Below are 43,821 nucleotides of genomic sequence, written 5' to 3'. Positions count from 1 at the left end.
CAGCCGAGCCAACCCCATGTAGATGACGCCCAAGCCCAGCGCGCTGAAGGCGGCGGCGAATTCCACGCGCTGCACCAGCGCGAACTGCAAGCCAAAACCTACCAGCGGCGGACCGAACAACATGCTGCCGTCGACATAATCACCCTTGGCCGCCGACCAGCGCAGCAGCGCGCCACGGCTGTCATCCTCGGGCGCGTCGCTCATCTCCAGCAATTTGCGCCGGGCGAACAATAGGCCGATGGTCAGGTACATCAGGAAAAACAGAATCAGGAACGGTTCGGTGCTCCACAGCAATTTCGGCGTGTAGGAGCGCAGACCCCAGGCGAAGCCGATACCAAAGGTGCCGACAAAGCCGATCAGGTTGAGCAAACGCCAGGCCTTGAACCAGGCGATGGCGAGGATGCCGGCATTCAGCAGGGCGAAGTAACTGAATAGCGCGACATGGTTACCGGCACCGGTAGACGTAAGGATGGGCGCCGCAAAGCCGCCGAGCGCCGCCGCAGAGGCCAGCCCCAAGGCATCCTGGGTGATTGCCAGGATCGCCGAAAACACCGTGACGGCCACCAGCAAACCCAGCGCCGCACTCGGGTCTATCAACGGATGCAAACGCATCGCAGCAAACACCGTCAGATACAACACTGCGATCCCGGTGCCTTGCAACATCAAGCCGTAGCTGCTGTTACGCCGCCGCAGCCACCAACCCAGGCCGAGTAGGCCTAACGCCGCAGCGGCAACCCCGGCGTAACGCACCTCGATCGGCACCACCATGCCTTCGGTGGCGTAACGCAGCAGGAAGGCCAGGCCGAGAAACAGCAGCACCACGCCAACCCGCAGCACGGTATTGCCGCCAAACAGCCAATTGCGTGCGCCACTGATGGCGCGTTCGATCAAGTTGGGGCCACGAGGAATGGCAGGTGCTTGAGGGCGCGGAGTTGGGGCAGGCGTCCAGACGTCGGCCGGCAGCGGCTGGCTCGGATTGGCGACCGTGGCGACAGGTGTGATGTCGGCAGGCAGCTCCCAAACAAGCTCTGGGGCTTGGGTAATAGGTGTCGGCTCGGGGATGGGTGTTTCGGCGATGACACTGCTCGTCGGCGCGGGCACTTCCAGTTGCCGCAAGCGTTCGCCCAGCGCTATCAGCGACTTTTGCGTGGTTTCCAACTGACGCGCCTGCTGGTCCGCTTGGGCCGACAGCTTAGCCAGGCGAATTGCCTGGCCAATGCCGAGCCCCAACAGCGCACCGATGCCCGCGTCACTGAACGACTCATCGAGCGTCCAGCCGAGCGCAAGGCCAATCAGCATGAAAATCCATTGCATGGTCGATATCCCTAAGCAAACCGTGGCCTAGTATATCGACGCGGACTCAATGTGGGAGCGGCGGTGCGAAGATTCGACTTGCTCGCGAAAGCGGTGTATCAGCCGACATACTCGTTAACTGATACAGCGTATTCGCGAGCAAGCCCGCACACATTTTGTATTGCAGCGTTTAGTCGAGCGCTTTCCAGATCTCTGTGGCGTACTCGCGGATCGTCCGGTCCGAAGAGAACCACCCCATCCGCGCGGTATTGAGCACCGCCGAACGCCACCACGCCTTGGAATCATGCCAATGCGCTTCGACCCGCGCCTGTGCGTCCCAGTACGAGTCGAAGTCGGCACACACCAGGAAGCGGTCGTAGTCGATCAACCCGTCGATCAGCCCGACATACCGGCCCGGATCATCCGGCGAGAACACCCCGCCGCGAATCGCTTGCAGCACATCGCTGAGGCGATTGGACGCTGCAATGTCCTGCCCGGCGTTGAATTCACCGGCGTGTTTACGCGCTTCCACCTCCTGCGCGCTGAGGCCGAAGATAAACATATGCTCGGCGCCCACGCGCTCGTGCATTTCCACGTTCGCGCCGTCCATGGTGCCGATGGTCAACGCACCGTTGAGACCGAACTTCATGTTGCTGGTGCCCGAGGCTTCAAAGCCGGCGGTGGAAATCTGCTCCGACAAATCCGCTGCCGGGATGATGCTTTCCGCCAGGCTGACGTTGTAGTTGGGCAGGAACACCACCTTGAGCAAACCGCGCACGGTCGGGTCGTTGTTAACGGTTCGCGCGATGTCGTTGGTCAACTTGATGATCAACTTGGCCTGGTGATAACTCGCCGCCGCTTTACCCGCGAAGATCTTCACACGCGGCACCCAGTCGGTGCCCGGTTCGGCACGGATAGCCTGGTAGAGCGCCACCGTGTGCAGCAGGTTCAGCAGTTGGCGCTTGTATTCGTGAATCCGCTTGACCTGCACGTCGAACATCGCCGCCGGGTTGATCGCGATCCCCAGCCGTTCGTGAATGAGGTCCGCCAGTGCGCGCTTACTGTGTAGGCGCTGATCGGCGAAGGCTTTGCGGAAGGTCTGCTTCTCGGCGAAGGTTTCCAGCTCGCCCAGGCGCGTTTCCATGTTGTCGAGAATGTCCGGGCCCAATGCGCCCACGAGCATCGACGTGAGTTTCGGGTTGGCCTGGTACAGCCAGCGGCGGAAGGTGATGCCGTTGGTTTTGTTGTTGATGCGCTCCGGGTACAGCTTGTGCAGCTCGGAGAACACCGTGTTGCGCATCAACTGGGTGTGCAAACCCGACACACCGTTGACGCTGTGGGAGCCGAGGAATGCCAAGTTGCCCATGCGCACGCGGCGGCCGTTGTCTTCTTCAATCAGCGATACGGCGCGCAATACGTCGAAATCGTGGACGCCCTTGGCGCGCAGCGAGTCGATGTGCTGGGCGTTGATCAGGTAGATGATCTGCATGTGCCGGGGCAGCATGCGTTCCATCAAGCCGACAGGCCAGGTTTCCAATGCCTCGGGCAACAGGGTGTGGTTGGTGTAGGAAAGGGTTTCGACGGTGACGTCCCACGCCGCTTCCCACGGAATGTCGTGCAAGTCGACCAATTGGCGCATCAACTCGGCCACGGCGATGGACGGGTGGGTATCGTTGAGCTGGATCGCGGCGTGTTCGCCCAGGCTCAGCACCGAGCCGTGCATGTTCTTGTGACGACGCAGCAGATCCTGCAGCGAGGCCGAGACGAAGAAGTATTCCTGGCGCAGGCGCAGTTCCTGCCCCGCTTCGGTGCTGTCCGCAGGGTAAAGCACCCGGGAGATGCTTTCAGCGCGGGCCACTTCGGCGACGGCGCCCAAGTGGTCACCGGCGTTGAAACGCTCCAGGTGCAGGTCTTCCACTGCGCGAGCACGCCACAGGCGCAAGGTATTGACACTCGCGCCGCGCCAGCCGACCACCGGGGTGTCGTAGGCAACCGCGCGTACGGTTTCGCTCGGCGTCCACACTTGGATCAGCTTGCCGGAAGCATCCGGCAGGGTTTCGACGCTGCCGCCAAAACCGATCGGGTAAATCACTTCGGCCCGTTCGAATTCCCATGGGTTGCCGAAATCCAGCCAGCGTTCGGTTTGCTCCTGTTGCCAGCCATCGACAATCGCCTGGCGGAACAGGCCGTGCTCATAACGAATGCCATAACCGTGACCCGCAATGCCCAACGTCGACATGCTTTCCATAAAGCACGCGGCCAGGCGGCCTAGACCACCGTTGCCAAGCGCCGCATCGGGCTCCAGCAGGCGGATGCGCTCAAGATCGACGCCCAGCTCCGAGAGTGCATCGCGCGCGATCTCCAGCACGCCAAGGTTGCTCAGGCTGTCGTAGAGCAAGCGACCGATGAGAAATTCCAGGGAAAGGTAATAAACGCGCTTTTGACCTTTGCGGTAAATGCGCCGCGTATGGTCCATCCAGTGGTCGACCATCTGGTCGCGTGCGGCCAGGGCAATGGCTTCGAACCAGTCGTGGTCGAAGGCGTGATCCGGGTCCTTGCCCACCGCGTAAGTGAGTTTGGTCAAGACGGCATCGCGAAATGCGGCTACCTCTGCTTCTCGTGCAAGTGGTTCCTGAGACATCAATTGCGACCTCGGGCGAGATAGAAGGAGTTGCTAGAGCCTAGACGGTCTGACAGAAGGTAGACGCTCTGGTTCGTCAGTTTTTTAACGCATTCATCTATACAGGATTTTAATGCAGGGGCCGTGCCTGCTTTTACCCCTACCCACCTTCGAGCAGAAACCCGGAAAATATTGTTCAAAAAATCACCAATCCCGGTATCATCGCGCGCCCGGACACAGCCCCACCTTTTTGGAACCCTGATGAAGCCTCAACTGATCGCCGCCGCGGAACTCGACCGCCTTGAAACGTGGCAGAAATATTCCGCGCACATGTGCGGTGGTTGCGTGTCCAGCTGCTGCACGCTGCCGGTCGAAGTGAAGATCAAAGACCTGATCCGCATCGGCATCGTCGATGAGTTCGAACTGGGCGACCCGGCGAAGAACATCGCCAAGCGCTTGCAGAAGGAAGGCATCGTCGAGCGTTTCAATTCCAAGTCAGAAATTTTTACCCTGCAGCGCATGAGCAACAACGATTGCCTGTACCTGGATCGTAAGACGCGCTTCTGCACTATTTATGACAAACGCCCGGATACTTGCCGCAATCACCCGAAGATCGGGCCGCGGCCTGGGTATTGCGCGTATAAGCCGAAGGAAGTGGTGCGCGAGACTAAGTTCAAGACCCTCGACAAATTCTGATCTGGATTTTGTGGTGTTCTGACGGGCCTCTTCGCGAGCAAGCCCGCACACACTTGACCGCGCTCATCCTGAAACAACGCGGTCGAATGTGTGGGGGCTTGCTCGCGAAAGGGTCGGCACAAACACCACACAAACTGCAGACATAAAAAAACGCCCCCGGCCTTTCGACCGGGGGCGTTTTTCATTCAGCCTGAGTTAACTCAGTTCTTGGCTTTCTTGGCAGCGCGGGTACGCTCGCCTTCGTCCAGGATCTTCTTACGCAGGCGGATCGACTTAGGCGTAACTTCGCACAGCTCGTCGTCCTGGATGAATTCCAGGGCCTGTTCCAGGGTGAAGCGAACAGGTGGAACCAGAGCGATGGTTTCGTCTTTACCCGAAGCACGCATGTTGTCGAGCTTCTTGCCTTTGGTTGGGTTGACGCCCATGTCGTTGTCACGGCTGTTCAGACCAACGATCTGGCCGTTGTAGATCTCTTGACCGTGTTCAACGAACAGCTTGCCACGCGCCTGGAGGGTTTCCAGGGAGTAGGTCAGTGCCTTACCTGTTTCAACCGAGACCAGAACACCGTTCTGACGGCCAGACATATCGCCGGACTTCATGGTGTCGTAGCGATCGAAGATCGAGGTCAGGATGCCAGCACCGTTGGTCAGGGTCAGGAACTGGTTACGGAAACCGATCAGACCACGCGCAGGGATGTTGTATTCCAGACGTACACGGCCTTTGCCATCCGGCACCATGTTGGTCAGGTCGCCCTTACGCAGACCCATCTCTTCCATCACCTTGCCCTGGGATTCTTCCGGGGTGTCGATGGTGACGTTTTCGAACGGTTCCTGCTTCACGCCGTCAACCTGACGGATGATCACTTCTGGACGACCAACGCCCATTTCGAAGCCTTCGCGACGCATGGTTTCGATCAGTACCGAGAGGTGCAGCTCACCACGGCCGGAAACCTTGAACTTGTCAGCCGAGTCGCCTTCTTCAACGCGCAAAGCAACGTTGTACAGCAGCTCTTTGTCCAGACGTTCCTTGATGTTACGGGAAGTCACGAACTTGCCTTCTTTACCGCAGAAAGGCGAGTCGTTTACCTGGAAGGTCATGGAAACGGTTGGCTCGTCAACGGTCAGAGGCTTCATCGCCTCGACGTTGTCCGGCTGGCACAGGGTGTCGGAGATGAACAGCGAGTCCATACCGCTCACGCAAACGATGTCGCCGGCGAAAGCTTCTTCAACGTCGATACGGTGAAGACCGTGGTGACCCATCAGCTTCAGGATGCGGCCGTTACGCTTCTTGCCGTCGGCGCCGATAGCGACAACCGGGGTGTTCGGCTTGACGCTACCACGAGCGATACGGCCAACGCCGATAACACCCAGGAAGCTGTTGTAGTCCAGTGCCGAGATTTGCATCTGGAACGGACCGTCACGGTCAACCTTCGGTGGTGGAACGTGGTCAACAATCGCCTGGTACAGCGGGGTCATGTCTTCCGCCATGGCGGTGTGTTCCAGACCGGCAATACCGTTCAGGGCCGAGGCGTAGATAACCTGGAAGTCCAGCTGCTCTTCGGTAGCACCCAGGTTGTCGAACAGGTCGAAAATCTGGTCCAGAACCCAGTCCGGACGTGCGCCTGGACGGTCAACCTTGTTGATGCACACGATCGGACGCAGGCCGGCTTCGAAAGCCTTCTTGGTCACGAAACGGGTTTGCGGCATAGGGCCGTCTTGAGCATCAACCAGCAGCAGAACGGAGTCAACCATCGACATTACGCGTTCTACTTCGCCGCCGAAGTCGGCGTGGCCCGGGGTATCCACGATGTTGATGTGGTAGCCGTTCCAGTTGATAGCGGTGTTTTTAGCCAGGATGGTAATACCGCGCTCTTTTTCCTGGTCGTTGGAGTCCATCACGCGCTCGTCGTTGAGCTCGTTGCGCTCCAGGGTGCCGGATTGACGCAAGAGTTTGTCTACCAGGGTGGTTTTACCATGGTCAACGTGAGCAATGATGGCGATGTTACGTAGATTTTCGATCACTTGTGTATCTCGATCAGAGGATTCGGTGTGCTGACAGGTCGTGGCAGCGATTTACAGTAGAGTCAGGCCTTGCCGTTACAGCTTGACGGCAGAGTCGGGGGGCCGGTGACGCAGGCCACAGGCAAACAGCCCCGGGCTCTTAGCTCGGTCGATAAACGCGCACATTGGCATACCCCTCACTGAGCAAATGGTGGGCATGCAGGCGACTCATCACGCCTTTGTCGCAATACAACAGGTACTGACGGCTGTTATCCAGTTCCTTGAAACGCGCGTTCAATGCATAAAACGGCAGCGTTTGTACGTCGATGCCGGCGATTTCCAGCGGCTCATCTTCGGCGGCATCCGGGTGACGGATGTCGACGACGATCTGGCCAGCCAGGGCTTCGCTGACTTCTTCGATCTTCACGTCCTGGCCCAGTTCGTCGATTACGCGATCGATCGGGACCATTTTGGCGTTCTCAAGCGCACGCTCAAGAATCGCCATGTCGAACTGTTGTTCTTCGTACTCCACGCGGTTGCGCTTGGCGTGGGTCTTGGGGTTCACCGAGATGACCCCGCAATATTCCGGCATATGCTTGGCGAAATCAGCGGTACCGATTTCTTCGGCCAGGTCGATGATGTCCTGCTTGTGACTGGCGATCAGCGGGCGTAGCACCAACTTTTCGGTCACGCAGTCGATCAGCGACAGATTCGGCAGCGTCTGGCTGGACACCTGGGAGATCGCCTCACCGGTCACCAGCGCGTCGATCTGCAACTGATCGGCGATCCGTGACGCAGCGCGCAACATCATACGCTTCAAAACTACGCCCATATGACTGTTATCGACTTTACCGAGAATTTCGCCCAACACTTCCTCAAACGGCACGCTTACAAATAGCACGCGTTGGGAGCTGCCGTATTTCTTCCAGATAAAGTGCGCAACTTCCATCACGCCCAATTCGTGTGCACGCCCGCCCAGGTTAAAGAAGCAGAAGTGGCTCATAAGGCCGCGGCGCATGATCTGGTAAGCCGCCACCGTGGAATCGAAACCGCCGGACATCAATACCAGGGTCTGTTCCAGGGCGCCCAGCGGGTAGCCACCGATGCTGTTGTGCTGGCTGTGGATCACAAACAACCGTTGGTCGCGAATTTCCATGCGCACTTCAATTTGCGGCGCTTTGAGGGAAATTCCAGCGGCGCCGCACTCGCGACGCAGCTTGCTGCCAACGTATTTTTCGACGTCCATGGAGCTGAAGGTGTGCTTGCCGGCACGCTTGCAACGCACCGAAAAAATCTTGCCTTCAAGCTCGCTGCCGAAGTGCTGTTTGCACTTTTCGGTGATGTCGTCGAAGTCGCCCAGCGGGTACTCATCCACCTGCAGGAAATGCGCGATGCCCGGCATGCAGCTCAGGCGCTCGGTCATGTCTTTCAAGGCTTTGGGCTCGGTAATACGAGTTTCCAGCTCGAGGTTGTCCCACACACCATTCACCACCACAGCCGGGTCCAGATCGCGGAGCACGGCACGGATGTTCTTGGCCAATTGACGGATGAAACGCATCCGTACCGGTCGGCTTTTGATGGTGATTTCGGGGAAGACTTTAACGATTAATTTCATGGAAACAGCGCGCGCCGGGCCTGCTGAAAAAGGGGGGCGCGGATTATAGCGGAAATCGCTCACGGTTTAACCAGTTAATATACAAAGCACAGGCAGCGCACTAAATAGGTGCGCCAACCTTCCGTTGCGCCACATTGCGGTGCGCAAATTTTACGCTTTTGTCGCAATGCACTTTTATAGGGGCGTTTTTAGATCAAAAAACCCATGTTGGCGCACTGGCATGCAATTTGCTCTCTTGTGAGGCAGGTTGCCATGGCGGAGTATCCGCGCCGGCATCACCCAAATTCTAAGGGCTACTCCACTACCCAGCCCGAAGCCACCCGGAGGACACTATGTCGAAGTCGGTTCAACTCATCAAAGATCATGACGTTAAATGGATTGATCTGCGCTTCACGGACACCAAAGGCACTCAGCACCACGTGACCATGCCGGCTCGCGACGCGCTGGATGATGCTTTCTTTGAAGAAGGCAAAATGTTCGACGGTTCCTCCATCGCTGGCTGGAAAGGCATCGAAGCCTCCGACATGATCCTGATGCCGGACGACAGCACTGCCGTGCTGGACCCGTTCACCGAAGAGCCAACCCTGATCCTGGTTTGCGACGTGATCGAGCCTTCGACCATGCAAGGCTACGACCGCGACCCACGTGCGATCGCCAAGCGTGCCGAGGAATACCTGAAGTCCACCGGTATCGGCGACACCGTATTCGTAGGCCCGGAGCCAGAATTCTTCATCTTCGACCAGGTCAAGTTCAAGTCCGACATCTCCGGTTCGATGTTCAAGATCTACTCCGAACAAGGTTCGTGGATGTCCGACCAGGACGTCGAAGGCGGCAACCATGGCCACCGTCCAGGTATCAAAGGTGGCTACTTCCCGGTTCCGCCATTCGACCATGACCACGAAATCCGTACCTCCATGTGCAACGCCATGGAAGACATGGGCCTGGTCATCGAAGTGCACCACCACGAAGTGGCCACTGCCGGTCAGAACGAAATCGGTGTGAAGTTCAACACCCTGGTGGCCAAGGCTGACGAAGTTCAAACCCTGAAGTACTGCGTACACAACACTGCCGTGGCTTACGGCCGTACCGCGACCTTCATGCCTAAGCCTCTGTACGGCGATAACGGTTCGGGCATGCACGTTCACCTGTCCATCGCCAAAGAGGGCAAGAACACTTTCGCTGGCGAAGGTTATGCCGGCCTGTCTGACACCGCCCTGTACTTCATCGGCGGCATCATCAAACACGGTAAGGCCCTGAATGGCTTCACCAACCCGTCGACCAACTCCTACAAGCGTCTGGTCCCAGGTTTCGAAGCCCCGGTAATGCTGGCCTACTCGGCACGTAACCGTTCCGCCTCGATCCGTATTCCTTACGTCTCCAGCCCTCGCGCCCGCCGTATCGAAGCACGCTTCCCGGATCCAGCAGCCAACCCATACCTGGCGTTCGCCGCCCTGGTCATGGCCGGCCTGGACGGTATCCAGAACAAGATCCACCCAGGCGACGCCGCCGACAAAAACTTGTACGACCTGCCGCCTGAAGAGGCCAAAGAGATCCCACAAGTGTGTGGCAGCCTGAAAGAAGCCCTGGAAGAGCTGGACAAGGGCCGCGCGTTCCTGACCAAAGGCGGCGTGTTCAGCGACGACTTCATCGACGCTTACATCGGCCTGAAAAGCGAAGAAGAAATCAAGGTTCGCACCTTCGTACACCCACTGGAATACGAGCTGTACTACAGCTGCTGATCCGGTAGCGCTGCTTAAGGTGGCGTGATGAAAAAGACCTCCTTCGCGGAGGTCTTTTTTTGCCCGCAATAGGTGAAAAATGTGGAAGCGGGCTTGCCCGCGATAGCGTACCGCCCGCCACCTGATGTATGACTGACCCATCGCCATCGCGGGCACGCCCGCTCCCGCAGGAGATCACCTTTGAAATACCGACTTTTGTTCGCTCTGCTATTCGTCAGTGCCGGTGCGAGCGCCGCGCCGCCTACCCTTGATCCGCTGCTCAACAGCATCGCCGAGCGACTGGAGATTGCCGACCAAGTGGCGTTAAGCAAATGGGACAGCAAAAAGCCCGTAGAAGACAAAAAGCGCGAGCAAGAGGTAATCGCCAGCGTGGTCGCCCAGGCACCGAGCTACAAGCTGGACCCTGGCGCCGCCGAGCAGTTTTTCTCGGCGCAGATCGAAGCGAACAAACTGGTGCAGTACACCCACCTGTCCGATTGGCAGTTCCAGGGCAAGGCGCCTGACGATCCGCGCCCGGATTTGGTCAAGCAGATTCGCCCACAGCTGGATGAACTGCAAAAACACCTGCTGCAGCAACTAGCCGATTTCACTCCCCAGCGCACTGACCCGCAGTGCCCGCAATGGCTGGCCCAGGCGGTACATGAGCCGCTGAACGACCCTCTGCGCCAACTGGCAATGATCCGTGCCACCGCCGAGCTGTGCATCTTCAAAGGCTAAAGCCTGCAAACCCAATCAAAAATGTGGGGCGGGCTTGCTCGCTCCCACATTTTTGATTGGGTGCATTCAAGAACTATATCGGGCGCCTCCTGAACAACCTTCACAAGTCCGCACTATATTGGTGCGATACGCTGCACCCTTCCCACCTGTTCAGCCCATTTTGGTTCGAAACTACCCGAGCAAGCTGGCAGAACGCCACAGTTTCGCGCCTTAACCCGCCATTTCAGGGCTTGCACGCTTCTTTTCGGAGCCTTGGTTTGGTTTTTGCATTTTCCTTGTATCAGCGTGTGCCTCAAGCCCGCGCCTTGCTCCAAAAGAGGTCCTGATGACCATCAGTGATGCACTGCACCGTTTGTTACTCGACAACCTGACCACCGCGACCATCCTGCTCAATGGCGACTTGCGTCTTGAGTACATGAACCCGGCGGCGGAAATGCTCCTGGCCATCAGCGGCCAGCGCAGCCATGGGCAGTTCATCAGCGAGCTGTTCACCGAGTCGGCCGAAGCCTTGAGCTCGCTGCGCCAGGCGGTGGAGCAGGCACATCCATTCACCAAGCGTGAAGCGATGCTCACCGCCCTCACCGGCCAGACGCTGACTGTCGACTACGCGGTGACCCCGATCCTGAGCAACGGCGCCACCCTGCTGTTGCTTGAAGTGCATCCTCGCGATCGCCTGCTGCGCATTACCAAGGAAGAAGCGCAGCTGTCCAAACAGGAAACCAGCAAGATGCTGGTGCGCGGCCTGGCCCATGAGATCAAGAACCCCCTCGGCGGCATTCGCGGTGCAGCGCAACTGCTGGCCCGCGAGCTGCCGGAGGAACACCTCAAGGACTACACCAACGTCATCATCGAAGAAGCCGACCGCCTGCGTAACCTGGTGGACCGCATGCTGGGCTCCAACAAGCTGCCGTCCCTTGCGATGACCAACGTGCACGAAGTACTTGAGCGCGTCTGTCATCTGGTCGAGGCCGAAAGCCAGGGCTGCATCACCTTGGTGCGCGATTACGACCCGAGCATTCCCGACGTATTGATCGACCGCGAGCAGATGATCCAGGCGGTGCTCAATATCGTGCGCAACGCCATGCAGGCCATCAGCAGCCATAACGAGCTGCGCCTGGGCCGCATCAGCCTGCGCACCCGCGCCCTGCGCCAGTTCACCATCGGCCATGTGCGCCATCGCCTGGTGACCAAGGTCGAGATCATGGACAACGGGCCGGGCATTCCTGCGGAACTGCAGGAAACCATTTTCTTCCCCATGGTCAGCGGCCGCCCGGACGGTACCGGGTTGGGCCTGGCCATTACCCAGAACATCATCAGCCAGCACCAGGGTCTGATCGAATGTGAGAGCCATCCTGGCCACACCACGTTCTCGATCTTTCTGCCTCTGGAACAAGGAGCCCCATCGACATGAGCCGTAGTGAAACTGTCTGGATCGTCGATGACGACCGTTCTATCCGCTGGGTCCTCGAGAAAGCCTTGCAACAGGAAGGCATGACCACCCAGAGCTTCGACAGCGCCGACGGAGTGATGAGCCGCCTGGCTCGCCAGCAGCCCGACGTGATCATTTCTGACATCCGCATGCCCGGCGCCAGTGGCCTGGACCTGTTGGCGCGGATTCGCGAGCAGCACCCGCGTTTGCCGGTGATCATCATGACCGCGCACTCGGATCTGGACAGCGCTGTGGCGTCCTATCAAGGCGGTGCCTTTGAATACCTGCCCAAGCCGTTCGACGTGGACGAGGCAGTGGCGCTGGTCAAACGCGCCAACCAGCACGCCCAGGAACAGCAGAACCAGGAAGCCCCACCGGCCTTGACCCGCACCCCAGAAATCATCGGCGAAGCGCCGGCGATGCAGGAAGTGTTTCGCGCCATCGGGCGTTTGAGCCATTCCAACATCACCGTGCTGATCAATGGCGAATCGGGGACCGGTAAAGAGCTGGTGGCCCACGCCCTGCACCGTCACAGCCCACGAGCGGCTTCGCCATTTATTGCGTTGAACATGGCGGCTATCCCGAAGGACTTGATGGAGTCCGAGTTGTTCGGCCATGAAAAAGGCGCGTTTACCGGCGCCGCCAACCTGCGTCGCGGACGTTTTGAACAGGCGGACGGCGGCACGCTGTTCCTCGATGAAATCGGTGATATGCCGGCCGACACCCAGACCCGCCTGCTGCGCGTGCTGGCGGACGGCGAGTTCTACCGGGTTGGCGGGCACACGCCGGTCAAGGTCGACGTGCGTATCATCGCGGCGACCCACCAGAACCTGGAAACCCTGGTGCATGCGGGCAAATTCCGTGAGGACTTGTTCCACCGCCTCAATGTGATCCGCATCCACATTCCGCGGATGTCGGACCGTCGCGAAGACATCCCGACGCTCGCCCGCCACTTCCTTGCCCGCGCCGCGCAAGAGCTGGCGGTTGAGCCGAAGCTGCTCAAAAGCGAGACCGAGGAATACCTGAAGAACCTGCCGTGGCCGGGCAACGTGCGCCAGTTGGAGAACACTTGCCGCTGGATCACAGTGATGGCGTCCGGGCGCGAAGTGCATGTCAGCGACCTGCCACCGGAGCTGCTCAGCCTGCCGCAGGACTCTGCGCCGGTGACCAACTGGGAACAGGCGCTGCGCCAATGGGCGGATCAGGCTCTGGCTCGCGGCCAGTCCAGCCTGCTGGACAGCGCCGTACCGGCGTTTGAGCGGATCATGATCGAGACGGCCCTCAAGCACACCGCCGGCCGCCGGCGTGATGCCGCCGTTTTGCTGGGCTGGGGCCGTAATACGCTGACTCGCAAGATCAAGGAGTTGGGGATGAAGGTGGATGGTGGGGATGACGATGAGGGTGATGAGGGCTGACACCCTCTAAAATCCACTGAAGATCCAGTGTGGGAGCAAGCCCGCTCCCATATTTGGATCTGCGCAGGGTGTCGGGAACGTGCACCGCTTCAATGCACCCTGAACCGGCATCGGGCACGAATCCAAAACCTGAACCTGCGGCCTCGCTGAGAAAAATCTGAAAACCAAAAAGCGCAAAGCCCCGTATCCCGGGGCTTTGCGCTTTCTGAAGATTTTTTTTGGCACACCTTGGCCACTCTGGCACGCGCCCTGCAATAACCCTTGTACTACCCAGTTTCGGGGACCTTGGTACAGGCAGGCCGAGAATCCCCTCTTTAACACCGAAGTCCTCAAGGCTTCACCCCGTTTTGGGAGCCCTGGTACAGGCAGGCCGGGAACTCCCTTCTTTACACCCGGGGCTTATGTGGCGCAGCGCCCATAGCTCCAGCCCGTTTTGGGGACCTTGGTACAGGCAGGCCGGGGATTCCCTCTTTTATTGCTCTTGGAGATGGATCTCCAGCCGCCAGCGGCCATCGGCCTTCTCCCCTTTCCACTCCCCACGCAAAGGCCGAGCCGCCACCAGGTTCAGCAGCAGGCCGCCGTCGGTCTTGCGCACGCGCCAATTCACGCCCTTTTCATTGATCTTGAGCTGCCCACTGGCAGCCTTGCCTTGCGCGTCGAACAGCAGCGCCACCGTACCGTCGATATGCTCGCCGTGCAGCTTGGGTTCGCGGTTGAACCACACCACCACGCCGTCTTTTGCGGCCTCAACCTGTTGCAGTTCGACCGGGTCTGGGGTGGTCAGTCGGCCAATCATCAAGCCGGTCATCAAGCCGACAATCGCCAAAGAGCCCATGACCCGCGGCATAAGCTTCGGCCTTGGGTCCTCTTCGGGGGTAGAATGCAGCGCATCTTTGCCTTCGGAGCCGTGCATGTTTCACGTCATCCTTTTTCAACCAGAAATTCCGCCGAATACCGGCAACGTTATCAGGCTGTGCGCCAACAGTGGCTGCCACCTGCATTTGATCGAGCCCCTGGGCTTCGACATGGACGACAAGCGCCTGCGCCGCGCCGGGCTGGACTATCACGAGTACGCCACCCTCAAGCGCCATGCCGACCTGGCGAGTTGCCTGGAAAGCCTGGGGCACCCGCGGCTGTTCGCGTTCACCACCAAGGGTTCGCGACCGTTCCACGATGCCAGCTTTGCCGAAGGCGACGCGTTCCTGTTCGGCCCGGAAAGCCGGGGTCTGCCACCGGAGGTGCTGGACGCACTGCCGGACGGCCATCGCCTGCGTTTGCCGATGCGCGAGGGGTGCCGCAGTTTGAATTTATCAAACACCGTAGCCGTTGCCGTCTACGAAGGCTGGCGCCAGCTGGGCTTCAAGTAGCACACATAACAAATGTGGGAGCGGGCTTGCCCGCGATGCAGGCACCTCGGTGTGTCAGTCACACCGCGGTGATGCTATCGCAGGCAAGCCCGCTCCCACATTTAGTTCTGTGTCGGGTTCGAAATTACTGAACCGTCGACGCACCTTCCTGTTGCATGCGCTGCAGCTCTTGCGCGTACAGGGCATCGAAGTTCACCGGTGCCAGCATCAGCGCCGGGAACGAGCCCCGGGTGACCAGGCTGTCCAGGGTCTCACGGGCATACGGGAACAGGATGTTAGGGCAGAACGCACCCAGGGTGTGGCTCATGGACGCTTCGTCCAGGCCCTGGATCAGGAAGATACCGGCCTGTTGCACTTCAGCGATGAAGGCTACTTCTTCGCCGTTCTTGACGGTAACCGACAGAGTCAGCACGACTTCATGGAAGTCGCCTTCCAGTGCTTTTTGACGGGTGTTCAGGTCCAGCGCAACGCTTGGGGTCCATTCCTGGCGGAAGATCGCAGGGCTTTTCGGCGCTTCGAACGACAGGTCACGCACGTAGATCCGCTGCAGCGAGAACTGTGGGCCTTGGGCTTCTGCTGCTTCGGTGTTCTGTTGATCAGTCATCGCAGATCCTTCTCTATCTTGGGGTCTTTAAGGGTTTAGAAGTCAGACGAGCAGCAGCGCATCGAGTTTACCGGCGCGCTCCAGGGCGAACAGGTCATCGCAGCCACCGATGTGCTTGGCGCCGATCCAGATCTGCGGCACGGACGTGCGCCCCGCCTTCTGGGCCATTTCGGCACGCACCTGGGGTTTGCCGTCGACCTTGATCTCTTCGAAGGCAACGCCCTTTTTCTCCAGCAAGGCCTTGGCCCTCATGCAGTAAGGGCACCAATCGCTGGAATACACGACAACCTGGCTCATATCACTTCACCAGCGGCAGGTTATCGGCCTTCCAGCTGCCAATACCACCGGACAGTTTGGCGGCGGTGAAACCGGACTTGAGCATCTCGCGGGCGTGGGTACCGGAGTGCTGGCCTTGGGCGTCGACCAGGATGATGGTCTTGGCCTTGTGTTTTTCCAGCTCGGCCAGGCGCGCGATCAGCTTGTCCTGAGGAATGTTCAGGGCGCCGACGATATGGCCGGCGGCGAAATCCTTGGCCGGGCGGATATCCACGACAACGGCCTCATCCTTGTTGACCAGCGCGGTCAGCTCCGCCGTGCTCAGGCTGCGGCCACCGCGGCTCAATTCGTGAGCGATCAGCAGCGCCAGCAGGATGACGAAGGCACCCACAAGCAGGTAATGGGCAGTGGCAAATGCAATCAGGTGATCAACCATCAAGGAGGTTCCAGAGCGTTAAAATGGCGGTAAGTATACACAGCCGTCAGGGGGGGCCAACCCCCGTAAAGCGGTGACGTGTTCGGAACTTCGCTTTAAACTGCCACTCCCTTTTCAATTGTCTTCCTTTATTAACGCCGCGAGAGGATCTATGACTACTACGCCCAAACCTTTGGTCCTGATAATTCTCGATGGCTTCGGACACAGTGAAAGCCACCACGACAACGCGGTGTACGCGGCCAAGAAGCCGGTACTCGATCGTTTGACCGCCACCGTGCCGAACGGCCTGATCTCCGGCTCGGGCATGGACGTGGGCCTGCCGGACGGCCAGATGGGCAACTCGGAAGTCGGCCATATGAATCTCGGCGCCGGACGAGTGGTCTATCAAGACTTCACACGTGTGACCAAAGCGATCCGCGATGGCGAGTTCTTCGAGAACCCGACCATCTGCGCGGCGGTCGATAAAGCAGTGGCTGCCGGTAAAGCCGTGCACTTCATGGGCTTGTTGTCGGAGGGTGGCGTCCACAGCCACCAGGACCACTTGGTCGCCATGGCCGAACTGGCGTTCAAACGCGGCGCCGACAAGATTTACCTGCACGCCTTCCTCGACGGCCGTGATACCCCGCCGAAAAGCGCGCAATCGTCCATCGAACTGCTCGACACCACTTTCGCGGCCCTGGGCAAAGGCCGTATCGCCAGCCTGGTCGGCCGTTACTTCGCCATGGACCGCGACAACCGCTGGGACCGCGTAGCCCAGGCCTACAACCTGATCGTCGACGGCCAGGCCGAATTCCACGCCGCCACCGCACAGGAAGGCCTCGAAGCCGCCTACGCCCGTGGCGAGAGCGATGAATTCGTCAAAGCCACCACCATCGGTGAGCCGGTGACAGTCGTAGACGGCGACGCCGTGGTGTTCATGAACTTCCGCGCCGACCGCGCCCGCGAACTGAGCCGCGTGTTTGTCGAAGACGGTTTCAAGGAGTTCGAGCGCGCGCGTCAGCCAAACGTGCAGTACGTGGGCCTGACCCAATACGCCGCCAGCATCCCGGCTCCCGCCGCTTTTGCAGCAGGCACGTTGGATAACGTGCTGGGCGACTACCTGGCAAAAAACGGCAAGACCCAACTGCGCATCGCCGAAACCGAAAAATACGCCCACGTGACCTTTTTCTTCTCCGGTGGCCGTGAAGAGCCGTTCCCGGGCGAAGAGCGCATCCTGATCCCGTCGCCAAAAGTCGCCACTTACGACCTGCAGCCGGAAATGAGCGCGCCGCAAGTCACCGACAAGATCGTCGACGCCATCGAACACCAGCGTTACGACGTGATCGTGGTCAACTACGCCAACGGCGACATGGTCGGCCACAGCGGCAACCTGGAAGCCGCCACCAAAGCCGTGGAATGCCTGGACCTGTGCGTCGGCCGCATCGTCGATGCCCTGGAAAAAGTCGGCGGCGAAGCGCTGATCACTGCCGACCACGGCAACTGCGAGCAAATGTCCGACGAATCCACCGGCCAGGCCCACACCGCCCACACGACTGAACCGGTACCGTTCATCTATGTCGGCAAGCGCGATTTTAAAGTGCGTGTAGGCGGCGTACTGGCGGATGTAGCACCGACTATGTTGATGTTGATGGGGCTGGAGAAACCGGTGGAGATGACGGGGACTTCGATTCTGGTTTAATTCCAGCCTCACCACAAAACCAGTGTGGGAGCGGGCTTGCCCGCTCCCACACTGGTTTTGCGCTGTTTGGAAGATATCTTTTCGCCATACCAGTGCCACTCGGCACCTATCTTGCCTTCCAGCCCGAATTGGGCGTTTTTTTTGCCGCGCTTGGCGGGCATACTAGGCCGTCCATTTCCCTGGTGTCGCCCGCCTCTATGCTTCGCGCCTTGATTACCCTTGCTCTTATCTGCCTGCTCCAACCGGCGTTTGCCGATGAGCGCGCACAAACCCAACAACAGTTGGACGCTACGCGTCAGGACATTACCGAGCTGAAGAAACTGCTCGGCAAGCTCCAGGAAGAAAAATCCGGGGTGCAGAAAGACCTGCGCGGCACGGAAACCGAGATGGGCAAGCTGGAGAAGCAGGTCCAGGAGCTACAAAAAGAATTAAAGAAGAGCGAGTCGGAACTGGAGCGACTCGACGCTGAGAAAAAAAAACTCCAGAGCGCACGCGTTGAACAGCAACGCCTGATCGCGATCCAGGCCCGCGCCGCCTACCAGAACGGCCGCCAGGAATACCTCAAGCTGCTGCTCAACCAGCAAAACCCGGAGAAGTTCGCGCGCACCCTCACCTACTACGATTACCTGAGCAACGCCCGCATGGAGCAATTGAAAAGCTTCAACGAGACCCTGCGTCAGTTGGTCAATGTCGAACAGGAAATCGCCAACCAGCAATCGCAGCTGCAGGACCAGAAAAGCGCGCTCGACACCCAGCGCAACGAGCTGGACAAGGTCCGCAAGGAGCGCCAGCTGGCCCTGGCCAAGCTCAATGACGACGTAAAGGCCCGCGACGCCAAGCTGCAGGCCCGCGAGCAGGACCAGGCCGACTTGGCCAAGGTCCTCAAGACTATCGAGGAAACCCTGGCTCGCCAGGCACGTGAGGCCGAAGAAGCGCGGCAGAAAGCGCTGATCGCCCAGCAGGAAGCCGAAAAAAAGCGCCAGCGTGAGGCCGAACTGGCTGCCACCTCGGACGCCCCGGCGCCCCGTAAACCGGCGCATGCAGCCTCTGGCCCGCTGGTTTCCAGCGCCGGCGAGTCGTTCGGCGGCCCTTTTGCTTCAGCTCGCGGCAAACTTCCATGGCCGGTTGATGGTCGATTACTGGCACGCTTCGGTGAAACCCGTGGCGATGACACCCGCGCCAAGTGGGACGGAGTGATGATCAGCGCCTCTGCCGGCAGCCAGGTCCACGCTGTTCACGGTGGGCGCGTGGTATTTGCCGATTGGCTGCGCGGCGCCGGTTTATTGGTGATTCTCGACCACGGTAATGGCTATTTGAGCCTTTACGGCCACAATCAGACTTTACTCAAGTCGGCAGGTGATGTTGTAAAAGCCGGTGAATCCATCTCCACTGTGGGTAACAGTGGCGGCCAGGAAACCCCGGCGCTGTACTTCGCTATTCGTCAGCAGGGTCGCCCGAGCGATCCTGCACAATGGTGCAGAACCCAAGGATAAGGGTCGCATCTACATTAGGAGTTCGTTCGACATGCTGCATTTGTCCCGCCTCACTTCGCTGGCCCTGACGATCGTCCTAGTGATCGGCGCGCCCCTGGCTTTCGCCGACCAGGCCGCCCCGGCTGCGCCTGCCGCCACGGCCGCCACCACCAAGGCGCCGTTGCCGCTGGACGAACTGCGCACCTTTGCCGAGGTCATGGACCGGATCAAGGCAGCCTATGTCGAACCCGTAGACGACAAGACCCTGCTGGAGAATGCCATCAAGGGCATGCTCAGCAACCTCGACCCGCACTCCGCCTACCTGGGCCCGGAAGATTTCGCTGAGCTGCAGGAAAGCACCAGCGGCGAATTCGGCGGCCTGGGCATTGAAGTCGGCGCCGAAGACGGCAACATCAAGGTGGTCTCGCCGATCGATGACACGCCGGCATCCAAGGCGGGTATCCAGGCCGGCGACTTTATCGTCAAGATCAACGGCCAGCCGACCCGTGGCCAGACCATGACCGAAGCCGTCGACAAGATGCGCGGCAAGATCGGCCAGAAAATCACCCTGACCCTGGTGCGCGACGGCGGCAACCCGTTCGATGTAACGCTGACCCGCGCGACCATTGTGGTCAAGAGCGTGAAGAGCCAGCTGCTGGAGTCGGGCTACGGCTACATCCGTATCACCCAGTTCCAGGTCAAGACCGGTGACGAAGTGGCCAAGGCCCTGGCCAAGCTGCGCAAGGACAACGGCAAGAAACTCAGCGGCATCGTGCTCGACCTGCGCAACAACCCAGGCGGCGTGCTGCAATCGGCGGTGGAAGTGGTTGATCACTTCATCACCAAGGGCCTGATCGTCTACACCAAGGGCCGTATTGCCAACTCCGAACTGCGCTTCTCGGCCACCGGCAACGACCTCAGCGAAAACGTGCCACTGGCCGTGCTGATCAACGGCGGCAGCGCCTCGGCGTCGGAAATCGTCGCCGGCGCCCTGCAAGACCATAAACGCGGCGTACTGATGGGCACCACCAGCTTCGGCAAAGGCTCGGTACAAACCGTGCTGCCGCTGAACAACGAGCGTGCGCTGAAGATCACCACAGCGCTGTACTACACGCCGAACGGTCGCTCGATCCAGGCTCAGGGCATCGTGCCGGACATTGAGGTGCGCAAGGCCAAGATCACCAACGAGATCGACAGCGAGTACTACAAAGAAGCGGACCTGCAAGGTCACTTGGGCAATGGCAACGGCGGCGCTGACCAACCCACCGGCAGCCGCGCCAAAGCCAAGCCGATGCCACAGGACGAAGACTACCAGTTGGCCCAGGCGCTGAGCCTGCTCAAAGGCCTGAGCATCACGCGCAGCCGTTGATATGCGTTTTGCCCTGATCATCGCTGTGCTGTGCAGCCTGGCAGGCGTCGCCCATGCGACGCCTACCGGCGAGCCGCACAAAGCCTACCTGACCCTCATCATCGACGACCTCGGGCAGAACCTGCCCCGGGATCGTCGCGTGCTGGCCCTGCCTGGGCCGGTCACCACGGCGATCATGCCCGACACACCCCACGCCGCCGAATTTGCCCGCGAAGCCCACAAAGCCGGCAAGATCGTGATCCTGCATATGCCCATGGACCCGGCGACCGGCCCCTTCGCCTGGCACCCAGAGCTGCCCATCGAAGAACTCGCCAAGCGCCTGGATGCTGCGTTCAAGGCGGTGCCCTACACCGCAGGTATCAACAACCACATGGGCAGCCGCATGACCGCGCAACCGCTCGCCATGACCTGGTTGATGGCCGAGCTGCAACGGCGCAACAAGTTCTTCGTCGACAGCCGCACCAGCGCGCAGACCGTCGCAGCAGCCGAGGCGCAGAAGATTGGATTGGCCCATGTCTCGCGGGATGTATTCCTCGATGACGAGCGCACTGAAGCGGCGATCACCACACAATTGCAGACCGCAATCAAGCTGGCCCACAAGCAGGGTTCGGCCGTGATGATCGGTCACCCTTACCCGCAAACCCTGGCCGTACTGGAGCGCGAGCTGCCCAGACTCAAGGCCCAGGGCGTCGATTGGATCGACATCAAGTTGATGATCAGCGTGCGCAGTAACCGGGCGATGGCCGGACACGGGAAGGACGGGGTTTATCGCTAGGGAAGACAGCGACGATCCACTGTTGGAGCTGACTTGCCAGCGATAGCTGGTGCATCAGCAACCTGACGCGTGACTGAAAGACCGCTATTGCTGCACAGGTATCTACACATCTCGAGCGAGCCACGATTACATTTGATGGTGTATCGCTGGCAAGTCAGCTCCAGGCTTCCTATAAATTACAGATACTTAGACATGATCTCGTCGACGGCGCCGTCTTTACGCAACTGATCCAGTGCGGCCTGAAGCCTGGTCACCAGTTCGTCCGGCACGTCCTTGTTCAAAGCAAGATAGAGCTGCGCACTGTTGAACCGCAGCACGGTCTTGAGCCCGCTCACGCCCACCTGGCGCGCCAGGTAGCGGCCCGCGGGATCGCCAGTGGCCCACAGGTCGATCTGGCCATCCAGCAGCTTTTGCGCGTTGTCTTGATCGCGAAGCACCACAATCGGGTTGAGACCCTGCTTTTCCAGGGTCTCGGCGATGGCGTCGCCCTTGTAGGCGCCGATCTTATAGCGGTGCGCCTGCTTGAGGTCGTTGAGCTGGATCTTGCTGTCGGCCTTGGCCAGCAGCACCCAATCATCCGGACCGATAGGGCCGACCCATTTGAACAGTGCCTCTCGATCCGGCAAACGGGCCATCACGAATACGCCATAGCCAGGTTTTTCCAAGGCGAGCTTGTAGATGCGCTCCCAAGGAAAACGCAGGGTGAGGTTGTAGGAAATGCCGGCACGCTTGAAGGTTTCCCGCACGATGTCCACGGCGATGCCTTCGATGTTCTCGTCCTTGGCGAAGTTCTTGCCGTTTTTCGCCATGTTGTAGGGCGGGAAATTTTCCGTCAGCAACACCAGGGAGGCGTCAGACGGTTCTTCGGCGTTGGCCGAACCTGCCAACAGGAGGGAAGTACTGGCGAGGGCGAGCAGCAGGGTCTTGAACATGAAGGCTACCGGAGTCCATGGCAAGCGCAGAGAGTGCCGCGCACTTGCCATGGTGTCCAGCAGCGTTTAGCGAACGACGATACCACGCGCCGCCATGTAGGCCTTGGCCTCGGGAACGGTGTATTCGCCAAAGTGGAAAATACTCGCCGCCAGCACTGCGCTGGCGTGGCCTTCGATCACACCATCGGCTAAATGCTGCAGGTTGCCGACGCCGCCGGAAGCAATCACTGGAATGCCCAGCGCATCACTGATGGCGCGGGTCACGCCCAGGTCGAAGCCGTTTTTCATGCCGTCCTGGTCCATGCTGGTCAGCAGGATTTCACCGGCGCCGAGGGCTTCCATCTTCATTGCCCACTCCACCGCGTCCAGGCCGGTCGGCTTGCGACCGCCGTGGGTGAAGATCTCCCATCGCGGGGTTTCGCCCGGGCCGGAGACTTTTTTGGCGTCGATGGCAACGACGATGCATTGCGAGCCGAAGTGCTGCGCCGCTTCACCGACGAACTCCGGGTTGAACACTGCTGCCGTGTTGATCGAAACCTTGTCCGCACCGGCATTGAGCAAATTACGGATGTCTTGCACGGTGCGCACACCACCGCCCACGGTCAGCGGGATGAATACCTGGCTGGCCATGCGTTCGACGGTATGCAACGTGGTGTCGCGGCCGTCGACGCTGGCGGTGATGTCGAGAAAGGTAATCTCGTCGGCACCTTGCTCATCGTAGCGACGCGCGATTTCAACCGGGTCGCCGGCGTCACGGATGTTCTCGAACTTGACGCCCTTGACCACGCGACCGTTGTCGACGTCCAGGCAAGGGATGATGCGTCTGGCTAAAGCCATAGACTTAATCTCCGATTAAGAAGCTTCAAGCTACTAGCTGCAAGTAGAAGCGGATCTGCTTTTACTTGCATCTAGTAGCTTATGGCTTGGAGCTGGCCGCGTAGCCATCACAAAAGGCTTGTGCTTCGGCCACATCCAGCGTGCCCTCATAAATCGCGCGGCCGGTGATGGCGCCGATGATGCCGGGGGCCTTGGCGTCCAGCAGCGACTTGATGTCGCCCAGATTGTGGATGCCGCCGGAAGCGATCACCGGAATCTTGGTGGCCGCCGCCAGCGCTGCGGTGAACGGTACGTTGCAGCCCTGCATCATGCCGTCTTTGGCGATGTCGGTATAAACGATGGCGCAGACGCCGTCGGCTTCGAACTGCTTGGCCAGGTCGATCACTTGGATGGTGCTGATTTCAGCCCAGCCGTCGGTGGCGACGAAACCATCCTTGGCATCCAGGCCCACGATCACTTTGCCTGGGAACGCACGGCAGGCTTCGGCAACGAAGGCTGGGTCTTTCACGGCCTTGGTGCCAATGATCACGTAGCTCACGCCAGCCTTGACGTAGTGCTCGATGGTTTCCAAAGAGCGGATACCGCCGCCGATCTGAATCGGCAGGTTCGGGTAGCGCTTGGCGATGGCGGTAACCACTTCGCCATTGACCGGTTGACCTTCGAAGGCGCCGTTCAGGTCCACCAGATGCAGACGACGGCAGCCCCCTTCCACCCATTTGGCAGCCATGCTCACCGGGTCATCGGAGAACACGGTGGAGTCTTCCATGCGGCCTTGGCGCAGACGGACGCAGGCGCCGTCCTTGAGATCGATAGCGGGGATAATTAGCATGCTTTTCCTTCGTCAAAGAGCTGCAAGCTGCAAGCTATTAGCTGCAAGCAAGCACGCGTATCAATTCTTGCAGCTTATGGCTTGAAGCTTTCAGCTGCTCTTTTCAAGCGACCACAGGTCGCTTTCGATGCTTTCGAACCTTTCTTTAAGGAGCGTCTGCGTATCGAAAATCGCCCTGTTGTAATAGTGCGGAGCCACTTCGGTGGTGAACAGCTCAAGAATCTCGGCGACCTCGAACGAGCCCAGCTTGAGCTCGAAGCGGTCTTCCATGAAGCGCTTGATCTTGAGGGTAGCCTCACTCTCCTGCTCGGGGGTGAGGTTCAAGATCGGCTGCTTCGGCTTCCTGGCCATTACCAGCGACCATCCCAGGCGGCGAAGTTCTGCAGCAATTGCAGGCCGTGGGTATGGCTCTTCTCCGGATGGAACTGCACGGCAAAGCGCGAACCTTCGGCCAGCGCTGCGGCGAAGTCGACGCCGTAGTGTCCGCCACCCACCACCTGGCCCGGTTGACCGGCGGCGATGTAGTAGCTGTGCACGAAGTAGAAGCGCGCCATGTCCGGCACTTCGTGCCACAGCGGGTGATCAACGGCCTGGCGGACCTCGTTCCAGCCCATGTGCGGGACTTTCAGGTGTTCGCCGTCTTCATGCAGGCCTTTGCCGAAGAACTTCACCTGGCCTGGGAACAAACCGATGCAGTCGACGCCGTCGTTCTCTTCACTGCTGTCGAGCAAGGCTTGCATGCCCACGCAGATGCCGAGGAACGGACGGTCCTGGCTGACTTCGCGCACCAGGCTGTCAAAGCCCAGGCGGCGGATCTCGGCCATGCAATCGCGAATCGCGCCAACACCTGGGAACACCACGCGATCGGCTTCGCGAATCACGTTGGCATCGCTGGTGATCAGCACCTTGCCGGCACCGACGTGCTCGAGGGCCTTGGCCACCGAGTGCAGGTTACCCATGCCGTAATCGATAACCGCGACCGTCTGCATTACAAGACGCCCTTGGTCGAAGGCATTTGCCCGGCCATGCGGTCATCCAGCTCGACGGCCATGCGCAGCGCGCGGCCGAAAGCCTTGAACACGGTTTCGATCTGGTGGTGGGTGTTGGTGCCGCGCAGGTTGTCGATGTGCAGGCTGACAAGTGCGTGGTTGACGAAACCCTGGAAAAATTCCTGGAACAGGTCGACGTCGAAGCCGCCCACGGTGGCGCGGGTGTAGGGCACGTGCATCTGCAGGCCTGGGCGGCCGGAGAAGTCGATGACTACGCGCGACAGCGCTTCGTCCAGCGGGACATAGGCGTGGCCGTAGCGACGGATGCCTTTTTTGTCGCCGATGGCTTTGGCAAACGCCTGGCCAAGGGTGATGCCAACGTCTTCCACCGTGTGGTGGTCGTCGATATGCAGGTCGCCCTTGCTGACGATATCCAGGTCGATCAGCCCGTGACGGGCGATCTGGTCCAGCATGTGCTCAAGAAAAGGGACACCGATATCAAATCGGGCCTTTCCGGTGCCATCCAGGTTGATCGAGGCTTTGATCTGGGTTTCCAGAGTGTCGCGCTCGACAGACGCCTTACGTTCGGCCATCACCAGCTCCGCAAAATCATTGGGCGAAAAAGGCAGCCATTATAGGGGCGCGGGCGCTAAACAGAAACATCGGAGGGGATAAGACTGACGAGTTGAAGCGAGAGATGTCGGGGATAGACATGTGCATACATGTGAGCGCCAGTCGTGCAGTGAGCGGGCTGCCCCGCTCACTGCACGCTTGGTGTTAGCGGAACAGTACCGCCGTCTTCTGCAGGGTCACCCACACACCCCACGCCAACGGAATACCCACCACCAGCCAGGCAGCAATGGCCAAAGGCACAGTGCCGGACGCCGCTTTCCACTCCAGGGAAGTGGTCGCATCCGCGCCTTTGTCATGGCCCAGCGCCTGTTCGGCGGCCAATTCGGCATCGGTCATGAAATACTTGTCGGCCACCGGACGAACCAGCAGGTTGCAGATGAAACCCAGCACCAGCAGGCCGGCCAGGATGTACAAGGTGATGTCGTAGGCCGCAGCGCGTTCAACGCCAATGCTCAGCTGATACTCACGCAGGTAGTTCACCAACACCGGGCCCAATACGCCCGCAGCGGCCCAGGCGGTCAGCAGGCGACCGTGGATCGCGCCGACCATTTGCGTACCGAACAGGTCAGCCAGGTAGGCCGGAACGGTCGCAAAACCACCGCCGTACATCGACAGGATGATGCAGAACGCCGCCACAAACAGCGCCACGTTACCCAAATGCCCCAGGTTCGGGATCAACGCGTACAGGGCAAAGCCCAGGGCGAAGAACACGAAGTAGGTGTTTTTACGCCCCAGGTAGTCGGAGAACGACGCCCAGAAGAATCGGCCACCGATGTTGAACAGGCTCAACAGCCCCGTGAAACCTGCTGCGATGGCGGCAATGGACGCCAGTTGACCGGCATCCAGCTGACCAAACGGTACATCCACACCCAGCAGCTTGCCGCCGAACACTTCCTGCAGCAGTGGCGAAGCCATGCCGAGGATGCCGATACCGGCGGATACGTTCAGGCACAGCACCAGCCAAACCAGGCGGAATTGCGGGGTTTTCCACGCCACGTTCACGTGCACGTGGCGGTGGGTGATCATCGCGTTGCTGGCTTTTTTCGCCGGTGCGGTCCAGCCCTCAGGTTTCCAGCCGGTGGGTGGAACGCGGTAGGACAAGGCGCCGCCGATCATGAACACGAAATAGATCGCAGCCATCACCAGGAAGCACTGCCATACACCCACGCTGTCTGGCGTTGCGAAGTGACCCATCAATGCGGCTGCCAACGGGGCGCCAACCATCGCACCACCGCCGAAGCCCATGATCGCCATACCGGTGGCCATGCCACGCTTGTCCGGGAACCACTTGATCAGGGTCGATACCGGCGAGATATAGCCCAGGCCCAGGCCGATACCGCCGATGACCCCGGAGCCGATCCACATCAGCCAGATCTGGTGGGTATAGATACCCAACGCCGAGATCAGCAGGCCGCCACACCAGCACAACGCCGACACAACACCGGCCTTACGTGGCCCGGCATGTTCCAGCCAGCCGCCCCAGATGGCTGCCGAGCAGCCCAGGAAGATGAAGAACAAGGTGTAGATCCAGCCCAGCATGGAGATGGGCCAGTCGCATTGGGACGAGAAGACTTGGGCGATGAAGCTCATGTCCGGCGCACAAGCAACCGGCTTGGTGATACCCAGCGCCTTGGACAATGGCAACCAGAACACCGAGAAGCCGTAGGCCATGCCGATGCAAAGGTGGATAGCCAGGGCGGCCGGCGGAACCAGCCAGCGGTTGAAGCCGGGCTTGGCGATAATGCGTTCCTTGGACAGGAACGCAGGCTTTGCGGCAGTTGAAGCGGCCGCAGTGCTAATGCTCATTGGTGTTTCCCCCAGTTGTTAGTATGTGTCCGTCAGGCGCTCTCTCCCTCGGCCTTGCACGCAAAGCGTGGCCGTTTTGTTGAGTGAAGCTCCATTTTAGGCGCGACCTTAAGTCGCAGAAGGCGGACGAACGTGCAGAGATTAGCACCTGTCGATGACAGAAAAACCAAACTGATATCACCTTTTTCAAGAAATCTGTTTGTTTGACGCCAAAAACCCGTTCCCTCGCCCCTGGATACAATGTAACGATCGGAGCACTGCCGCAGGCCGTCGGGCGTTATACTCTGCGGCTAAATTTTGAAATCGACATACAAGGACTCGCCCATGAAAGCGTTCGGCAAAATCCTGGGTCTGGTACTTCTCGGGCTGTTGCTGATCATTGTGGCTCTAGGCTTTGCCCTGACCCATCTCTTCGATCCCAACGACTATAAAGACGAGATTCGCCAGATTGCCCGCGACAAGGCCCACATCGAGCTGACGCTCAATGGCGACATCGGCTGGAGCCTGTTCCCCTGGCTTGGCCTGGAACTGCACGAAGCCAGCGTGGCAACCCTGACCGCACCGACCCAGCCCTTCGCCGACCTGCAGATGCTCGGCCTGTCGGTACGCGTGCTGCCGCTGCTGCGCCGCGAAGTGCAGATGAGTGACGTGCGTGTCGAAGGCCTGAACCTGCGCCTCAACCGCAACAAGGAAGGGCACGGCAACTGGGAAGACATCGGCAAGAACGTGACAGAGGCGAGCGTCGGCAGCCCTGGCTCGGTTGAACAACCGGCCGAACCCGAATCGGACAAGCCGGCAAAACCCATCCGCCTGGACATCGACAGCCTGACGGTCAACAACGCCCGCATCGAATATAACGATGAGCAGACCGGCAAGCAGTTCAGCGCCGAAAGCATCCAATTGAGCGCTGGCGCCGTGCATGAAGGCGCCAGCATCCCGGTGAAACTCACCGCCTTCTTCGGCAGCAATCAGCCGGTGATGCGCGTCAAGACCGAACTCAACGGCAACCTGCGCATCCAGCGTGCGCTCAAGCGCTACCAGCTTGAAGACATGAAGATCACCGGCGAAGCCACGGGCGAGCCACTGCAAGGCAAGACCGTGACCTTCTCGACCCAGGGCCAACTGTTGGTGGACCAGGCGGCGAATATCGCCGAATGGACCAACATTAAGCTCTCGGCCAACCAATTGCGCGCCTTGGGCGAGCTGAAGGTCAACGACCTGGACAAGACCCCGCAGCTCAGCGGCGCCCTGTCCATCGCCCAATTCGACTTGGCCAAGTTCCTCGACAGCGTCGGCCACCCGCTGCCGCCAATGGCCGAGGGCAGCCTGAGCAAAGTCGAACTGGTCAGCCGCCTCAAGGGCACGCCAAGCAGCATCGCCCTGGAAGACCTCAACCTGAAACTCGACGGCAGCACCTTCACCGGTCGCGTGGCCGTGGACGATTTTGCCAAGCAGTCCCTGCGCGTGCAGCTCAAGGGCGACACGTTCAATGCCGACAACTATCTGCCGGCCAAGTCCGAATCCGCCAAGGGCGCAGCCGCTGCCCGCCAGGCCGAAGTGCAGAACAGCGAAGCCGGTGCCATGGCTGCCGGCGGCACCACACCGCTGCCCGACGCGCCGACCAAAGGCGCCTGGAGCACCGACAAACTGTTGCCATTGACCCGCCTGCGCACGCTGGATGTGGACGCCGACCTGGCGTTTGGCCAACTGACCCTGAGCAAGTTGCCGATCCAGAATGCCGTGCTAAAAGCGTCCGGCATCAATGGCCAACTCAAGCTCGACACCCTGAGCGGCGGCCTCTACAACGGCACCTTCCAGGCCAACGGCAACCTCGATGTGCGCCAGGATATCCCGGTGCTCGCGCTGCAAAGCCGGATCAAGCAGGTACCGGTCGAACGCATCCTGCAAGCCCAGGGGCAAACTCCGCCGGTGAAGGGCCAGATCACCCTCGACAGCAACCTCACTGGCCGTGGCAATAGCCAGAAAGCGCTGATCGACAGCCTCAACGGCACCGCCAGTTTCGTGATCAACAACGGCGTGCTGCTCAACGCCAACCTTGAACAGCAACTGTGCACCGGCATCGCCTTGCTCAACCGCAAAACCTTGAGCAGCACACCGCAAGGCAAAGACACGCCGTTCCAGGAACTGAAGGGTAACCTGACCTTCCGTAACGGTGTCGCCAGCAACCCGGACCTGAAAGTGCGCATACCGGGCCTGACGGTCAACGGTAATGGCGATGTCGACCTGCGCGTCCTGGGCATGGACTACCGCATCGGCATCATTGTCGAAGGTGACCAGCGTGAAACGCCGGACCCAGCCTGCCAGGTGGGCTCCAACTTCCAGGGCATCGAAGTGCCGCTGCGCTGCCGTGGCCCGCTGGAACTGGGCGCCAAGGCGTGCCGCCTGGATAAGGATGGCCTTGGCCAAGTCGCGATCAAGGCGGCGGGCAACCGCCTCAACGAAAAGCTTGAAGAGAAGCTCGACAAGGTCAACCCGAAGCTCAAAGACGCACTGAAAGGCCTGTTCAATCGATGAGAAACGAGCAATTTTCAGAGGCGGTGCTCAACTGGTACGACCGTCACGGTCGCCACGACCTGCCCTGGCAACAGGGCATCACGCCTTATCGGGTGTGGGTCTCGGAGATCATGCTGCAGCAGACCCAGGTGAGCACCGTGCTCAATTACTTCGATCGCTTCATGGCGTCGCTGCCAACGGTCGAGGCCCTGGCGGCAGCCCCGGAAGATGAAGTGCTGCACTTGTGGACCGGGCTGGGGTACTACACGCGGGCCCGCAACCTGCAAAAGACGGCGAAGATTGTCGTGGCCGAATACGGCGGCGAGTTTCCCAAGGATGTCGAGAAGCTCACCGAGTTGCCCGGCATAGGCGTGTCCACCGCCGGTGCGATCGCCAGCCTGAGCATGGGCCTGCGTGCGCCGATCCTCGACGGCAACGTCAAGCGCGTACTGGCACGCTTCACGGCGCAGGAGGGCTATCCCGGCGAACCCAAGGTGGCAAAGCAGCTGTGGGCCACCGCAGAACGCTTCACGCCGCATGATCGCGTCAACGCCTACACCCAGGCGATGATGGACATGGGCGCCACCCTCTGCACCCGCAGCAAACCCAGCTGCCTATTGTGCCCACTGGAAAAAGCCTGCGAAGCCCACATGCTCGGCCTGGAGACGCGCTACCCGATCCCCAAGCCGCGCAAGACCATCCCGCAAAAACGCACGCTGATGCCACTGCTGGCGAATGCCGAGGGCGCGATCCTGCTTTACCGTCGCCCCTCGACGGGCCTGTGGGGCGGCCTGTGGAGCTTGCCGGAGCTGGATGACCTGCAAGACCTGGAACACTTGGCCAACCAGCACGCGCTGGCACTGGGCAAGCAACAGGAACTGCCGAGCCTGATTCACACCTTCAGCCACTTTCAGTTGGCTATCGAACCCTGGCTGGTCCAGGTCGAGGAATCCGCCAACCACGTGGCCGAGGCCGACTGGCTCTGGTATAACCTCGCCACCCCGCCGCGCCTGGGCCTTGCCGCCCCGGTGAAAAAACTGCTGAAGCGCGCGGCCGACGTATTGAATGCAGGAGTTTCGTCATGACCCGCACCATCATGTGCCGCAAGTACAAAGAAGAATTGCCAGGCCTCGAACGCCCTCCGTACCCAGGTGCCAAGGGCCAGGACATTTTCGAGCACGTCTGCGCCAAAGCCTGGGGCGACTGGCTGAAACACCAGACTCTGCTGATCAACGAAAAACGCCTGAACATGATGAACGCCGAAGACCGTAAATACCTGGCAGGCGAGATGGACAAGTTCTTTTCCGGCGAGGATTACGCCAAGGCCGACGGCTACGTGCCACCTGCTCAATAATTGATCAAAAACCGGGGTCGGCACGTAAGCGACGGTAATAATTAAATATTTTTTGAAAACTTGCTTGACGACCCCCTGAAAAACCCGTTTAATGCGCCCCGTTGCCCAGATAGCTCAGTCGGTAGAGCAGGGGATTGAAAATCCCCGTGTCGGCGGTTCGATTCCGTCTCTGGGCACCACCTTTCGTTTTCAGGTGATGCCAAGCACACCTGAAAGCACACAAGAAACCCGCCTAGTGCGGGTTTTTTGTTGCCTGGGATTTGACTTAACCCAGTGGCGATTTTGATCTCGCGCTTCGCTCACTTCAGCAAAAACACCATCAGCGGATTATCGTTCAACCGCCCTTCAAAGCTTGGAGCGACGTCCGCCAGGGATGTCCCTTTCAGCAACGCCACTTCCTTGCGCGCCACAATCACCCACGCCGGCCGTGGCAACGCACCTAATCGGTCAAGCTCAAGAGCCCCCACAAACACCGGCCGCTCATCGTGATCCAGGTTCATCATGTAGCGCACTGCCCAGGTATCCCGGCCGAGGTTGATAAACACCAACGGCCCCGGCTGCGTGACGCGCAGCGCTTCCACCTGGCCGACAAACTGCCGGGTGTCAAACTGCAGGTCCTTGGCCGGCTCTACCACCATCACCAACAACAACCATTGCGCCGACAATGCAATCAGGCTGAGCCAAACCAACCGCCCCACCCGCCGCCAGGCAATCAACGCCGCCACTTGGAACACCATCAGCACACCGATCAGCAGCGGCAACGAAACATCTGGCCAGTAACCATGCTTCTGCCACCCATGCCGACAGACAAACACTGCAACGACGCACAACGCCGGTAGCGCCACGACAAGCCCTTCGTAGCAGCGGCGCACGCCAGCGAGCCAACCTTGCGCATGGAGCAGCCCATAGGCCGCGACAGCCGCAAACATCGGCACCATGGGCAGGATGTAGTAAGCGCGCTTGAAGTGCGGCACCGACAGCCCGAGCAAGATCATCAAGCCGCAGGCACCGAGCCGCACCACCAATTGCATATCGCCCTCAAACCGCTCGGCCCAGCGATGACGCAGCGCAATCATGGTGGCCAGCGCCAACGGCACCACCGGGAAGTAGCGATACAAGCTCAGTTGGAAGTAAAAATAGAACGGCTCACCGGCTTCATCGAGGCGTCCGCCCACCTGCATCTTGAACACTTCATCGGCAAATGCGTCACCACCGCTGAGGCGCGCCAGTTTCACCAGCAGCCACCAACAGGCTGCCAACAACACCAGGCCGACGAGGCCATGAATGAGCACCTGCTTCACGCGCTCGCCAGGCTTGCCCAGCGCCCAATACACGCACACCACACCACAGACTTCGATCAACCCCAGCGGCCCGCGTATGGCAAACCCCAGGATGAACAACGCAAACACCGCCAGCCGCCTCCAGCGCCCACCACTGTGCAGCAGGTAAAAACTGCCTATACAGAGCAACGCTACCATCTGGTCCAGGCAGACTGAGCGGGATTTTTCGAGCAGTTGGGTGGTGAGCAACGTCAGCAGCACGGCGAGCAGCGCCCACTGGCGATTCGCCGGGACGAGCAAGCGATAGATCAAGGCAACCACCCCAGCGGACGCCAAGGCGGTGGGCAGCACATTCGCCAGATGGTTGGGCGCACCAAACAGTCGCGCGAACACAACGCTGAAAAAGGTCGCGGTGCCGGGGTAATCCGCGTAGGGCTGGCCATAGGTAGTCGGGAAAAGGCTCGCGCCATGGCGAAACATTTCTTGTAGGAACAGCGCCCAGCGCCCGTCAAACCCTTGGGGTTGCTGATCCCAGATACCCAGGGTGAACAGCAACAGGGCAAACAGGAAAATGCCCAGGGATTCCAGGCGAAAACGGTTGCGGTGATCCATCGGTTGACCTGTCAGGTAAGGGGCGCCGACGTATGGTGCCGACTGCCCTGCTGAATAACGCCTGAACAGACCTGAACATTCCCGCGATTACCGACCTGCGGGCCACACCCACTTAGGGATCAACCGAACGTAAATCAACTCGCCCACCAGTTCGATCAGGGTTTGCAGGATCACCACCGTCGCCGCCACCCCACGCACATCCTCGGGCAAGGCCAGCGCCAGAGGCAATACCACCAGCGAGTTGCGCGTCGACGCGCTGAATGTCACCGCCCTGGCCGCCGTCGCCGGGAGTGCAAACAACCGAGAGGCCAACACGCCCATCAGCGGCGCCAGCACCAGAAAACCGACATACACCGGGATCACCGGCAGCAACAGGTTGATATCCCGTACCACCGATGTGATTTGCGAGCCGATCACCACAAACAACACCACCGCCATCGCCGGCACCGGCAACCACGCCCAGCCACTGTTCCAAACACTGACGACCGACGATCGCCGTGCCAGGGAAGTCGTCACCACCGCCAGAATCATCGGCACCACGATCAACAAGAGGAACGCCTCGATAAACGGCCCTGCCTCCACCGCTACCTCGGATTGGGCGCCGAGCATCACACTCAGATAGATCGGTAAAAGCGCCAATTGCAGCAGCAACAGCACCGGTGTAGCCGCCAGCATCAACCGCGAATCGCCCTTGCCGATATGGGTAAACACCACCACGTAGTCGATGCACGGGGTCAGCAACACCAGCAACGCCCCGACCAGCAATGCCGGACGCCCAACCAGGCTCTGGGTCAATGCCCACACCAGCAGGGGCACCAGGATGAAGTTGGCGAGCAGTAGTGCCGACAGGAAACGCTTGTTACTCAAGCTCTGGCGCAGATCAAAAAAAGGAATTTGGAGGAACATTGCGTACATCAGCACCGCAATGGTGGGCGTGACCAGCGCGCCGAGGCCGTGGGCAAATGAGGGTACGAACAGGCCACAAGCGGCCGCCAGAAGAACGGCTACGAAGTAAACCGGGATCTGGTTGTGTTCGAGGGTGTCGCGGGTCATGAGGCGGCTCTATCGGATCGCAAGAGCGCAAGGTTATGCATCTACCGACTTAAGGTCGAGCGATACAACCAGTTTGGTTATCAGGGGTACTCCTGACGTGCATGTAGCACTGTCAGTATCTCGATCCAATCCTCTATTCGATACACCACCAGATAGTTCGGGTGCACGACAACTTATCGAGTACCAGGGATTCGACCCATGCGCTAGAGATACGGATGATCTGGAAGAGCCGTTGTCGCTAGCTCGATGGACTCGTTCAAATCACTGGCTGCCGCAGCATTGCGCTCAAGAATGTATTCTAAAATTGCTCTCAGCTCGGCGCGTGCTTCCGGCCGCCACTCAACCCTCATCTTGCGCTTTTCGCTTCGATTCAATCAGAGCGCGCATCTCTGCCATAACCTGATCATGCGGAATGTTTGGACGGGGATCATCAATTGAAGCCTGCACCTTGGCACGAAACCAACGGTCATAGCTGGCGGCCTGCTCTTCAGTTTCAAACGCTGAAACGATGGGAGAAAGTGGAATGCTCATAGAGACCTCCTTAAAGGATGCCTGCCAGTCTAATCGGTCCATGATGTGCTGTCGTTCCTCTCGGATGTATGGCTTTATCAAGGGATGTCGGAGCTTAGTGAGCCTGCCATAGGGAACACAAGTAATGGCAAACTGAACAACTGTTACTAAAAAAATAAGAAACTGACAGAGGCCGTGAAACGATGAATTTGACCGACGTCTGCTCGAAATACCTGCGGCCTCACGTATGCACGATCACCGTATTCCTTTCAAGGAGCCTGCCATCGACGGCTACGTCTAGGGCGGCTTCACCTGGCGCCACCTGCGCACCGACCTCGAACGCCCCCTCGTCATCACCTACCGCTACCGTGGCATCGGCGACTCCCGCAGCGGCTCATTGCGTGGCTTCAAAGCCTCGTGGTCGGGGTTGGGGCGTGCTGGATTTCGAGGCGATGCTGCAGCGAGCGACTACTGGGTTACTTCGACGGCAGTGAACGCACTCATCTGCGGATCGCGCCTGCTGATATTAGCGAAAAAGCAGTCGGACATTTCGCATTTTTTCGCAGCGAGCATCAGCAGAGGCTGTGGCCGATTGCATTGGTATGGCTGCAAAACGGCCAATTAGCTGCGGATACCCTTGGGATTTCCCCCAACCTGCGCTTCAATACTCCCCCCAGATCCAGACCCCTAGGACGCTAAGCCCATGGCCTCGCCAGACAAGCAGCAAAAACGTGCCCAACGGGCAAAGGCCAAGGCCAAGCAAAACCGTACCCAGCGCGCCGTCGCGGCCAAGCCGGATGCGTTCGCCGGTGATGACAGCCGCATTGACCTTGAGTCAGTGGATTTGACCGAGCTGTTCGTAGAAATGCGCACGGCAGGCGAAACCAGCCAGCAAGCCCTCTGCGCCGTGTTCCTGGCCCACCCGTTGCTGGCGCTGGTGCTTGAGCAGGAAGGCGAAGAAGAAGCCACCGACTTTATCCTGGCGGCGCTGATCGAGTATCGGCAGTGGACCACGGACACTGATGATGAGGCAGCGGCACTGGCGTGGATCGAGTCGCCGGAGTTCCAGGCGGATTACGTGGCGGCGTCCCAGGCGCTGGTCAGCTCGCAAGAATGACGCACAACTAAATGTGGGAGCGGCGGTGCGACGATTCGCACCGCCGCTCCCACATTATTTACCGCATTCCGTCAGTTCAGTACGGCAGCACCCGCGCTCTGCGCCTTGCGCCGGCTGGATACAAACAGCCCTGCCGCCACGACCAGCAAGCTCAGCACCCCAGTCGCGATAATCTCGACCCGATGCGCTTCCTGGAACAGCATGATGGTCAGCGTGCCCACGATGAACACCATCACCGCGTAGGTCAGGCCCGGGAACAGCCACATCTTGAAGACGATCTTCTCGCCCGCCGCCGCGCGTTTCTGGCGCATGCGCAGTTGCGACACCGCGATCACCAGATAGACCAGCAATGCAATAGCGCCCGAGCTGGCGAGCAGGAATTCGAACACTGCCGCCGGGGCCACGTAGTTGGCGAACACTGCCAGGAACGCTGCGCCAGTAGACAGCAGCACAGCCCAGTAAGGCGTGCCACTCTTGTTAGTGCGCTTGGCCACGGCCGGTGCATCACCCCGACGGCCCAGGGAGAACAGCATGCGTGAGGCGGTGTAAAGCGCCGAGTTCAGGCAGCTGGTCACAGCTACCAGTACCACCAGGTCGACAATCAGCTTGGCATTCGGGATGCCCATACGCTCCAGTACGGTCTGATACGAACCCACCGCTGCCAGGGTCGGATCGTTCCAAGGCACCAGGGACACCACGATGAAGATCGACAGCAGGTAGAACAAACCAATCCGCCAGATCACCGAGTTGGTGGCCTTGGTGATTTGCTGGCCTGGGTTCTTCGATTCAGCCGCCGCGATGGTGACGATCTCGGTGCCCATGAAGGAGAACATGGTGGTCAGGATCGCCGCCATTACCGCGCCCATGCCGTTCGGCATGAAGCCTTGGGTGTCGAACAAGTGCGAAACGCCGCTGACCTGGCTGGTCGGCAGGAAGCCGAAAATCGCCGCCAGGCCGAGGATCACGAAGCCCACAATCGCCACGACCTTGATCAGCGCAAACCAGAACTCGAACTCGCCGTAGTTCTTCACGCTGAACAGGTTGGTCACGGTCAGCAGCAAGGTGATGATCAGCGTAAAGGCCCAGATGGCCACATCCGGGAACCAGGCATGCAGGATGGTCGCGGCGGCGTTGGCCTCCAGCGGAATCACCAGCACCCAGAACCACCAGTAGAGCCAGCCGATGGTAAAACCGGCCCAGTGGCCGATCGCCCGGTCGGCATAGGTGGAGAACGAACCCGTGTCTGGCGAGGCGACGGCCATTTCGGCCAGCATGCGCATCACCAACACCACCAGCGTACCCGCAGCGGCGTAAGCCAACAGTACGGCCGGGCCGGCGGCAGCAATCGCGTGGCCGGAGCCAACAAACAAACCGGCACCGATAACGCCGGCAATCGACAGCATGGTGACGTGACGCGGTTTGAGCCCCTGTTCGAGGTCATTGGAGCTTTGCGTACTACTCATTGACACACCTTTACGAGGAATTGCGAAAACGGTCCGCCCGGCCTGTGATCTTTATCGTGAAAAGAAACCAACAGGGCGTTCTTTATTTTTTACGCAAGATTTGCGCCAAAATGTTACAGCGTCGCGATTGACGCGGGTTGTAGGAGGCTTGAGCAGTCCTCGCAAGTCATTGAGAACAATGGCATTCCGCTATAGCGTTACCGTGCGACTCACTTTCAATACGAATAAACGCACCATAAACACACACAAAAAGTACGTGACGCCCCACAAAAGGGCTGATACGCACCGTTTGCCCGGTTAACCCTTCCAACCCCCGGCCAAAGCTGGCACCATCGCGCCCTTTTTTACGCGAAGCCTGCGGCTTTTCGGGTTCAAACGGTTGTTCGGTTGTTGATGGCGCGACACGCTGCTGTGCCGATGCGACACCCTGCCGCACACCACCTGTTTACCGCCGGCGGCGCTGTTGGCTGCCATCAAGACGCTATGCTAGCTTGGCGCCTCGCCAGGAAGGCGGACCAACAGCGAAGATCGCAACGAACACAACGAGGACCGCACATGGCCGAGGCCACGCCCGCGCTTGAAATCCGCAACTTGCATAAACGCTATGGTGAGCTGGAGGTACTTAAAGGTATTTCGCTGACCGCTCGCGACGGCGATGTGATCTCGATCCTGGGTTCCTCCGGTTCCGGCAAGTCCACCTTCCTGCGCTGCATCAACCTGCTGGAAAACCCGAACCAGGGCCAGATCCTGGTGGCCGGCGAAGAGCTCAAGCTCAAGGCCGCGAAAAACGGCGAGCTGATGGCCGCCGACGGCAAGCAGATCAACCGCCTGCGCAGCGAAATCGGTTTTGTGTTTCAAAACTTTAACCTGTGGCCGCACATGAGCATCCTCGACAACATCATCGAGGCCCCTCGCCGTGTGCTCGGCCAAAGTAAAGCCGAAGCCATTGAAGTGGCTGAAGCCCTGCTGGCAAAGGTCGGGATTGCCGACAAGCGCCACGCCTACCCCGCGCAATTGTCCGGCGGCCAGCAACAGCGAGCGGCCATCGCGCGCACCCTGGCGATGCAGCCCAAGGTCATCCTGTTCGACGAGCCCACTTCGGCGCTTGACCCGGAAATGGTTCAAGAAGTACTTAATGTGATCCGCGCGCTGGCCGAAGAAGGTCGCACCATGCTGCTGGTCACTCATGAAATGGGCTTCGCCCGCCAAGTGTCCAGTGAAGTGGTGTTCCTCCACCAGGGCCTGGTCGAAGAGCAAGGATCGCCACAGCAGGTGTTTGAAAACCCGCTTTCGGCGCGCTGCAAACAATTCATGTCCAGCAACCGCTAACGGAGCAACATGCATGCAGAACTATAAAAAATTCCTCCTGGCCGCGGCCGTCTCGATGGCGTTCAGCGCCACGGCCATGGCAGAAACCTTGAAAATGGGGATCGAAGCGGCCTATCCGCCGTTCAACAACAAAGACGCCAGCGGCAACGTCGTCGGCTTCGACAAAGACATCGGTGACGCCCTGTGCGCCAAGATGAAAGTCGAGAAGTGCGAAGTGTATGTGTCCGACTGGGACGGCATCATCCCGGCCCTGAACGCCAAGAAGTTCGACTTCCTGGTCTCCTCGCTGTCCATCACCGATGAACGCAAGCAGGCCGTCGACTTCACCGACCCGTACTACTCCAACAAACTGCAGTTCATCGCCCCTAAAGCCACCGCCGACTTCAAGACCGACGCCGCTTACCTGAAAGGAAAAGTCATCGGTGCACAACGCGCGACGTTGGCCGGTATGTACCTGGAAGACAAGCTGCCTGATACCGAAACCAAGCTCTACGACACCCAGGAAAACGCCTACCTCGACCTGACGTCCGGCCGCCTGGACGGCATCCTGGCCGACAAGTACGTGCAATACGAATGGCTCAAGAGCAAAGACGGTTCCGCCTACGAGTTCAAAGGCGACCCAGTGGTAGAAAGCGACAAGATCGGTATCGCCGTACGTAAAGGCGACCCACTGCGCGAGCGCCTGAACAAAGCCCTGGCGGAGATCAAGGCAGACGGCACCTACAAGAAGATCAACGACAAGTACTTCCCTTTCAGCATCGAATGATCTGAACGGTATGCCCGACGCGCTCACGTGAGCGCGTCGGCTTTTTGCAATGCCTGCCGCGATATGAAAACACCATGAATTTCGATCTCTACGGATTCGGCCCGGCGCTTGCCGCTGGCGCGCTGATGACCGTCAAACTCGCGCTCACGGCCCTGTGCCTGGGGCTGGTGCTCGGCCTTGCCGGCGCCTTGGCCAAGACTTCGCCGTACAAGCCGTTGCAATGGCTTGGCGGTGCTTACTCGACAATCGTTCGCGGTGTGCCGGAACTGCTGTGGGTGCTGCTGATTTACTTCGGCACGATCAACGCCATGCGCTCACTGGGTGAGTTGCTCGACATTCCCGACCTGTCCCTCAGCGCCTTTGCCGCTGGCGTGATCGCGCTGGGCATGTGTTTCGGCGCCTACGCCACGGAAGTGCTGCGTGGGGCGATCATCTCCATTCCCAAAGGCCACCGCGAAGCGGGTGTGGCGCTGGGCCTGTCGAAGTTTCGTGTCTTTACCCGGTTGATCATGCCGCAGATGTGGCGCATCGCCCTGCCGGGGCTGGGCAATCTGTTCCTGATCCTGATGAAAGATACCGCGCTGGTTACGGTCATCGGCCTCGAAGAAATCATGCGCCATGCGCAAATCGCCGTAACCGTCACTAAACAGCCTTTCACCTTCTATATGGTCGCCGCTTTCATCTATCTGGCCCTGACGTCTCTGTCGATGGTGGCTATGCACTTCCTGGAAAAACGCGCCGCCCGCGGCTTCGTGAGGACGACGTAATGGAATGGGAAGTCATCATCAAGTGGCTGCCGAAGTTTATCCAGGGCGCCATCCTGACCCTGGAACTGGTGAGCATCGCTGTGATCCTCGGCCTGATCCTGGCCATCCCGCTGGGTATCGCGCGCTCGTCCAGGCACCTGTCTGTGCGTGCCCTGCCCTATGCCTACATCTTTTTCTTTCGCGGCACGCCGCTGCTGGTGCAGTTGTTCCTGGTCTACTACGGTCTGGCCCAATTCGACGCCATCCGTTCAAGCTTTATGTGGACGTACCTGCGCGACCCGTTCTGGTGTGCCACCGCCACCATGACGCTGCACACCGCAGCGTATATCGCCGAGATTCTGCGGGGCGCCATCCAGGCCATTCCGCCTGGGGAAATCGAAGCAGCCCGTGCGTTGGGCATGTCCAAGCCCAAGACGCTGTTCTACATCATCCTGCCCCGGGCCGCGCGCATCGGGCTGCCGGCCTACAGCAACGAAGTCATCCTGATGCTCAAGGCCAGCTCGCTGGCGAGCACCGTGACCCTGCTGGAGCTGACCGGCATGGCGAGGACGATCATCGCGCGCAACTACCTCACCGTGGAGATGTTCTTCACCGCCGGTGTGTTCTACCTGCTGATCTCCTTCCTGCTGGTGCGCGGCTTCAAACTGCTGGAACGCTGGCTGCGCGTCGATGAATGCCAGGGACGTTGAAGCACGCTTTGAGGCGCTGGATGCGTTTCTGATCAAGCACCAAGGGCTGTGGCGACCACGGCCCTTTATTCATCGGCAATTGCCTTGGGAAACCGAGCATCCGGAACTGGCCCGGTGGCTGCGTCAACGCTCGTTGTCCGACGCAGAAACCAGCCATAACCACCCCCACACACTGCCGGCGCCCGCACCGTTTCCCACGCTGGCCTGCGAAGCCTTGCGTCTCAGTGCTGTGGATAAGTTACCGACGCGGCTCCTGCAACCCGCTGCGCAGCGCCTGAATGTCGACGTACCCGGGCGCAAATGGCAGCAAATCGAAGCGTTCGGCGCCGCGCTGCAATTTGCGCAAACACCCCGGCATTGGCTGGATTGGTGCGCCGGCAAGGGCCACCTCGGCCGCCGCCTGCTGCACACAGGCCAACAGCTGACGTGCCTGGAGTACGACCCGGCGCTGATCGCGGCAGGCCAGGCGTTGAGCGATCACCATGGCCTGCCCGCTATCCATCGCCTGCAAGACGTGATGGCCGATGTGGCGCTCAGCCGTGAACACACGCCCGTCGCCCTGCACGCCTGTGGCGACCTGCACGTGCGCCTGCTAAAACTGGCCAGCGCGGTCGGTTGCCAACAGCTCGCGCTGGCGCCCTGCTGCTATAACCGCATCACCGCCGACACCTACCAGGCACTGTCCACCGCAGGCCGCGCCTCAACCTTGCACCTGTCGATCGATGACCTTGGCCTGCCCCTGAGCGAAACCGTTACCGCCGGCAAGCGGGTGCGCTTGCAGCGCGACACGTCCATGGCGCGGCGCCTGGGTTTCGATCAACTGCAACGCGAGCTGCGTGGCTGCGACGAATACCTGCCCGCGCCTTCGCTGCCCACGCGCTGGCTGGACAAGCCTTTCGCCGACTACTGCCGGGAACTGGCACGTCTTAAGGGGTTATCCACAGGTGAACAGCAGTGGGCGGCATTAGAGGCGTACGGCTGGAGCCGCTTGGCCGAGGTCAGAAACCTGGAATTGGTGCGTGGCCTATTTCGGCGCCCGCTGGAGTTATGGCTGGTACTGGATCGGGCATTGTTTCTAAGCGAAGCCGGCTACAAGATCGAAGTAGGCAGCTTCTGCGAAACCGCATTGACGCCGCGCAACTTGATGGTGCTTGCCGAGCGCGATTAAGGGGCAGAATTGTCGCACCACAGCCTGTGGATAACTCTGTTGATAGATTCTTTACAGAGCCTGTAGCCCTCTGCGCTACAGGTCGAAAAACAAGCTGATCATTTTTTGTTCACCCAATAAAACATCCGCAAAACAGGCAGTTGCGGCGGGATGAGAACCGCTCCAAAAAATGGCTGTTACGTGACATCCTCAACCAACCGATTGTGCATAAGCATCTGGCGTTAAGCGCATAAACCGCGACTTATAGCGATTTTTTGCGCGCAATCAATAACCGGCAAAGCGCGTCGATATCGTCTCCGGCCAAGGTCAATGCCTGGCTGTCCAAGGGGTCGACGCCAAACGCCAGCGCTTCACTGATTGCCCTGTCGCGGTGCACCTCCAGCGGCGGCTTTGCACCCAGGCGCTGCTTGAACGCCTCAAGCATGTCCAGGGTGAAGGCATCGTCCTCATCCAGTTGGTTAAGCACATAGCGAACCTGCGGTGGGCCCTCGCGCGCAAGATGCGGGGCCAGCAGCCTATCGAGTTGGTCCAGGGTGGCCAAGGACGCGGCGTCAGCTTTGGCAATCACCAACACCACATCGGCCACGCTCAAGGCTTGATCAAAGTAGACATTATTACCGGCGGGGGTATCGATGATCACCGTTTGCCGCTCGCTCAGGCGCAACCCCGACAACTGCTGCGCCAGCCAACCCGGTTCGCGCTTGAGCCAACCCTGAAGGTTTTCCTGCTGCTGGGTATCGATATCGCCAAAGGGGATGACCCGGCACCCGGCGAAGCCCGGTTGCAGGATCTGAACCCAGGGCGTATTCAACAAGCTGGCGCGACCGATGCCAGGCAAGCTCGCGCTGACGCCGAAGTGATGACGCAACGCGTTCTGCGGGTCCAGATCCAAAGCCACCACCGACTCACCCAACCGCTGCATGCCGCTGCTCAAGGCCGTGACCAGCGTGCTGCGGCCCACGCCTCCATTGGCCGATACCAACGCGACGACAGTGGGCCGTGCCACGGCAACCTCTTCCTGTTGAAGTGGTTCATTGGCCCTCGGGCCTGAAGAAGGAAAGGGGGCGCCATCGTCGACCGGAACACTGCCGAAGAAATGCAACCGCGCGTTCAGCCCGCGCACATCTCGCGTGACATGTTTGCCGAGCAACACAAAAATCTTGTCAGTAAGGCTCACGACCAAACTCCCACACGACGCAGCCTAAAGACGTGAAGGGCCGGCAAGAAGAAGGCTTACCGCAGGTCTTTTTATATAGGGCGCGCTCTGTTGCCGCATTCTCTGACAGCGAAAACAAAGTGTCATTATTTTGATGAAGTTAACGCTAAATTTTTAGACCGACGGCAAGTAGTCAAATTAATGACCCCGCCAGCATCCGATCCAACGTCTCTGAACCTATGAGCGAACCGGGCACCCGAGTCCCCGGTTCTGGCCCACCAATCGACTTAACGGCGAATGCGGTACTCGGTGAACGCGTAATCACCCTGGCAATCACTGGAAGGATCCGCCGCCACACTGACGTAATGCACGGTATCCGGGTCGACCAGTTTATACGTGTAGATATCCGGCGAAGGCACACCATCCGTGCGCAATTCATTCTTGCCGTTGGCCGCGGCCCACGTGCCCTGCTCGGTCTGAATCACCTGAGTCTGCTGCGCATCACGGAAGAAGGTA

General features: G+C 59.7%; 41 protein-coding genes, 1 tRNA gene and 2 pseudogenes (1 of these 44 cut by a window edge). 21 read left to right on the top strand and 23 right to left on the bottom strand.

Features of this window, described 5'->3' with window-relative positions; genetic code table 11:
* Positions 1–1,314 (bottom strand): DUF2339 domain-containing protein (locus AACY30_RS24825; protein WP_339541267.1); only part of this gene is annotated, 1,314 nt, incomplete at its 3' end.
* A 169-nt stretch (positions 1,315–1,483) separates the two neighbouring features.
* The gene (locus AACY30_RS24820) at positions 1,484–3,934 is read right to left on the bottom strand and encodes a glycogen/starch/alpha-glucan phosphorylase (protein WP_339457309.1); all 2,451 of its coding nucleotides are present in this window, start codon (positions 3,932–3,934) and stop codon (positions 1,484–1,486) included.
* Positions 3,935–4,174: 240 nt separating this feature from the next.
* Between AACY30_RS24820 and AACY30_RS24815 the strand changes: the two genes are divergently transcribed.
* On the top strand, positions 4,175–4,609 hold the full coding sequence (locus tag AACY30_RS24815; RefSeq protein ID WP_049710458.1) for a YkgJ family cysteine cluster protein: 435 nt from the start codon (positions 4,175–4,177) through the stop codon (positions 4,607–4,609).
* A gap of 200 nt (positions 4,610–4,809) precedes the next feature.
* Here AACY30_RS24815 and typA read toward each other — a convergent pair whose 3' ends face one another.
* Together typA and thiI are read right to left on the bottom strand one after the other, a co-directional pair.
* Entirely contained in the window at positions 4,810–6,630 is a 1,821-nt protein-coding gene (gene typA, locus AACY30_RS24810) for a translational GTPase TypA (RefSeq protein WP_339469174.1), read from the bottom strand.
* Between the two features lie 139 nt (positions 6,631–6,769).
* A complete protein-coding gene (gene thiI, locus AACY30_RS24805) occupies positions 6,770–8,224 on the bottom strand; it encodes a tRNA uracil 4-sulfurtransferase ThiI (protein WP_339415503.1) in 1,455 nt (484 codons plus the stop codon).
* A gap of 332 nt (positions 8,225–8,556) precedes the next feature.
* On the opposite strand from thiI, the gene glnA reads away from it, so the two are divergent.
* The 4 genes from glnA (at position 8,557) to ntrC (ending at position 13,524) form a co-directional block, all read left to right on the top strand.
* The gene (gene glnA, locus AACY30_RS24800; RefSeq protein WP_339415502.1) at positions 8,557–9,963 is read left to right on the top strand and encodes a type I glutamate--ammonia ligase; all 1,407 of its coding nucleotides are present in this window, start codon (positions 8,557–8,559) and stop codon (positions 9,961–9,963) included.
* A gap of 180 nt (positions 9,964–10,143) precedes the next feature.
* The gene (locus tag AACY30_RS24795) at positions 10,144–10,680 is read left to right on the top strand and encodes a chorismate mutase (protein ID WP_339415501.1); all 537 of its coding nucleotides are present in this window, start codon (positions 10,144–10,146) and stop codon (positions 10,678–10,680) included.
* A gap of 325 nt (positions 10,681–11,005) precedes the next feature.
* Positions 11,006–12,091 (top strand): nitrogen regulation protein NR(II), encoded by a 1,086-nt coding sequence (gene glnL / locus AACY30_RS24790; protein ID WP_339469173.1) that lies wholly within the window; start codon positions 11,006–11,008, stop codon positions 12,089–12,091.
* On the top strand, positions 12,088–13,524 hold the full coding sequence (gene ntrC / locus AACY30_RS24785) for a nitrogen regulation protein NR(I) (protein WP_339415499.1): 1,437 nt from the start codon (positions 12,088–12,090) through the stop codon (positions 13,522–13,524). Before glnL ends, ntrC begins: the two co-directional genes overlap by 4 nt.
* Positions 13,525–13,996: 472 nt before the next feature.
* Here the strand turns inward: ntrC and AACY30_RS24780 are convergent, their stop codons facing one another.
* Positions 13,997–14,437 carry a hypothetical protein gene (locus AACY30_RS24780; RefSeq protein ID WP_339469172.1) on the bottom strand — a complete coding sequence of 147 codons (441 nt, stop codon included), beginning with the start codon at positions 14,435–14,437 and terminating at the stop codon, positions 13,997–13,999.
* Between AACY30_RS24780 and AACY30_RS24775 the strand changes: the two genes are divergently transcribed.
* Positions 14,436–14,891, top strand: coding sequence for a tRNA (cytidine(34)-2'-O)-methyltransferase (locus AACY30_RS24775; RefSeq protein ID WP_065875774.1), 456 nt, complete (start codon positions 14,436–14,438; stop codon positions 14,889–14,891). The genes AACY30_RS24780 and AACY30_RS24775 overlap by 2 nt on opposite strands.
* Before the next feature lie 124 nt (positions 14,892–15,015).
* Here the strand turns inward: AACY30_RS24775 and secB are convergent, their stop codons facing one another.
* The 3 genes from secB to AACY30_RS24760 are packed head-to-tail and all read right to left on the bottom strand — an operon-like array spanning position 15,016 to position 16,207.
* Complete coding sequence (gene secB, locus AACY30_RS24770) at positions 15,016–15,495, bottom strand: protein-export chaperone SecB (RefSeq protein ID WP_024072893.1); 480 nt, start codon at positions 15,493–15,495, stop codon at positions 15,016–15,018.
* Positions 15,496–15,537: 42 nt separating this feature from the next.
* Positions 15,538–15,792, bottom strand: a complete 255-nt coding sequence (grxC, locus tag AACY30_RS24765) for a glutaredoxin 3 (protein WP_010213876.1) — start codon at positions 15,790–15,792, stop codon at positions 15,538–15,540.
* A gap of 1 nt (position 15,793) precedes the next feature.
* Positions 15,794–16,207: a rhodanese-like domain-containing protein gene (locus tag AACY30_RS24760; protein ID WP_049710466.1), complete on the bottom strand. Its 414-nt coding sequence runs from the start codon at positions 16,205–16,207 to the stop codon at positions 15,794–15,796.
* 151 nt (positions 16,208–16,358) lie between these two features.
* On the opposite strand from AACY30_RS24760, the gene gpmI reads away from it, so the two are divergent.
* Positions 16,359–17,885 (top strand): 2,3-bisphosphoglycerate-independent phosphoglycerate mutase, encoded by a 1,527-nt coding sequence (gene gpmI / locus AACY30_RS24755; RefSeq protein WP_339541266.1) that lies wholly within the window; start codon positions 16,359–16,361, stop codon positions 17,883–17,885.
* 8 nt (positions 17,886–17,893) lie between these two features.
* On the opposite strand, the gene AACY30_RS24750 is transcribed toward gpmI, so the two are convergent.
* Positions 17,894–18,046, bottom strand: a complete 153-nt coding sequence (locus tag AACY30_RS24750) for a hypothetical protein (RefSeq protein ID WP_339427303.1) — start codon at positions 18,044–18,046, stop codon at positions 17,894–17,896.
* A 36-nt stretch (positions 18,047–18,082) separates the two neighbouring features.
* Between AACY30_RS24750 and AACY30_RS24745 the strand changes: the two genes are divergently transcribed.
* Genes AACY30_RS24745 through AACY30_RS24735 form a run of 3 tightly spaced genes read left to right on the top strand, consistent with a single transcriptional unit; the run spans position 18,083 to position 21,501 of the window.
* Positions 18,083–19,378, top strand: a complete 1,296-nt coding sequence (locus AACY30_RS24745; RefSeq protein ID WP_339541265.1) for a murein hydrolase activator EnvC family protein — start codon at positions 18,083–18,085, stop codon at positions 19,376–19,378.
* Between the two features lie 31 nt (positions 19,379–19,409).
* Complete coding sequence (locus tag AACY30_RS24740) at positions 19,410–20,726, top strand: S41 family peptidase (protein WP_339469168.1); 1,317 nt, start codon at positions 19,410–19,412, stop codon at positions 20,724–20,726.
* Between the two features lies 1 nt (position 20,727).
* Positions 20,728–21,501: a divergent polysaccharide deacetylase family protein gene (locus AACY30_RS24735; protein ID WP_339541264.1), complete on the top strand. Its 774-nt coding sequence runs from the start codon at positions 20,728–20,730 to the stop codon at positions 21,499–21,501.
* Positions 21,502–21,677: 176 nt separating this feature from the next.
* Here the strand turns inward: AACY30_RS24735 and AACY30_RS24730 are convergent, their stop codons facing one another.
* The 7 genes from AACY30_RS24730 to AACY30_RS24700 form a co-directional block, all read right to left on the bottom strand.
* Positions 21,678–22,433 (bottom strand): substrate-binding periplasmic protein, encoded by a 756-nt coding sequence (locus AACY30_RS24730; RefSeq protein WP_339469166.1) that lies wholly within the window; start codon positions 22,431–22,433, stop codon positions 21,678–21,680.
* A gap of 66 nt (positions 22,434–22,499) precedes the next feature.
* Complete coding sequence (hisF, locus tag AACY30_RS24725; RefSeq protein ID WP_065950077.1) at positions 22,500–23,270, bottom strand: imidazole glycerol phosphate synthase subunit HisF; 771 nt, start codon at positions 23,268–23,270, stop codon at positions 22,500–22,502.
* 79 nt (positions 23,271–23,349) lie between these two features.
* Positions 23,350–24,099: a 1-(5-phosphoribosyl)-5-[(5-phosphoribosylamino)methylideneamino]imidazole-4-carboxamide isomerase gene (hisA, locus tag AACY30_RS24720; RefSeq protein ID WP_339541263.1), complete on the bottom strand. Its 750-nt coding sequence runs from the start codon at positions 24,097–24,099 to the stop codon at positions 23,350–23,352.
* Positions 24,100–24,189: 90 nt separating this feature from the next.
* Positions 24,190–24,450: a DUF2164 domain-containing protein gene (locus AACY30_RS24715; RefSeq protein WP_233893391.1), complete on the bottom strand. Its 261-nt coding sequence runs from the start codon at positions 24,448–24,450 to the stop codon at positions 24,190–24,192.
* Entirely contained in the window at positions 24,450–25,088 is a 639-nt protein-coding gene (hisH, locus tag AACY30_RS24710; protein ID WP_339469164.1) for an imidazole glycerol phosphate synthase subunit HisH, read from the bottom strand. The genes AACY30_RS24715 and hisH overlap by 1 nt, the downstream gene beginning before the upstream one ends.
* Complete coding sequence (hisB, locus tag AACY30_RS24705) at positions 25,088–25,681, bottom strand: imidazoleglycerol-phosphate dehydratase HisB (protein WP_003218037.1); 594 nt, start codon at positions 25,679–25,681, stop codon at positions 25,088–25,090. Before hisB ends, hisH begins: the two co-directional genes overlap by 1 nt.
* 184 nt (positions 25,682–25,865) lie before the next feature.
* On the bottom strand, positions 25,866–27,527 hold the full coding sequence (locus AACY30_RS24700) for an OFA family MFS transporter (protein WP_339469162.1): 1,662 nt from the start codon (positions 27,525–27,527) through the stop codon (positions 25,866–25,868).
* A 324-nt stretch (positions 27,528–27,851) separates the two neighbouring features.
* Here AACY30_RS24700 and AACY30_RS24695 point away from each other — a divergent pair, with 324 nt between their 5' ends.
* From AACY30_RS24695 to AACY30_RS24680, 4 genes are all read left to right on the top strand, one after another.
* Positions 27,852–30,062, top strand: a complete 2,211-nt coding sequence (locus tag AACY30_RS24695) for an AsmA family protein (RefSeq protein WP_339469161.1) — start codon at positions 27,852–27,854, stop codon at positions 30,060–30,062.
* Positions 30,059–31,126 carry an A/G-specific adenine glycosylase gene (gene mutY / locus AACY30_RS24690; protein ID WP_339469160.1) on the top strand — a complete coding sequence of 356 codons (1,068 nt, stop codon included), beginning with the start codon at positions 30,059–30,061 and terminating at the stop codon, positions 31,124–31,126. The genes AACY30_RS24695 and mutY overlap by 4 nt, the downstream gene beginning before the upstream one ends.
* Positions 31,123–31,395, top strand: a complete 273-nt coding sequence (locus tag AACY30_RS24685; protein WP_339415481.1) for an oxidative damage protection protein — start codon at positions 31,123–31,125, stop codon at positions 31,393–31,395. The genes mutY and AACY30_RS24685 overlap by 4 nt, the downstream gene beginning before the upstream one ends.
* A gap of 103 nt (positions 31,396–31,498) precedes the next feature.
* A tRNA-Phe gene (locus tag AACY30_RS24680) sits at positions 31,499–31,574 on the top strand.
* A gap of 120 nt (positions 31,575–31,694) precedes the next feature.
* Here AACY30_RS24680 and AACY30_RS24675 read toward each other — a convergent pair.
* The 4 genes and pseudogenes from AACY30_RS24675 to relB form a co-directional block, all read right to left on the bottom strand.
* The gene (locus AACY30_RS24675; protein WP_339541262.1) at positions 31,695–33,287 is read right to left on the bottom strand and encodes an ArnT family glycosyltransferase; all 1,593 of its coding nucleotides are present in this window, start codon (positions 33,285–33,287) and stop codon (positions 31,695–31,697) included.
* An 87-nt stretch (positions 33,288–33,374) separates the two neighbouring features.
* Complete coding sequence (locus AACY30_RS24670) at positions 33,375–34,340, bottom strand: arsenic resistance protein (protein WP_339541261.1); 966 nt, start codon at positions 34,338–34,340, stop codon at positions 33,375–33,377.
* An 80-nt stretch (positions 34,341–34,420) separates the two neighbouring features.
* Positions 34,421–34,690 (bottom strand): annotated as a pseudogene (locus tag AACY30_RS24665) (type II toxin-antitoxin system RelE/ParE family toxin).
* A complete protein-coding gene (relB, locus tag AACY30_RS24660; RefSeq protein WP_339415477.1) occupies positions 34,680–34,871 on the bottom strand; it encodes a type II toxin-antitoxin system RelB family antitoxin in 192 nt (63 codons plus the stop codon). The pseudogene AACY30_RS24665 and the gene relB overlap by 11 nt, the downstream one beginning before the upstream one ends.
* A gap of 226 nt (positions 34,872–35,097) precedes the next feature.
* Between relB and AACY30_RS24655 the strand changes: the two are divergent.
* Together AACY30_RS24655 and AACY30_RS24650 are read left to right on the top strand one after the other, a co-directional pair.
* A pseudogene (locus tag AACY30_RS24655) lies at positions 35,098–35,549 on the top strand (hypothetical protein).
* 4 nt (positions 35,550–35,553) lie between these two features.
* Entirely contained in the window at positions 35,554–35,967 is a 414-nt protein-coding gene (locus AACY30_RS24650; protein WP_339456738.1) for a hypothetical protein, read from the top strand.
* 71 nt (positions 35,968–36,038) lie between these two features.
* On the opposite strand, the gene gabP is transcribed toward AACY30_RS24650, so the two are convergent.
* Positions 36,039–37,430, bottom strand: a complete 1,392-nt coding sequence (gene gabP / locus AACY30_RS24645; protein WP_339469155.1) for a GABA permease — start codon at positions 37,428–37,430, stop codon at positions 36,039–36,041.
* A gap of 555 nt (positions 37,431–37,985) precedes the next feature.
* Here gabP and AACY30_RS24640 point away from each other — a divergent pair.
* From AACY30_RS24640 to AACY30_RS24620, 5 genes are all read left to right on the top strand, one after another.
* Positions 37,986–38,759, top strand: coding sequence for an ABC transporter ATP-binding protein (locus AACY30_RS24640; RefSeq protein ID WP_339415474.1), 774 nt, complete (start codon positions 37,986–37,988; stop codon positions 38,757–38,759).
* 13 nt (positions 38,760–38,772) lie between these two features.
* Positions 38,773–39,525: an ABC transporter substrate-binding protein gene (locus tag AACY30_RS24635; RefSeq protein WP_339469154.1), complete on the top strand. Its 753-nt coding sequence runs from the start codon at positions 38,773–38,775 to the stop codon at positions 39,523–39,525.
* Positions 39,526–39,599: 74 nt separating this feature from the next.
* Positions 39,600–40,292 (top strand): ABC transporter permease, encoded by a 693-nt coding sequence (locus AACY30_RS24630; RefSeq protein ID WP_339456735.1) that lies wholly within the window; start codon positions 39,600–39,602, stop codon positions 40,290–40,292.
* Entirely contained in the window at positions 40,292–40,981 is a 690-nt protein-coding gene (locus tag AACY30_RS24625) for an ABC transporter permease (RefSeq protein WP_339415471.1), read from the top strand. Before AACY30_RS24630 ends, AACY30_RS24625 begins: the two co-directional genes overlap by 1 nt.
* Positions 40,962–42,149, top strand: coding sequence for a methyltransferase (locus AACY30_RS24620; RefSeq protein WP_339541260.1), 1,188 nt, complete (start codon positions 40,962–40,964; stop codon positions 42,147–42,149). The genes AACY30_RS24625 and AACY30_RS24620 overlap by 20 nt, the downstream gene beginning before the upstream one ends.
* A gap of 241 nt (positions 42,150–42,390) precedes the next feature.
* Here AACY30_RS24620 and bcsQ read toward each other — a convergent pair whose 3' ends face one another.
* Together bcsQ and AACY30_RS24610 are read right to left on the bottom strand one after the other, a co-directional pair.
* Positions 42,391–43,326 carry a cellulose biosynthesis protein BcsQ gene (gene bcsQ / locus AACY30_RS24615; RefSeq protein WP_339541259.1) on the bottom strand — a complete coding sequence of 312 codons (936 nt, stop codon included), beginning with the start codon at positions 43,324–43,326 and terminating at the stop codon, positions 42,391–42,393.
* Positions 43,327–43,592: 266 nt separating this feature from the next.
* Positions 43,593–43,821, bottom strand: partial view of a hypothetical protein gene (locus tag AACY30_RS24610; RefSeq protein ID WP_339469151.1) — the 3' portion only. It continues 182 nt past the right edge of the window; the window shows 229 of its 411 coding nt (coding positions 183–411); its start codon lies beyond the right edge, outside the window; the stop codon is at positions 43,593–43,595.

The organism is Pseudomonas sp. RA_5y_Pfl1_P24, assembly GCF_963970945.1.
Lineage (GTDB): Bacteria > Pseudomonadota > Gammaproteobacteria > Pseudomonadales > Pseudomonadaceae > Aquipseudomonas > Aquipseudomonas tritici.
Note: the sequence above shows the minus strand (reverse complement) of the source record. Positions and strands in the feature narration are given on the sequence as shown.

Coding starts and splice junctions, on each gene's coding strand:
- AACY30_RS24750 (WP_339427303.1), bottom strand. CDS start 18,046: ATGCCCGCCAAGCGCGGCAAAAAAAACGCCCAATTCGGGCTGGAAGGC.
- AACY30_RS24640 (WP_339415474.1), top strand. CDS start 37,986: ATGGCCGAGGCCACGCCCGCGCTTGAAATCCGCAACTTGCATAAACGC.
- ntrC (WP_339415499.1), top strand. CDS start 12,088: ATGAGCCGTAGTGAAACTGTCTGGATCGTCGATGACGACCGTTCTATC.
- AACY30_RS24760 (WP_049710466.1), bottom strand. CDS start 16,207: ATGGTTGATCACCTGATTGCATTTGCCACTGCCCATTACCTGCTTGTG.
- glnL (WP_339469173.1), top strand. CDS start 11,006: ATGACCATCAGTGATGCACTGCACCGTTTGTTACTCGACAACCTGACC.
- gabP (WP_339469155.1), bottom strand. CDS start 37,430: ATGAGTAGTACGCAAAGCTCCAATGACCTCGAACAGGGGCTCAAACCG.
- AACY30_RS24745 (WP_339541265.1), top strand. CDS start 18,083: ATGCTTCGCGCCTTGATTACCCTTGCTCTTATCTGCCTGCTCCAACCG.
- AACY30_RS24700 (WP_339469162.1), bottom strand. CDS start 27,527: ATGAGCATTAGCACTGCGGCCGCTTCAACTGCCGCAAAGCCTGCGTTC.
- hisA (WP_339541263.1), bottom strand. CDS start 24,099: ATGCTAATTATCCCCGCTATCGATCTCAAGGACGGCGCCTGCGTCCGT.
- AACY30_RS24815 (WP_049710458.1), top strand. CDS start 4,175: ATGAAGCCTCAACTGATCGCCGCCGCGGAACTCGACCGCCTTGAAACG.
- relB (WP_339415477.1), bottom strand. CDS start 34,871: ATGAGCATTCCACTTTCTCCCATCGTTTCAGCGTTTGAAACTGAAGAG.
- AACY30_RS24775 (WP_065875774.1), top strand. CDS start 14,436: ATGTTTCACGTCATCCTTTTTCAACCAGAAATTCCGCCGAATACCGGC.
- AACY30_RS24695 (WP_339469161.1), top strand. CDS start 27,852: ATGAAAGCGTTCGGCAAAATCCTGGGTCTGGTACTTCTCGGGCTGTTG.
- hisB (WP_003218037.1), bottom strand. CDS start 25,681: ATGGCCGAACGTAAGGCGTCTGTCGAGCGCGACACTCTGGAAACCCAG.
- gpmI (WP_339541266.1), top strand. CDS start 16,359: ATGACTACTACGCCCAAACCTTTGGTCCTGATAATTCTCGATGGCTTC.
- AACY30_RS24820 (WP_339457309.1), bottom strand. CDS start 3,934: ATGTCTCAGGAACCACTTGCACGAGAAGCAGAGGTAGCCGCATTTCGC.
- AACY30_RS24650 (WP_339456738.1), top strand. CDS start 35,554: ATGGCCTCGCCAGACAAGCAGCAAAAACGTGCCCAACGGGCAAAGGCC.
- AACY30_RS24635 (WP_339469154.1), top strand. CDS start 38,773: ATGCAGAACTATAAAAAATTCCTCCTGGCCGCGGCCGTCTCGATGGCG.
- hisH (WP_339469164.1), bottom strand. CDS start 25,088: ATGCAGACGGTCGCGGTTATCGATTACGGCATGGGTAACCTGCACTCG.
- mutY (WP_339469160.1), top strand. CDS start 30,059: ATGAGAAACGAGCAATTTTCAGAGGCGGTGCTCAACTGGTACGACCGT.
- AACY30_RS24620 (WP_339541260.1), top strand. CDS start 40,962: ATGAATGCCAGGGACGTTGAAGCACGCTTTGAGGCGCTGGATGCGTTT.
- AACY30_RS24730 (WP_339469166.1), bottom strand. CDS start 22,433: ATGTTCAAGACCCTGCTGCTCGCCCTCGCCAGTACTTCCCTCCTGTTG.
- secB (WP_024072893.1), bottom strand. CDS start 15,495: ATGACTGATCAACAGAACACCGAAGCAGCAGAAGCCCAAGGCCCACAG.
- AACY30_RS24675 (WP_339541262.1), bottom strand. CDS start 33,287: ATGGATCACCGCAACCGTTTTCGCCTGGAATCCCTGGGCATTTTCCTG.
- thiI (WP_339415503.1), bottom strand. CDS start 8,224: ATGAAATTAATCGTTAAAGTCTTCCCCGAAATCACCATCAAAAGCCGA.
- grxC (WP_010213876.1), bottom strand. CDS start 15,792: ATGAGCCAGGTTGTCGTGTATTCCAGCGATTGGTGCCCTTACTGCATG.
- hisF (WP_065950077.1), bottom strand. CDS start 23,270: ATGGCTTTAGCCAGACGCATCATCCCTTGCCTGGACGTCGACAACGGT.
- AACY30_RS24630 (WP_339456735.1), top strand. CDS start 39,600: ATGAATTTCGATCTCTACGGATTCGGCCCGGCGCTTGCCGCTGGCGCG.
- AACY30_RS24735 (WP_339541264.1), top strand. CDS start 20,728: ATGCGTTTTGCCCTGATCATCGCTGTGCTGTGCAGCCTGGCAGGCGTC.
- AACY30_RS24740 (WP_339469168.1), top strand. CDS start 19,410: ATGCTGCATTTGTCCCGCCTCACTTCGCTGGCCCTGACGATCGTCCTA.
- AACY30_RS24685 (WP_339415481.1), top strand. CDS start 31,123: ATGACCCGCACCATCATGTGCCGCAAGTACAAAGAAGAATTGCCAGGC.
- AACY30_RS24625 (WP_339415471.1), top strand. CDS start 40,292: ATGGAATGGGAAGTCATCATCAAGTGGCTGCCGAAGTTTATCCAGGGC.
- glnA (WP_339415502.1), top strand. CDS start 8,557: ATGTCGAAGTCGGTTCAACTCATCAAAGATCATGACGTTAAATGGATT.
- AACY30_RS24780 (WP_339469172.1), bottom strand. CDS start 14,437: ATGCACGGCTCCGAAGGCAAAGATGCGCTGCATTCTACCCCCGAAGAG.
- AACY30_RS24670 (WP_339541261.1), bottom strand. CDS start 34,340: ATGACCCGCGACACCCTCGAACACAACCAGATCCCGGTTTACTTCGTA.
- AACY30_RS24715 (WP_233893391.1), bottom strand. CDS start 24,450: ATGGCCAGGAAGCCGAAGCAGCCGATCTTGAACCTCACCCCCGAGCAG.